Source organism: Rhizobium sp. LjRoot98 (assembly GCF_964252935.1).
In the GTDB taxonomy this organism is placed as follows: Bacteria; Pseudomonadota; Alphaproteobacteria; order Rhizobiales; family Rhizobiaceae; genus Pararhizobium.
Genome location: NZ_CAXUPW020000010.1, coordinates 1 through 57,671, shown reverse-complemented (window position 1 = coordinate 57,671; position 57,671 = coordinate 1). Strand labels below are relative to the sequence as shown.

Here is a 57,671-nt window from a genome sequence, read left to right as displayed (position 1 = left end):
GCATTCGCAAGGTGCTTTTTGCTGCAACCGGCATCAGCCTGGCAGCGGCGGCAACCGTATTCCTCCTGGCGCCGTTGCTGCCATATCTGTTCGGCCACGAATATCTGACGCTCGTGTCCTTCGTCCGCAATCTCTGCTGGGTCGTCATACCGCTCGGCATGTGGTCGATTGCCGTCGAAGCCCTCGGGGCCGCCGGATATCATGCGGCGCGCGCCAGTGTCATGGGTCTTGGCAGCATTCTGGGCGCAGCCCTTGCCGCCTGGGCAACCTGGTACGCCCCCCCGATGGGAACTGTCGTTTCATTCTATGTGATCGAGATTTCAATGGTAGCCGTCGCCTGGACGGTCTTCTTCCGCTACGCGAAGAAGGATGAGCTAAAAGATAATACCGGGGCAGCCCTTATATAAATACGCTTTAGGTACTTAGAGAATATTGACCGATATCCCGTAAATAAACTGGCGTAATAGAGCCGGATATGAAGAGTGTGACATGACACCCGCTGCGGAAAATGCTTTGAGACAACCCACAGAACTCTCCGCCGCGCCTTCCGGAGAGGGACGGCAGAGGCCCAATACTGGCGCGGTTCGCGCAATGGAACGCTCGGATCTTCCGGCGATCGCCGATCTGTTCACCCGGACCTTCCGCAAGAACAACCAGGCGACGGACAGCCAGCTGGCTGGCTATCTCGAAACGGTTTTCTTCAGCAGCCCTCTCTACACGCCGGATGTGGGTAGCCTCGTCCACCTGAACGAGACATCGACGATCGACAGCGCTATCCTGGCAATGCCGGTGGAATTCATCGTTCATGGCCGGCCGGTAACCGCCAGAGTACTTTGTGCGTTCATGGCCGAGGGAAAGTCCGGCGCGGCCGGGGCTGCCCGTCTTGCCCGCATGCTGCGCGCAGCACGCCAGGATTTCTGCTTTACCGACAACGCATCACCCGTCAGCGCCGACCACTGGGTTGCCGGCGGCGGGCTGGTCCTGCCTGTTCAAAGTCTCGAATGGCACCGCACATTCCGCCCGGCCGCAGCCGCGCTCGACATGGCTCGCCGCAGGGTGAAACTGCTCGCCAAGCTGCCCCTCCAGGGGCTTGCCCGAATTGCGGACCGCTTCGTGCGCCGCTCGAGAACCTCGTTCGCGGCGGCACCCCAGGATGGCGTCACGAGCACGCCGATTTCGCTGCCGCAGCTCATGGAACAGGCGCAGGTGATGATGGAGCGCTTCTCGGTCCATCCGGTCTTTTCCAAACCGGAATTCGATTGGCTGGTCGCTGCCGCGAAACTGAATACCTCGCTTGGCGAACTTCAATGCCGCAGCATCACGGATGCGCAGGGCAAGATCATCGGCTGCTATCTGTATTTTGGCGCGGATGGCCGCAACGCCGTGGTCATGAACGTCTTTTGCCACGAGCGTCAGGAAGCGCTCGTGGTCGCTCAAATTTTCGCGGATCTCGACAACCTGGGATATGCAAGCGCGCAAGGAATGGCGCAGCCCTTCCTGACACAGGCGGTGCTGCGGCAACGCCATCTGGTCCACAAGCACACCGGATATTTCTGCCTGGTGACACGCCACGCCGACCTGAAGGAAGCGGCCATCGGCGATGGGTTCTATGCCGGTGGTCTCGCTTCGGAAAGCTGGAGCCGGCTGCTGCACGATTTCTAGTCCGCACACTCCGTATGCGGGTGCTCGCACCCGGCATTTTAACGTCCGGTTTACCATAAGGGGCTATTCATGATGCTCACCTAGAGCACGGCGATAGTCTGTACGGGCTTTAAGCACGCCGCGGAGACAGAACGGATGTATACGCCGAAGGAGCCGGATCTGCGGCAAGCGATGAAGCGCCCGGAAACGGTTGCGCGCTCACGCCCGCGTCCCGGCTCCCTGCTTGACCTGGTCTCCGGCGACGACGAGGATTTCCGCCCAGCGTATCACGCCTCCGCAGCCGCTGAGACAGCACGCGCGACATTTTCGCCAAACCGGCAACAGGCCGTCATCGCCGAACAGATCAACGCACGCCCCACGCCCGTCAAAGGGCAGATCATGGGATATGTCGCGGCTCTTCGCGCCATCGGTCCCGATGACGTTTTCCATTGGCTCAAGGATGGCCTGCTCTGGATCATCGGCGCAACGGTCCTGTGCGTGGCCGCAGCTTTTGTCTATGCGATGGCTGCCCAGCCGCGCTACACCGTCTACACCGACCTCGTCATCGATCCGTCCAATCTGCAGGTGGTCAGTGACGACGTATTCGGCTCCAATCCGTTGCGCGACTCACAATTGCTTGAGGTCGAAAGCAAGTTGCGGATTCTCACATCGCGCAATGTGCTCACCCGCGTCATCGACGGCATGAACCTGACGCAGGACCCGGAATTCGTCAAACCCGGTATCCTTGGAGGCATCAAGGAACTGTTTTCCAGTACCAGCAAGGCCGAAACTCAACAGGCAAAGATGCTCGGCGCGACCCGCGCGCTCGCCGAGCGCGTCGAAGCTCGGCGCGAAGAGCGTTCATTCGTTGTTTCGCTCGGCGTCTATTCCGACAATGCGGAGAAATCGGTGGCGCTGTCCGACGCAATCGTCGATGCGTTCGAAAAAGAAATCTTCGAATCCGCCGCGCAAAGTGCCGGCAGGGTCGCAACGACGCTTAACGATCGCCTGGAAGAGCTTCGGCACAACGTCACCAATGCGGAAGCAAAGGTGGAGGAGTTCAAGCGCCAGAAGGGACTGCAATCCTCCAACGGCGAGCTGGTCAGCACACAGCTTGTTGCCGAGTTGAACACGCAGGTCCTGACGGCCCAGCAGCGCTATATCGAGCTGGAAACCCGATACAAGCAGATGCAGGAAGCAATTTCCACGGGCCGGACCGGCACCGCATCGGTTTTTGCTTCACCGGCAATGACGTCGCTGCGGCAGGATTACGACCAGGCTCTGTTGCAGCTCAACTCGCTGAAACTGACCTACGGTACCCGGCACCCGCGGATCACAGCGGCCAATTCCGACCTGTCGACCTTGAAGGCATCGATTAACAACGAAGCCCGGCGGATCGCCGATACGGCATTTGCAGACGTGAACCAGGCCAAGTCTGCGCTCGCCGCCCTGCAGGGCAAGGCGAACGAACAGCAGACAACCGTCTACATGGATAATGATTCGCAGGTCGAGCTGCGGGATCTGGAGCGCGACGCGCGCGCCAAGGCAGCCCTTTATGAAACGCATCTGACCCGTGCCCAGCAGATTACCGAACAGCAGCAGATCAACACCTCCAATATCCGGGTGATTTCCCGTGCAATGCCGCCGCAATCGCGCAGCTGGCCGCCGCGAACTCTGATTCTGCTTGCCGCCGGAGCGTTTGCCGGTATCGCAATCGGCATCGGACTTGCACTGCTGTTCGGCATTCTTCGGGCTTTGCGCCAACATCAACCACGCACGGGCTGACATGAGGACCGCTTCGCCGGACAATCATACACTGCCGGATGCTGCCGGTATCGGGACCGGTGGTATCGGCGCCGGTCCAGTGCTCTTCATGGCGATCTTCCTGTTCTTCTGGATTTCCATGACACCGTTTGTCGATCTTACCGGCGAAGGTATTCTCGACCCGTCCGCAGGCAATTCGAACCGTCTGAACCAGATCGTCTCGCTCAGCCTGTTTGCCGGTACGCTTTGCTACGGTCTGCTCCATCCGTTGCGCGCGACAATCCTGCAGCCCCGTGCGCTGCTGTTGCCACTGTTCGGCTGGTTCCTGTTCGTTTCGCTGATTTCCAACCATCCCATGCTCGGCATCAAGGCCGTCATCCTGACCGTCATGGCGACCATCAACGCCAGCATCTACCTGCTGATGCCGTCATCGGAGAAGCAATTCGCCAAGATGCTGGCGATCGGCACGCTGATCATGCTGGCGACCGCTTATTACGGCATCGTCTTCAAACCGGAACTGTCGATCCATCAGCTTTCGGAACTGCGCGAACCGATGAACGCCGGTATGTGGCGCGGCCATTTCCCGCACAAGAACAGTGCCGCTGCCGCCATGGTGATTGCAGCCTTCTTCGGCCTTTTCGTCATGAATGCTTGGTCACGGCTGGCCGGGATAACCATCGTCGCCCTCGCCATCATCTTTCTCGTCCACACCGGCGGAAAAACCTCCAGCGCCATGCTGCCCGGCATCCTGATCCTTGCCTGGGTATTCGAGCGTCTGCGGTTTCTGCGCATTCCTATCGCCGTCGGCGGCGTCGCATTGTTCAATCTGTTCGCCGTTGGATCGGCCGTCTTTCGTCCACTTGGCGAGTTTGTCACCTCGCTCGGGATCGATGCCACCTTCACCAACCGGGCCGACATATGGCGCTTCGCCTTCACGGCGCTGGCCGAAAACCCGATCACCGGCTACGGCATCAAGGCATTCTGGCAGACGCAGGAACTGGTCTATAGCGGCGGCTCCGTCGAAACCTGGGCGGTCGCTGCAGCCAACGGCCATAATTCCTATCTCGACATCGCGTTGATGACAGGCATCCCCGGCCTCTTCCTGACCCTGCTCTGGGTCATTTTCCTGCCGCTGCGCGACATCTCCCGCCTGCCTCCGGCCATCGAACATTCGGATCTGACACGGCTTTTCATCCGGGTCTGGCTCTATGTCATTTTCAACGCCGGCCTCGAAAGCCTGTTTTTCGAAGGCGGCAATCTGCTCTGGTTCACCTTCCTCTATTGCCTGTACGGACTGCGTTTCCAATCATCCGCGACGCTGACCGAGAAACGCTTCGCTCCCGCGGAAAGGCCGGCGGCCCATGCCTGACATTTTCAACACGATCACCAATATCGCCGACCGGCTGAACAACCGGCTGATCGGGCAGTTTGCCAGGACACGGCGGCCGATCGCGACAAAGCGACCGATCATTTCCTTCACTTTCGACGACGTTCCCGATACTGCCCTGAGCAGAGGCGCAACCATTCTGGAACAATATGGCGCGCGCGGAACCTTCTATATCGCCGGTGGCCTTGAAGGACGCATCGAGCCGGATCGCCAGTTGATTTCGGCTGACGGCTGCCGTGAACTGTTCGCGCGCGGACACGAGATCGGCTGCCACACGTTTTCTCACCGCAAGGTCAGCACCTTGACCAGCCGGACATTTGCGGATGACCTCACCCGCAACGAAGCCTTCCTGACCGATGCCGGGATCTCCCGTAAGCCCAGCAACTTCGCCTTCCCCTATAATGCGGCGTCACCCCGCCTTCGGCATGTTCTGAAAAAACGCTACACCACCTGCCGGGCAGCAGGCGAGGCGATCAACCGGGGAGCGGTCGATCCTTTCATGCTGAAAGCCGTCGAAATCCGCCAGCCGGAGGACCACGCTCTGGGCCTGACACGGTGGATCGACGATGTTGCGGCCAATCCGGGCTGGCTGATCTTTTTTACCCACGATATTGCCGCCACCCCGACACCCTATGGCTGCCGGCCGGAAACGCTGGAGCGGCTGGTCTCGCACGCCCGCGAACGCCAGTGCGACATTCTCCCCATCTGCGAGGCATTAGGCCGCTTCGGCTGGAAGGAGGCCCACCCTTGACTATCGTCAACCAGACAATCGGCAAGACGACATTGCTGAAGATCAACAACTACTTCTACCGGAGAGGCGGCGCTGAAGCCGTGTTCCTCGATCATATCGCCATGTTTGAAAAGGCCGGCTGGAACGTCATTCCCTTCGCCATGCAACATGAATTGAACCCGCCAAGCCCGTGGTCCGACTATTTCGTTTCAGAGATTGAATACGGCCATGAAACCGGCACGCTGAACAAGATCAAGCAGGTCGCGAATATCATCTATTCCTTCGAGGCGCAGCGCAATGTCAAGCGGCTGATCGAGCGGGTCAATCCGGCGATCGCCCACGCGCACAACGTCTACCATCACCTTTCGCCGGCGATCTTCTCGACATTGAAATCGGCTGGCATCCCGACGGTCATGACGGTTCACGACCTCAAGCTCGCCTGTCCCTCCTACAAGATGCTGCGGGATGCCAAGGTCTGCGAAGACTGCAAGGGCGGCCGCATCCATAATGTCCTTGTGCATCGCTGCATCAAGGGATCGACGGTGCTGAGCACCGTCGTGCTGGCCGAGACCGCGCTGCATCGAAGCCTTGGACTGTACCGCAGTAATCTCGACCGCCTCGTCGTCCCCAGCCGGTTTTACATTGAAAAGCTGGTCGAGTGGGGCTGGCCGCGGGAAAAAATGGTCTACATTCCCAATTTCGTCGATGTCGATGCCTTCGAAACGGAATGGGTGGAGAGCGACTATTTCGCCTTCGCCGGGCGCCTCGCACCGGAAAAAGGGATCGACACGCTGATCCGCGCCGCCGCGCTGTCGAAGCAGAAGCTGGTGATCGCGGGAACCGGGCCGGAGGAAGCCGCATTGAAAGCGCTGGCCGAGACGCTCGAGGCTGATGTCGTATTCGCCGGCTATCTGTCCGGAGACGCGCTGCATCGGTTGATCGGCGAAGCCAAGGCTTTGGTACTGCCGTCCGAGTGGTACGAGAACGCCCCCATCAGCGTGCTCGAAGCCTATGCACTCGAAACGCCGGTCATCGGTGCCAGGATTGGCGGTATTCCCGAGATGATCCTGGAAGGCGAAACCGGTTTGATGGCCATGCCTGGAGATGCGCAGGATCTGGCGGCGGCACTGACAGCAATGGATTCGCGCTCACCCGAAGAACGGCGCGAGATGGGCCGGAAAGCACGGCAATGGATCGCCGTCGAGTTCTCCTCGGCCGCCTATCTGAGGCGGACGACGGAACTCTATAATAGCCTTGGCGCATCCCTGCCGGTGCCCACGCGCCACATCACGCAATCAAATTGATACACTTCTCGGCAATACAACTCATAATTTCAGCCGATATCTACAATTTTAACGGTTATATTTCCGTGATTTCAGCCGTTCGCAGCTAAACCATATCCCAAGGAACCGGGGATGTGGGACTATGAGCAACGAACCGCGAGTTTTCGGGACAGCAGACCGGCAGTCTGAACAGTCAGGCATCGGGAGCATCCTGAACACGATCAGGGAAGGCGTACAAGACGCCGCTGCGGATACACCGGTCGAAATGCCAGCGGAAACCGCGAGCGCGCCGCCAGCGGAACGCATCACGATTGCGCCCGTTCCTCCGTTGAGTGAGACCTCTCTTTTTGAGCCCGCTGAGACGTTCGGAAAGGCGGTGGCGCGTCCCCGCGTCATGATGCTCGGCAGCCGAGGCATCCCCAATGTCCAGGGCGGCGTTGAAAAGCACATCGAGATGATCGGTACCGAGCTTGTCCAGATGGGCTGGGACGTTGACGTTATCGGTCGGCGGCAATACCTGGCCAGCCCATCGGAAAGCGTCTGGAAGGGTATTCGGGTCATTCCGCTGTGGGCGCCCAAGAGAATGGTCCTTGAGGCCATCGGGCATAGCATCGCCGGGGTGTTCTATGCCGCGCGCCAAAGACCCGATGTCCTGCATATCCATGCTGTGGGCCCTGCGCTGGTAGCGCCGCTTGCCCGCCTCTTCGGGCTGAAGGTCATCATTACTCACCATGGCTATGACTACGAACGCCAGAAATGGGGTCGGTTTGCCAAGCGCATGCTGAAGACGGGCGAGGCATTCGGAATGTATGCCTCTAACGGGCGCATTGCGATTTCGCAGGAAATCGTTCGTGCCATGCGGAAAGAATACGGTGTTGCCGTCGATTTTGTCCCGAACGGCGTCTCTGTGCAACCGAAGATCAGCACCACCGAAATCCTGAAAACTTTCGGGCTGACGCCGCGCCGATACATCGTCATGATGGCCCGCCTGGTTCCCGAAAAGCGCCAGCACGACCTGATCCTTGCCTTCGCCAAGGCAAACAGGCCCGAGAAACTGGTGATCGTCGGCGGCGCCGACCATGAAACCGAGTATTCGGCCCACGTGAAGGCCCTGGCTGCAAAGACGCCTTCAGTCGTCATGACGGGATTTCAGACAGGCGCCGCACTTGCAGAGCTCTACAGCAACGCGGCCTTGTTCGTGCTGCCGTCAAGTCACGAAGGAATGCCGATCGCCTTGCTGGAAGCGCTCAGCTACGGCCTGCCGGTCCTCGCCAGCGATATCCCTGCCAATCGCGAACTCAAGCTCGCCCCGGCCGATTACTTTCCGATGGGCGATGTCGATGCTTTGGCGGCAGCTCTCGGGCGCAAATTGTCCAGCCCATTCGATGAGGACGGGACGGATGAGCTGACTGTCCAGATCCAGACGGATTACAGCTGGAAGAAGATCAGCGAACGAACGGCTGCGGTGTATCGATCCGTCATTCGCAGGCGGCCACGCTGACCTGACCGATCCATCCGGCCATCAACCAAATTTCAAATCATCGGCAATATTATGAGCGACGTCACAGTCCTGTCCAACAACGCGCCGGCGGTGCTTCATGCAAACGGGGAGGTCATTTTGGGTGTATCCATCATTATCAAGACCTTGAATGAAGAAAAACGCATCGCCGCGACCATCGAAAGCGCGCTTGCAGGACTGCCTGGCGGCATCGGCGAAGTCATCGTTGCAGACAGCGGATCCAGGGATCGCACCGTTGAAATAGCATCGCGCTACCCGGTCACCGTTGTGCAGATCGCGCCGCCAGCGCAAGCCAGCTGCGGAATAGGCCCGCAACTCGGCTTCCAGTATTCGACCTTCGGCCACGTCTGCCTGCTCGACGGGGATATGATCCTCGATCCGGACTTCCTGACCGACGCGCTGCGCTTTCTCGCCGATAATCCCGATGTCGCCGGCGTCACAGGGCACGTGGAGGAAATGCAAACGGCCAACCTCGAATATGCTCGCCGCGTACAGCGCAATGCGCCGGAAAACCGCGTTGGCGATATCGACAGGATGAATGGCGGCGGGCTTTACCGGCGCAGCGCCATCGAGAAGGCCGGTTACATTTCCGATCGCAACCTGCACGGATATGAAGAGTTCGATCTCGGCGTCCGGCTGCGCAGTCAAGGCTGGCGGCTTCATCGTCTTGACCGGCGTTTCGTCAGCCATTTCGGACACACATCGAACTCCTACCGGCTGCTGGTCCGGCGCTGGAACAGCAAGTATCTCTACGGCACCGGCGAACTGTTGCGCGCATCGGTCGGCAAACCCTATTTCGGCCGGCTGATCGCTGAATTGCCGGAGTTGAAGCTCTGGGCCGCCGTTTATTGCTGGTGGGCTGTATCGCTCGCCATCCTGTTCATGGCGCCGGGATTGGTATCAGGCCTGGCAATTGTGATCGCGCTGGCCGCCGCCATCGTTCTCCTGCTCAGCGTCAAGAAGGGCGGCTTTGCCATGGGCCTTTACACGGTCGTCGCCTGGTGCTTTCACGCCGCCGCCATACCGGCCGGCTTCTTCCGGCGCCGCCTGCCGCCACAATCATGGATCGAAAGCCGGACAATCGGAGCTGCCCGATGAGGCTTTGGGCCTATTGGGTTGCCGCATTAATTCTGGCCGTTTCATCGCCGGTCATGGCGGCCGATGAATGGCTGCCCGTCCGCGAAACCTCGATGGTGCTCAGCAATCAAAGCCCTCTCGACTTCTCCTCCATCCTGTCCAATCCGCCCATCGAAGAGGGCAGCCAGCTTCTGACAGGAAATCAGGGCCGGTTTGTCCGCGCCAACGAGCCGGATAAACCCGTAAGACTGCTTTGCGCATCGCTGGCCTGGAGCCCGGCTTCCGGCGGCTTTCCAAGCCACGCCGATGCCGATCTCTACGCGGCACAGCTGGCCAAACACGGCTACAACATCGCAAGGCTCCATTTTGTCGATGCCAGCCTGATGTTCGGCCGTACCCGTGATTTCGATTTCGATCCTGAAACTCTCGACCGCGTCCATTACCTGCTGGCGGCACTCAAGCGTAACGGCATCTACTGGATCATGGACGGCCTTTCCTCCTGGCGCGGCGCCTATGGCGGCTATGACGATCGCTGGGATCCGTCAAGCGATCTGAAGCTTGCGCTCTACTTCGATGACAAAGCCTTTGACCACTGGCTGGAATTCCAGCGCCGCTTCCTGACATCCGTCAACCCCTATACCGGCAGTGCGCCGGTCCATGACAATGCGCTGGCGTTGATCATCCTTGTCAACGAGAACAATATCGAATTCGACAGCATCGTGCGGGAGCGCGACGGCAAACCGCACTACGACGAGCGATTGAAGCTGCCCTTCAATGCTTGGCTGAAGCAGCGCTACGGTTCGACCGAAGCCCTTTCGCAAGCGTGGCCCGACCTAAAGTCCGGCGAACGGCTGGAAGACGCCTCAATCGAACTTCCAGGGTCGCGTTACGAAGACTCCCCTCGCCTGAAGGACCTGCAGGCCTTTTTCGTTTCTGTCGAAAAGACTGTCACCGCCCGCATGAGCGAAGCGCTGCGTGGGCTTGGCTACAGGGGCGAGATCAGCAACTATAACAACTGGCCGACGATCCAGACGACGCTGAGCCGAGAGGATCTGCCGGTTGTCACGATGAACACCTATCAGGATTGGGTCGGCAGCTATTCGCCCGGCGCGACCATGACGCAGAAAAGCTCGATTGACGATAGTTTCAATTACATGCGCCTGATCGCCGCCGCCCGCTGGCTCGGCAAACCGTTCGTCGTCAGTGAATACGACCATCTCTTCTGGAACCGGTATCGCTACGAGGCCGGACTGGTCATGCCGGCCTACGCCTCGCAGCAGGGCTGGGACGTGCTCTGCCGCCATGCGCATGGACCGATCATCCTGAAATATAACGAGCCCTTTCCCCATAAGAAGGCGATGCTGCCCTATGCCATCGCGCTTGACCCGGTCGCACGCGCAGGTGAAACGCTGGCAGCACTTTTGTTCCGGCGCGGAGATGTGGCCACCTCGGAACTGACCTTTCCCTTTCTTGTGCGCGGTACCGAGGATCTCACCGACGATATGCAGGCGCGCGAACCGGAGCGGCTCACCGAGCTTGGCCTTGTCGGGGCGATCGGCATGGCAAAAGCAGCGAAAGGAAACTTGGGTGTCGGCCAGCCACGATCTACCGTCGATCCACAAGCGATCCTCGACGCCGCCAAGACTGCCGGGCTGTTATCCAAGGACAACCAGACCGACCTGAAGACCGGCCTCTATGAAAGCGATACCGGCGAACTGCTGCTGGATCGCCTGCGGGGCCAATTGCGGGTGATGACACCAAAAACCGAAGCGGTAGCATTTTCGACCCTTCGGGAACCTGTCAATCTGGGCAGCGTCCGCGTCGAGGCTTCAGACGGTGATGGCCTGCTGGCAGTCTCGGTGCTGGATGATGTCGAGAGCATTGCGCAGAGCCGCAAACTTCTCGTCATCTACGCCACGGATGCGCACAATACGGATATGCAGTTCCGCGACGACGAGGAAAAAGTCATCGCCGATTTCGGCCGCCTTCCCGTGCTGATCCGCAGGGGTTATGTCGACCTGTCGCTCAAGCTGGCCGAGGGGCAATGGCGGTTGACACCGATCACGCTGAACGGCGTCGCCTCAACTGCCGCCGGCCAGGAGGTATCCCCGACCGGATTCCGGCTTTCCAATGACGCGGCGTCAGGTCCGACAACGTTCTTTCTGCTCGAAAGAAGCTGAGGCGGCCCCCAAGCCGGCCAGCGGATGTCTCGTGGATCAGCCTCGCAGACCCGGCGCCTCGTGGCCGGTGCGCGCCACATATTCCGTGTAGCCGCCGCCATATTCGTGGATGCCGTCCGGGGTCAGTTCCAGAACCCGGTTAGACAATGCACCGAGGAAATGCCGGTCGTGGGAAACGAACAGCATGGTGCCCTCATATTCGGACAGTGCCTGAATCAGCATTTCCTTGGTGTCGAGGTCCAGATGGTTGGTCGGTTCGTCGAGCACCAGAAGATTGGGCGGGTCGAACAGCATGATCGCCATGACCAGCCGCGCCTTTTCGCCACCCGACAGAACGCGGCAACGCTTTTCGACATCGTCGCCGGAAAACCCGAAACAGCCAGCCAGCGCCCTGAGCGGGCCTTGCCCGGCGCGCGGAAATTCGTGCTCCAGTGTTTCGAACACGGTGCGTTCGCCATCAAGCAGATCCATGGCATGCTGGGCGAAATAACCCATCTTGACGCTGGCACCCAGCGCCACAGTTCCCTTGTCCGGCTCCGTCGATCCCGTCACCAGCTTGAGGAGTGTCGACTTTCCGGCACCGTTGATGCCCATGATGCACCAGCGCTCCTTGCGGCGAACCATGAAGTCCAGCCCGTCATAAATGCTGCGGCTGCCATAGCTCTTGTGGACGTTTTTCAGGTTGATGACATCTTCGCCGGAGCGCGGCGCCGGTTGGAATTCGAAGGCGACAACCTGGCGGCGCTTCGGCGGCTCCACCCGTTCGATCTTGTCGAGCTTCTTCACCCGGCTCTGCACCTGGGCCGCATGCGAGGCACGCGCCTTGAAGCGCTCGATGAACTTGATTTCCTTGGCAAGCATCGCCTGCTGCCGCTCGAACTGGGCGAGCTGGTGTTTTTCATTCAGCGCCCGCTGCTGCTCGTAGAATTCGTAATCGCCGGAGTAGGTCGTCAACCCGCCGCCGTCGATCTCGATCAGCTTGGTGACGATCCGGTTCATGAACTCCCGGTCATGCGAGGTCATCAACAGCGCGCCATCATAATTCTTCAGGAATTCCTCCAGCCAGATCAGGCTTTCCAGATCCAGATGGTTGCTCGGTTCGTCGAGCAGCATGACATCGGGGCGCATGAGCAAAATGCGGGCAAGCGCCACGCGCATCTTCCAGCCGCCGGATAGCTTGCCGACATCACCATCCATCATTTCCTGCGTGAAACTCAGGCCCGAGAGGACTTCGCGCGCCCGGCCGTCCAGCGCGTAGCCGTCCAGTTCCTCATAGCGCGCCTGCACCTCGCCGTAGCGCTCGATGATCGCGTCCATCTCGTCAAGCCGGTCAGGATCGACCATCGCAGCTTCGAGCTCGCGCAGTTCGGCGGCAACAATGCTGACCGGACCGGCACCGTCCATCACTTCGGCAACGGCGCTACGGCCTTCCATCTCGCCGACATCCTGGTTGAAATAACCGATGGTGACGCCCTTCTCGACGGCCACCTGCCCCTCGTCGGGCTGCTCTTCGCCGGTGATCATCCGGAAGACGGTCGTCTTGCCGGCGCCATTTGGACCAACGAGGCCGATCTTCTCGCCCTTGTTAAGCGCGGCGGAAGCCTCGATGAAGAGAATGCGGTGGCTCAGCTGCTTGCTGATATTTTCGATACGGATCATTTGTGCGGTGCCCAAGAAATGTTGCGGCGCCCTTATGCCACGTGTTTCAGGGAATGTCGCAGGTTTTCGACATTCCCTGAAACACGGCTTTTTGAATGGTGTTTTTCCTAGAAATACCTTCACGGCGCAAATGGCGAAGGCTACAGAAGAGCACCTGACGCAGATGAAGTGGAGTGAACCATGACCGACACCGTTACCGATCGTTTCCTTCGTTATGTCGTGATCGACACACAGTCGGATGCCAATTCGGCAGCGCAGCCCTCCACCGAAAAGCAGAAGAACCTCGGCCGCCTGCTGGTCGAGGAACTGCTCGCGATCGGGATTTCTGACGCGCATCTCGACGAGCACGGCTATATCTACGCGACCATCCCATCGAACACCGACAAGCCGGTGCCGGTCATCTGCTTCTGCTCGCACATGGATACTGCCCCGGATTTTACCGGTACCGATGTCAAGCCGCAGTTGATCCGCGGCTATGCCGGTGGCGATATCCAGCTTCCGGGCGACCCGCAGCAGATCATCCGCGTTGCCGATCATCCGGCCCTGCGCAACCAGATCGGCAATGACATCATCACCACCGATGGCACAACATTGCTTGGCGCCGACGACAAGGCCGGCATTGCCGAAATTATGACGGCGGCGCAGTTCCTTGTCGATAATCCGGATATCAAGCACGGCGCCATCAAAATCCTCTTCACGGTAGACGAGGAAATCGGCCGCGGAGTCGACAAGGTCGACCTGAAGAAGCTTGGCGCACAATTCGCCTATACGATGGACGGCGAAACGGCTGGCCATATCGAGGATGAAACCTTCTCCGCCGATGGCGCCGAAATCACCATCCAGGGTGTTGCCATTCATCCGGGCTTTGCCAAGGGGAGAATGGAAAATGCCATCAAGATCGCCGGCGCCATCATCGACCGCCTGCCGAAGCATCTGGCGCCTGAAACAACCGAGGGCCGGGATGGTTTCGTTCATCCCGTGAGCGTTACGGGTGCGATGGAAAAAGCCAGGATCAGCCTGATCGTTCGCGACTTTACCGACGAAGGCCTCGCTGAAAAGGAAGCCATGATCGAGGCGATCGTCAAGGATGTCATGCCGGACTATCCCGGTTCGTCCTACACATTCGAGGTCAAGCACCAGTACCGCAACATGAAGGCGATCCTCGATCGCCACCCGGAAATCGTCGACAACGCCGTCGAGGCGATCCGGCGGGCGGGCATGCAGCCGGTGCGCGGCAGCATCCGTGGCGGCACGGATGGGTCGCGCCTGTCGTTCATGGGCCTGCCCTGCCCCAACATCTTTGCGGGTGGCCACGCTTTCCATTCTCCGCTCGAATGGGTGAGCAGGCAGGACATGGAAAAGGCGGTCAAGACAATCGTCGAGCTTGCAAAGGTCTGGGAAGAGCGCAGCTGATTGCGTCTGAAGGCCACAATCAGCGCTTCCATCCGGCCGCTGTTTTGGTATGACCCGCCTCTTGTCAAAGGAATGAAGATGGCTGCGCGAGATCGCTACTCACGGAAATTGGAATGTTCCCAATGCGGGAACGCGGGTTTTGCGGAGGTTTCGGAAGACGATATGCCGAACCGCAGGACGCGCGGATTTGAAATTGACGCCCTGCCCGTAGGCTTCGAAACCGAATTTGCCTCGAGCAATCCGCGCCGCCACATGATCCGCTGCCGCTGCGGCTACAAATTCAAGTTTGAGCAGACCACCGCTTATGCGCCCGGCGGAGAGCCACGGCATTAAGCTTCGTCAAGAACTGGTCCCTGCCGCCCAACCGTATTGCCTCCGTCAGTGTGATGTTGCGCGCGCCAAAATGAACTGTTGAGCGTGGCCGGGCATGAAACGGAAAAGCCCCATTCTGCAGGTTTGCAGAACGGGGCTTGAAATAGTCGCGGCAGGAGCAGGCGACGTTTACTTGTTGGCCATCAGCCACATCTTGCCGGCCATCGTGATGCCGCGCGGATCGACGGCGACGTCATGGTCGAGATGGCTGCGCTCGAGAAAACCAAGTTCCTCGAGTTCGTTGAGGGTCGTCGTCGTCATGAAGCGGATCTTCTGCGGACGCTCCTTGAACCGGTCGGTCTTTGCGTAGGTGACCGCTGCGTTCTCATGCGTCCATTTTTTGGCCGGCTGCGGGAAGAGGTTTCCTTCCTTCGCGAGTTTCAGCCCCCGGATCTGGACCGGTGTCAATTCGTGCGAAATCATGTTCTGTCCTTGGTAGAAATGGCGAAACGTCAGCGATATGCGCCCTCGGATTGGATGGGAACGCCCGCTTGCGATAGTCGCCGATGCGTAATGATAAAGGGCCAGACCGGCCCGGATGCGCTGTCCCTAGCGGAACTTTGCGGCATTTCCCAGACAAAATTGAAAAGAATGCGGCTGCGAAACGATTGGCACCATCCGGATGCTTCTGGTATCAGCGTCTGAACTTGTTTTGAGAGACGTCATCCATGAACATGACACTGTGCCCGGGAGCGGCTGCGTGACGGAGCGGACAGACGCGGCCTTTCTGGCGTCCCATGGCTGGTCCGATTTTTTTGCCTCCCAGATCGAACGGTCCGAGGCCAGCCTCATTCCGATGCGCATCGCCGAGGTCCACCGTGCCCGACTGAGCGCGCTGTCTGCAGCGGGACCGGTCAGGCTCACTCTGGCGCACAAGACCAATACCGGTGACTTTGCCGTCGGCGACTGGATACTGGCTGATCCCCGCACCCATCTGCTTGTCCGCAGGCTGGAACGCCGGACATTGCTGCAGCGCCGGACCGAAGGCAGGCACGGTCACCAGCTTGGCGCCGCCAATGTCGATACCCTGTTCATCGTCACCTCCTGCAATGCCGATTTCAGTCCGGCACGGCTGGAGCGCTATCTGGCTCTGGCCAATCAGGCGGGAACCAACCCGGTCATCGTGCTGACCAAGGCCGATACGGTCGATGATGCAAGCACCTTCGAAGAGGAGGCGAGAGGCCTGCAGCGCGATCTGGACGTCATCGTTGTCAACGGCCGCTCCGCCGATGCCGCAGCTGTGCTCGCTCCGTGGTGCGGCGCCGGTCAGACTGTCGCACTGGTCGGGTCGTCCGGCGTCGGCAAATCGACCCTGGTCAACACCTTGGCGGGCCTCAGGCACGAAGCAGCGCAGGAGACCGGCGATATCCGCGAAAGCGATGCCAAGGGACGCCACACCACGACGGCCCGGTCGTTGCACGCCATTGCCGGCGGCGGCTGGGTGATCGACACGCCCGGAATGCGCACCCTGCATCTCAGCGACGTGTCCGATGGTATCGACACGCTGTTCTCCGAAATCACCGACCTTGCCCCATCCTGCAAGTTTCGCGACTGCACACATGATCACGAGCCGGGCTGTGCCGTCCAGGCAGCGATCAAGGCAGGCACGCTGCCTGCGGAGCGGCTGGCCCGGTGGCGCAAGCTGCTGGAGGAAAATGTCAGCAACACCCCGGTGCAGACAGGGCCGCGCGGCAACAAAGTCATCCAGAAGAAGAAATACTGAAAGACGAAAGCCTCCGTCTTCAAAACCGGTTGGTTAGCGCGTTTCCCGTAAGAGATGCTTTTCAGCCTGTATCAAGCCACAAAACCGTATCGACAACACGGGAACATTGCTGTAACAGAATTGATTAATCGATTAATCACCCGTTGGATCATATGGCCAACCCGCGCACAGGATCGAACCTAAGCCAGATTGCCGCGACACTCGGCGTGTCCGCCGCAACGGTGTCGAATGCGCTGTCGGGCAAGGGACGTGTCTCGGCCGAACTTGCTGAAAAGATCCGCGCCACCGCTACCCAACTGGGCTACATCCCGAGCCTGACCGGCCGGGCGCTGCGCACCGGCCGCACCGGCGTTCTCGGCCTGGTTCTGCCGAATATCGCCAATCCGCTGTTTCCGCAGATTGCCCAGGCGATCGAGCATGCGGCAAGCACGGCTGGCTACGGCGTCTTGATCGCCGACTCCCGCAGCGACGTCGCCTTGCAGACCGACGCCATCAACCGGCTGATCGAGCGCGACGTCGACGGCATCGTTATCGTCCCCCGGCTCGGCACCCGCATCGCCGACATCGGCTGTCCGGTGGCGGTCATCGACAGCCCTTCCACCCCCGGCAACACGGTTTCGGCCGATCACTGGCAGGGTGGTCAGACGGTCATCGAACACCTCGCTTCGCTGGGACATCGCAAGTTTCTGCTGATCGGCAACAATCCGGCCTCGAATGTGCAGAACGATCGTATCGGCGGCATGAAATCCCGCCTTCCTGCAGACGCTCATGCCGAGGTCTTCTGGATCGAAAAACACGAGCAGGTGCACGGCAAGGGAAGCCTTCTTGGTCTAACAGAACAGGTGGAGAAAGGTTTCACCGCCTTTGCCGCCGTTTCCGATCTGCCGGCGCTCCGGGCCCTGACGGAATTGCAGCGCGCCGGAATCGGCGTGCCCGAACATGTCAGCGTTACCGGGTTTGATGATCTCGTCTGGTCCTCGGTGGTCACGCCCGGCCTGACAACAGTACGTATGGATATGGCCGGGATCGCCGACATCGCCATTGCAGCACTCGTCCGTGTCATCGAGGCCGATCCGGTATCAGGCTCCGGCATCGCACGCACCGTGACGGGCACGGTCGCAGCCGAGCGGGCGAGCGTACCGATGCAGCTGGTGGTCCGGCAGACATCGGCGCCACCGCCGAATATCCACAGTGCATGACCGGTACCACCGCAAGCCCAGATAATATGAGCCAAGAAAACACCAGAAGGAGAACGCCGATGAACAAAATGCTCTTTTCATCAGCCGCCGCGCTGATGCTCACCATGGGCGCTGCCCATGCCCAGGAAAAGACCCTGACAATTTCCGTCTATGCCTTCGCGCAGGACGAGTTCAAGGAGATCGTCTACGATCCCTTCGAAGCCAAATGCGGCTGCAAGCTGGTGGTCGAAACCGGCAACAGCGTCGAGCGCCTCGCCAAGATCGAAGCCAACAAGGCCAATCCGGTCATCGACATGGCCGTGGTTTCCATGGCTGACGCGCTATCTGCCGATCGCAACGGCCTGATCGAGAAGATCGACAACACTAAGCTCAGCAATTTCGGCAAGCTCTACGACATCGCCAAGGATCCGAACGGCGACGGCATGAGTGTCGGCTATACGTTCTATGCAACCTCGATCGTCTACCGCACCGACAAGATGAAGATCGAGTCCTGGGCTGACCTCTTGAAGCCGGAATATGCCGGTCATGTCGCCTTCCCGAACATCACCACCAATCAAGGCCCGCCGTCCCTCTACATGCTCGGCAAGGCGCTTGGCACCGACACGCCGGATCTGAAGGGTTCAATTGAGGCCGTTGGCGCCAAGAAGGACGATATCGTCACCTTCTACGTCAAATCCTCGCAGCTGGTGCAGTTGATGCAGCAGGAAGAAATCTGGGCGGCACCGATCGGCCGCTTCTCCTGGGCTCCCTTCACCAAGCTCGACCTGCCACTCGGCTGGGCGACCCCGAAGGAAGGCCAGACCGGCGGCATGAACGTCATGGTTCTCACCAAGGGCTCGAAGAACCAGGATCTGGCACTCGAATTCATGGATTTCTGGCTCTCCACGGACATCCAGACGAAGCTTGCCGAAAAGCTGGTCGATAGCCCGGCCAACAAGGAAGCCAAGGTTTCCGACGAAGTTGCGGGCAACCTGACCTATGGCGAAGAAACGGCCAACAGCCTGAAACTGATCCCGTCCGCCGTGGCACTCGACAACCGCGATGCGTGGCTGTCCGAGTGGAACGCCAAGGTCGGCCAGTAACCGGTCAACACGAATGCCTCCCAAGGCAAGGGGCGCAGCGGGCGGACTCCGGTTCGCGGGCTGCGTCCCGACTGAACTTGTTGCCCATGGTGGGGTGCTGCTGCCACAGCCCCTCACCCTAACCCTCTCCCCGCTTGCGGGGAGAGGGTATGACGGAGTTTGCCGCTTGTCCTTCTCCCCGTTCTAAGGGGAGAAGGTGGCCAACAGGCCGGATGAGGGGCAGCCACCGAATATGCGTTTTTGGTAATCACCCGCACCGGGGATTCCATTTGAACTTGCTGGAGACGACAAACCATGTTCCAGAACCGGGCAGAAGCATTGGCGCTCGCCCTGCCGGCCGCGATTTTCGCGGGGCTGGTCTTCCTCGTGCCGGTTATCCTCTTGCTGTCGGAAGGTTTTCGATCGGCGGATAGCTGGAGCCTGTCGGCCTATGCGGATTTCTTCTCGCAGCCGTTGAACCGGACGGTCTTTCTACGGACGCTGAAGCTCGGCGCACTCGTCACCGTGGCAGCCGCCGTCATCGGTTATGCGACTGCCTTTGCCATCGTCAGCCTCCCGCCCGGCGCCAAGGGCCGGATGATCGGGCTTGTCGTTCTGCCGCTGATGATTTCGCCGGTCGCCCGCACCTATGCCTGGATCGTCATCCTTGGCCGCACCGGCATCGTCAACCAGGCGCTGATGGCTGTCGGCCTCAGCGACGAACCGATCCGTATCCTCTTCAGCGAAACCGCCGTCTTCATCGGCCTGTTGCAGCTGTTCCTGCCCTTGATGGTGATCTCGCTGATCAGCGCACTGGAAAACCTGCCGAAAGATGTCGTGCCCGCCGCCCGCGTTCTTGGCGCCAACTGGTTCCAGGTGTTCTGGAAAGTCATCCTGCCGCTGACCCGCGAAGGCCTGGTTGTCGGCGGAACGCTGGTCTTCACCGGTTCGATGACCGCCTATATCACGCCTGCCATTCTGGGCGGCTCGAAGGTGCTGATGCTGGAGACGCTGCTCTACCAGCAGGTCACCGTTGCCAACAATTTCGTCTCGGCAAGCGTTATCGCCTTCATCCTGATTGTCATGAGTTTTGCCGCCAATATTCTCCTGAAGCGGATCGCAACGGCGAGGAACAAGCGATGACCCCGAGACTGTTTGCCCCGATTACGCTGCTTCTGGTGCTGATCTTCCTGATCGGCCCGTTCCTGATCATCGTTGCCGCCTCGTTCTCGGCCGGTGATACGCTGGCCTTCCCGCCGCAGGGTTTCTCGTTCAAGTGGATCCTCAAGGTCTTCACCGTCGAGAGTTTTCGCGACAGCTTCGTGATGTCGATGTTCCTGGCGATCGGCGGTACGTTTGCAGCGCTTCTGCTCGGCATTCCCGCCGCCTATGCGATGTCGCGCTACAAGCTGCCGATGTCCGAGACCGTGCGCACCGTCGTGTCGGCACCGATCATCGTGCCGGGCATCATCGTCGGCCTGGCGCTCCTGCGCTATTTCGTCGTACCCATCGGTGTATCGATCACGCTGGCGCTGTTCCTTGCCCATACGGCGCTGATCCTGCCCTATGCAGTGCGTGTCGTCTCGGCCAGCCTCAACAATCTGCGCTCGGATATCGAGGAAGCCGCCGTTCTGCTCGGTTCGTCCCGGCTTGGCGCTTTCTTCCGGGTTGTACTGCCGAACATTCGCGGCGGCATCCTGTCGGCCTTCATTCTCGGCTTCGTCACCAGCTTCAATCAGGTTCCGGTTTCGCTGTTCCTGTCCGGGCCGGGTGTACGCACCCTGCCGATCGACATGCTCGGCTACATGGAGATCGTCTTCGATCCATCGATCGCCGCCCTGTCTTCGCTGCTCGCTTTCCTCTCCATCGGCATCGTCTTCCTCGCCGAACGTTTTCTGGGGTTCTCCCGCTATGTCTGACACATCCTTCCTCACCCTCGACAAACTTTCCCTCGCCTATGGCAAATCGATTGCCGTGAAGGATCTCGATCTCGAGATCCGCAAGGGCGAATTGCTGGCGCTGCTCGGCCCATCCGGCTGCGGCAAGACCACGACCATGCGCTCGATTGCCGGCCTGATGACGCCGGTTGGCGGCCGCATCAGTCTCGATGGCACCGACATCACCCGGGTTGCCGCCAACAAGCGCGCCGTCGGGCTGGTGTTCCAGTCCTATGCGCTGTTCCCACATCTGACGGTGTTCGAAAATGTCGCGTTCGGCTTGAAGCTGAAAGGCATGACTGGGAAAGAACTCGAGGCGAAAGTGGCAGCCGGCCTCAAATCCGTTGGCCTCTCGGCCTTCGCCAGCCGCAAGACCCCGGAGCTTTCCGGTGGCCAGCAACAGCGCGTGGCACTTGCCCGCTCCATGGTCATGGAACCGAAAGTGCTCCTGCTCGACGAACCGCTCTCCAATCTTGATGCGCGCCTGCGGCTGGAAATGCGCACCGAACTGCAGCGCGTCCAGAAGGAAAGCGGCGTGACGATGATCTTCGTCACCCACGATCAGGTCGAGGCCCTGGCGCTCGCCGACCGGATCGTCGTGATGAAGAATGGCGCGATCGAACAGATCGGCACGCCGGAAGAAATCTACAATCACCCGGTCTCCAGCTTCGTCGCCGATTTCGTCGGCTTCGAAAACATCTTCGCCGTCGAAGGTGGCAAGCTGACCACCGAAAATGGCGCTGTCTCCCTCGCCAGGGAACTGCCGGATGTGGCGGGTCTCGCCTGGCGGCCACGCGCAGTCTCTCTCGGTTCCGGCCCATTGACAGGTAGGGTCCGCGGCGTTTCCTTCGCCGGTGGAACGCGCGAATATGTGCTGGAAACACCTCTCGGCATCATCAAGACGGAAGTGGATGCGACCTTGCCCGCCCATGCGCTTGGCGCCACCGTTGCGTTCGACCTGCCGGTTGAAGGTGCTGCCCTCCTCAAGCGTTTCGGATAAGTCATCATGGGTGTCTGGATCGATACGGATATGGGCTTTGACGACATCGCCGCCATTCTGGTGGTGATGCGTGCGGGCATTGCCATCGACGGCATATCGCTGGTGTTCGGCAATACGCCAATGGATCAAGTCCGCCGCAATACGGCGGGTGCTGCCAAGGCTTTCGGCTGGACGGTCCCGATTCATGCCGGACGCAGCCAGCCCGTTCTGGGCGTGCTCGAAACCGCGCAGGCGATTCTCGGCGAAACTGGTATTCCCACTGCCGGACGAACGCTTCCGGATGCCGGTGATGTAGCGGACAACGATGCTTTCTCTGCACTTTGCCGCTGGCTGGAAAACAAGCCCTCGCCACGCCGCATCCTGGCACTTGGGCCGCTGACCAACATCGCCGCCCTTGCCCTGGCACGGCCCGATCTCGCCACCCGCATCGATGAACTCACCTGGATGGGCGGCGGGCTTTCACGCGGCAACCACACGGCATCGGCAGAGTTCAACGCGCTGGCCGACCCGGAAGCCGTCGCCATCGTGCTGTCGCATGGCCTGCCTTTGCGCATGGTCGATCTCGACTTTTGCCGCAAGGTTCTGGCCGCACCCGCCGATATTGAGCCGGTACGGCAGACGGGCGGCGCCAACGCCGCGCTGCTGGCCGATATGCTCGCCGGTTACATCGATATCGGCGTCAGCCGCGGCCGGCCGGCGATGGCAATCTACGATCCCTCCGCTGCTGCTGCCTTTGTCCGCCCCGACCTCGTGACCTTTCAATCCGCCCGGATCGACATGGAGCTTGCCGGCTCACTCACCCGCGGCCGCACCGTGGTGGAAACCCGCGCCAGCCATGGTGTCTTCAATGCCGAATTCGCCGTCGATTGCGATGCGGAGGCAATCAAGGCGATCGTGCTGGACGCGCTGCGCTGGGAGGCCGGTAAATGACAAAACCTGCAGCACCTCAACCCGCCGACCTCAACGAGGCCGGCCTGCGCGCCCGTGCGGTCGCAGCTGCGCGCGGCAATGCCCCGTTCGACACCCTGATCATCAATGGCACTCTGGTCGATATGGTGACCGGCGAGTTGCGGGCGGCGAATATCGGCCTCGTCGGACCGCTGATCGCCAGTGTCCACCCGACAGGAGCGAGGACCGACGCGGCGGAGATCATCGATATCTCCGGCGGTTTTATTTCGCCCGGCCTGATCGACACGCATATGCATATCGAAAGCTCGATGGTGACGCCCGCGACGTATGCCGCTGCTGTTCTGGCCCACGGCGTGACAACGATTGTCTGGGATCCGCACGAGTTCGGCAATGTCCACGGCATTGCCGGAGTGCGTTTCGCCGCCGATGCCGCCAACGCATCGCCGCTGCGCATGATCCTGCTTGCGCCCTCCTGCGTGCCCTCAGCGCCGGGATTGGAGCTGAATGGCGCCGATTTTGATGCCGGCGTGATTGCCGATCTGCTGTCCTGGCCGGAAATCGGCGGCATCGCCGAGGTCATGAACATGCGCGGCGTAATCAACCGCGATCCGCGGATGAGCGCCATCGTCCAGGCAGGCCTTGCCTCGGAAAAACTGATCTGCGGCCACGCGCGCGGACTGAACGGTGGTGATCTTGCCGCCTTCATGGCGGCAGGCGTCAGCTCGGACCACGAGCTGACATCTTCAGCCGACCTGATGGAAAAGCTGCGCGCCGGCATGGCGATCGAGTTGCGCGGTTCCCACGATCATCTGCTGCCGGAGTTCGTTGAAGCCCTGAACCGGCTTGGCCATTTGCCGCAGACACTCACCCTCTGCACCGACGACGTCTTTCCCGACGACCTGGCAGACGGCGGAGGCCTTGACGACGTTGTGCGGCGCCTCGTTCGCTACGGCCTGAAACCGGAATGGGCGCTGCGGGCTGCCACGCTTAATGCCGCACAACGGCTGGGGCGTTCCGATCTTGGGCTGATCGCGGCAGGACGCCGCGCCGATATCGCCGTGTTCGACAATCTCAGCGACTTCAACGCTCGCATCGTCATCGCCAATGGCATTGTTGTTGCCAGGGATGGTGAGATGCTTGCAGATATCGCAGCGTCCGACCCATCGGTGCTTGAGCATTCCATGAAGATATCGCCGCTGACAGCCGATGATTTTCGTGTTGCTTCCAGCGAGACCAAAGTCCGGATCGCCACAATCGACCAACCGCGCTTTACCCGTTGGGGCGAAGCGGAAGCAGAGGTACGGGATGGTTTTGTCGTACCGCCTGAGGGCACGACCCTGATTGCTGTGGCGCATCGCCACGGCCGCAGCGACGGCCGGCCGCGCGTCGGCTTCCTGCGCGGCTGGGGCGAATGGCGCGGCGCATTTGCCAATACCGTTTCCCATGACAGCCACAACCTCACCGTGTTCGGCAGCGATCCGGACGACATGGCGCTTGCCGCCAATGCGGTGATCGCCGCGGGTGGCGGCATGGCCGTCGCATCCAGCGGAGTGGTCAAGGCCATCCTGCCGCTGCCGCTTTCGGGCCTGGTCTCGGATGCGCCGCTCAATGATGTGGCCCGGGATTTCGCGGATGTTCGCGCTGCGATGGACGATATCGTCGACTGGCAGCCGCCCTATCTCGTCTTCAAGGCCTGTTTTGGGGCGACACTTGCCTGCAATGCCGGACCGCACCAGACAGACAGGGGCATTGCCGATGTCGAAACCGGTATGCTTATGGAAAGCCCGATCCTGACCAAGGCATAGTCGCCCGCCGCGACCGCTTCCACCAACTCTTGGCGGCATTTCGGCCGGGCATGAGCAGCCTCATGTCCGACCATGCTTCGCCGTCAGACGGGATCAGCTGACCGAGACGATATCCTGCCAGGCCATATACGCAGACAGGACCAGTTCCATCTGAGCCGTATGACCTGCAATGAACTCTTCGCCGTAGATGGTCTCGTCCGGATATTCGGTGATCAGGGTCATCGGCACAGTGTGGCGATGATCGACTGAAATGAGGCAGGGGAAACCGTTGATAATCCGGAAGCCCGTCTCACCGGCATGAATCTCATAGAGTGCGATCTGCCTGTCGTTATACGCCAGTAGCCCGGGCACCTCTCCGAGATGCCGCGTCACCCGGTCGAGCAACGCCTCCGACTGGCTTTCCCAGTCAGGATGATGGCGAACGATCAGAAAAAAGCCTTTCGGCAGGGTCCAGGCGGCAAAACCACGCGGCACATAACCCGATAGCGGCCGGGTCCACTCATGCGAGGGATAGCCGTGCAGATTCACATGCAACTGCGCGCCGCTCAAATCCTGTGCCTTGAAGCGGATTTCCTTTTCGTTCACATGCCCGGCCGCATTTTCATATGTGCGGTACTCGAGGTCGTCACCGAGCGCGGTGTACCGGGCGGCGTGATGCATGTGGCGCGGGTTGTCGCGGCGCAAGCGCTGGTGCACCGCATAACCATCCGGATTCTCAAGTGGCGAAATGGTGAAATGCGCGCCCTTGCGCTCTGCAAGCTTGGCCGCGGCACGCAAAGCGCCGACGATGCCGGTGGTCTCATTTGGGTGCTGACCGCCGCTGATCATCACCGCGGCATCGCTGCCGGCGACATAGCGCGCGAAAACCGTGCGGCCGGACCGGGTGCGGGCATCAAACCCCTCCCCGCCGATCGCCTCCAGCTGGACCGCCACTTGGCCAGCGGCCAGCGGCTCGCTGGCGGTATCGATCGCCTGCGCGGCACCGTCGAGGAAACCGGTCGACAAGGCGCGGGTGGTTATGCTGAGCGTGATGGCACCTTCGACCTGCACGACTTCCGGCACGATCATGCCGGGCCTCAACCCCCGATCGCCCAACGGCCGGCCGGACTTCATCTGGAAAAATTCGAGAAGCGAAAAATACAGGTCCTCATGAAGCGCTTCGCGCAGGCTGACCACCTCATCGCCAATCGCCAGCGGCTCGTCGCTGGACGGATGACCAATGCGGATGTTCAGCTCTTCGAAATAGGGTTCGTCCTGGCCCCAGTCATAATCAGCGATCGCGGATATTGCAGTTTCGAATACCACCTCATAGTCCGTTTCCAGCCGTTCGCCGATCGTTTCACCAGCGCGGCGCAACCAGCCGGTTGGCGAGAGATTGGTCTGCCCGGTGCGATCCTGATGCACCCGGTTCGGCGCAAGAACAGTAACGGATTGCTCGATGTCGGCACCCGTCAGCACCACCTCATAGAAGAACCCGCCGTCTGCGCGTGGAACAAATGCAATCTTTGCCTCGCCGACCAGCGCGCCCAGCGGATAGGTCTCCAGCCGGAAGCGGTTGTCAGATGCCGCTGGGTGGACCGGATAGCGGATTTCAATGGCCTCGACGCCTTTGAGATCAACCTCTTCGAGAAAGAAGGACAGCAACGGCTTGTAGGCGCTGCGGATGCGGGCCGTGATGCCTCTTTCCGATAACGCGCGTTCAGCCGCGGCGCGGCTTTCACGGTCGTCGAAGGTCCAGGCCTCAAAACTGTCGCCCGGGACGGCGCGCGCCGCCAACTGATCGAGTGTGCGCTCAAAGGATTTCTGCAAGATCACGGTCATCGGATTACCTCGAAGTTCTGCCGGTCGGGTCAAGGCTGTCGCGCAGCCAGTCGCCGAGAATGTTCAGGCCAAGCACGGTCAGGAGGATCGCAAGGCCCGGGAAGACGCTGACCCACCAGGCGGTCTGGAGATACGTGCGGCCATCGGCCAGCATGCCGCCCCAGCTCGGGATGGTTGGGTCGACGCCAAGCCCGAGGAAGGTCAGGCTGCTTTCCAGAAGAATGTTGTTGGCGACGTTGAGGGTCATGAGCACGATGACCGGCCCGATCAGGTTCGGCAGCAGGTGCTGAAAGATGATGCGCCAGTCTTTGACGCCGATCGCCCGCGCAGAGAGAATAAATTCCCGCTCGCGCAGCGTCAGCACCGAACCGCGGACCACGCGCGCATATTGTACCCATTGCGAAACGATCAGCAGGATGATCGTGTTGGTCAGGCTGCCGCCAACGATGGCGATGAAGGTGATCGCCAGCAGGATGAACGGCATGGCGAGCTGCAGGTCGGCAAAGCGCATCACCAGCATATCCCAGAAGCCGCGATAATAGCCGGCAATCAGGCCCATCAGCACGCCGAAGATCACCGCGCCGATTACCGAGGTGAAGCCGACCAGCAACGAAATCTTGCCGCCAGCGACCACGCGCGCCAGCACATCCCGGCCGAGCGGATCAGTGCCCAGCGGATAGGCGGCCGTGGTGAAGGGCTTGGTGAGGCGCGCGATCAGGTTGATCTTTTCAGCGCCGCCGGGAAACAGCACGTCGGATAGCAGCACCGCGAGGCAGATGATCAGCGTCAGCGACGCACCGAGGATGAATTCGAGACTGTAGAACTGCGACAGGCGGGAGGATTTGGTGGCCATCGGCGATTACTCCGTACGAATGCGCGGATCAACGAGCCCGTAGGCAATGTCGACCAGGAGATTGACGCCGACGATCATCAGCGACAGAACGGTGATGACGGCCTGCAGGACAGGATAGTCGCGGCCCGAAACCGCGTCGAAGGCAAGCGTGCCCATGCCCGGCCAGTTGAAGACACGCTCAACGACGACGATGCCGCCGAGAAGGCCGCCAAACTGCAGGCCGAAATAGGTGATGAGCGGAATGGCACAGTTGCGCAGTGCATGCTTGTAGAGCACCGTCGTTTCGCTGAGCCCCTTGGCGCGCGCCACCATGACATATTGCGATTTTAGGGTTTCCAGCATCGAGGTGCGCACCAGCCGGACATTGGTTGCCGTCAAGATGATGCCCATGGTCAATGCCGGCATGACGTAACTCGCCCACCCCGACATGCCGCTTGCCGGCAACCAGCCAAGTGTCACCGCAAAGAGCAGCACCAGCATTGTGGCAAGCCAGAAGTTCGGGAAGGAAAGGCCAACCAGTGAGAGGATGCGGATCGCCTGATCAGCGGCCTTGCCCTTGGCCGTCGCAGCCTTGATGCCGAGCGGTATGGACAGCGCGATCGAAACGAACATCGAGATGAACGCAAGCAGCAGCGTGGCCGGAAGCGCATTGCCGATCAGGAGCGAGACAGGGGTTCCTCCGGTAAAGCTGCGCCCGAAATCGAGCGTCACCATTCCCTTGAGGAAATTCAGATATTGCATGATGAACGGCTGATCGGTGCCCAGCGACGCACGGATGCGCATCAGGTCCTCTTCCGTCATGCTGCCACCGCCCTGAAACATCATCAGAGCAGGATCGCCGGTCAGGCGGATGGCAAAAGAGACCACCAGCGTGATGGCGAAGACGACGAAGATCGCCTGCAGCAATCGTTTGATAAGGAAACCGGCCACGTTCGTGATCCTTGAAGGTAGGGGAAAACGTGCCGCCCGCTAACCGGGCGGCACAGAGGTCTTCAGATTATTCGACGGTGACGTCGGTCAGCTTCAAGCGGTTGTCCGAAGGAGCAACAAAGCCCTTCACCCGCTTGCTGATGCCGTAGATGGCGTTGCTGTTATAGAGCGGCAGCTCCAGAGCGCGATCGGCGGCATAGCGGCCAACTTCCTTGAGGATCTTTTCCCGCTCCGCGCGATCCGTCAGCGGACGCTGCGATTCCAGCAGCTTGTCCATCGTCTCGTCCTTGTCGTAAGGATTCCACTTTTCGCCGGAGTGATACATCGCATAGGCGGTGTTGTCGTAGTCGAACGTCCAGCCGCCCCATTTCTGCTGGAACATGGCGCCCGTCTTGCCCTGCGGAATGATATCGTTGAGCAGAACGTTGGTTTCGTAAGGCTTGATCGTCGCGGTGATGCCGACCATCTGCAGATAGCTGGCGATAACCTGGGCAACCTCGTTCATCGTCGAGTCATTGCCGCGGATATCGATCTGCAGGGCGGCACCCGGCTTGACTCCGGCTTCTGCGAGAAGCGCCTTGGCGCCTTCCGGATCATAGGCAACAGCCTTCAGGTCCGCGTCGTAGCCGAAAGAAAGGGCGCTCTGGAAGCTGACGATCTCGGAAGCCTGACCGGCCAGGATGGACTGGACGATGGTTGTGCGGTCGATGGCCATGATGATCGCTTTACGCACCTTCGGGTCGGCGGTAATGCCATCGCGCGTGTTGAAGCGCAGCGCATCGACCGTCGGCCCCGGAACGCTGACGACAGCAAGGTTCGCATCGCCTTCGATCACCGGAATCATGCCGATCGGAATGGTCGGCGGGATCACCAGATCGACGCGGCCTGCCTGAAGCTCTGCAACGGCCGTCGCGGGTTCGGTGATGAAGCGGTATTCCAGTTCGGAAAGCTTCGGCGCGCCACCCCAGTAATCCGGGTTGGCTGCAAGCTTGATATCGACCTTGGGTGTATAGGAGACGAACTTGAACGCGCCTGTGCCGACAGGATTAAGGTTGAAATTGTCCTCGCCCTTTTCCTGAATGTATTTCGGCGGAACAATCATCGCACCATAACCGGCAAGCTTGGTCAGCAGCACCGGATCGGGCGTCTTCAGCTTCATGTCGACGGTGTAATCATCGATCACGTCAACGCTTTCGATGCTGGTATAGTTTGAGCGCTGCGGTCCCTTGGCACCCTCTTCGCCGAGCAGGCGTTCGAAGGTGAACTTCACTGCCTGGGCATTGAAAGCTTCGCCATCATGGAACTTGACGTTCTGGCGCAGCTTGAAGCGGATGCGCTTGCCTTCGTCCAGCTCTTCCCAGGATTCAGCAAGACCGGGCACGAGCTTGAGATCGGGACCACGATAGGTCAGGCCGTCGAAGATATTGGTCGAGACGGCAGCCCACTGTACCAGGAAGGTGTCGATCGGATCCCAGCTGCCGGGGTCCTGCGGGCTCGAAATCGTCATCTTACCGGCAGCCAGAGCCGGGCCGGCATAAATGGCTGTAGCCGACAGGGCCAATGCCATAAAGGTCGTTGTCAGTCCCCGTTTGATTGTTTGCATATCGCTGTTCCTCTTCAGTTGCTTGCAGTTTTTTCGCAGGTATCAGGCCACCTTTGCGACGAAGTGGCCCGGATCGATTTCCTCGTGAACGAGAATAGCTGGCTCATCGCCGACGCGGTGAACCGGATTGGGTATGTCGCCGGTGATCAGGGTGCTTTTGCGCTCCCTGTTGGGATCGGCGACAGGAACGGCCGAAAGAAGACGGCGGGTATAATCGTGCCGCGGTGTCTCGAATACTTGCTGGCGGCTGCCCATTTCCATGATCTGGCCGAGATACAGCACCGCAACGCGATGGCTGATTTCCTCGACCACCGCCATGTCGTGACTGATGAAGAGATAGGCGAGACCGCGCTCGGCCTGCAGATCCATGAACAGATTGATGATCTGCGCCTGGATCGACACGTCGAGCGCCGACAGCGCCTCGTCGGCGATGATCAGCTTGGGCTCGGAGGCGAGCGCACGCGCGATGCAGACGCGCTGACGCTGCCCGCCGGAAAACTCGTGCGGATAACGATCCGCATGGGCCGACGTCAGGCCGACGCGCTCAAGCAGTTCGTCAACACGCCGGCGCACGGCCTTTGTACCCAGGATCAGGCCATGTGTGTTGATCGGCTCGGCGATCGAGAAACCAACCGTCTTGCGCGGATCGAGCGAGGCAAAGGGGTCCTGGAAGATATACTGGACATCCTGGCGCAGACGAAAACGTTCGGCCTGCGACATCGATGAAAACGGCTTGCCGTTAAACGCGATATCGCCTGCCTTAGCAGCCTGCAGCTGCTGGATCGTCCGGCCAATGGTCGACTTTCCGGAACCGGATTCGCCCACAAGCGCCAGCGTCTCGCCCGGATAGATATCAAAGCCGACTTTGGATACCGCGCTGAGACGGTGGGTTACCTTGCCGAACAGGGACTTGCGGATATCGAAGCTGACAGACAGGTCCCTGACCGAAAGCAGTGGCTTTTCGTCATAGCGCGCGGTGTCCTGCACGCGCTCCTCACCGACAATCACCGGCGCTCCATCGCGCAGCACCGTCACCGGCATGCGTTTGGGGAACGCTTCCCCAGCCATGCTGCCAAGGCGCGGTACCGCCGCCAGAAGCGTGCGGGTATAGGGATGCTGCGGATTGGCGAATATCTCGCGAACCGGGCCTTCCTCGACCTTCTGACCCTTCCACATGACGACGACATCATCTGCCATCTCGGCGACGACACCCATGTCGTGCGTGATGAAGATCATGCCCATGCCGAGTTCTTGCTGCAGGTCCCGCATGATATGGAGGATCTGCGCCTGGATCGTCACGTCGAGCGCAGTTGTCGGCTCGTCCGCAATCAACAGCTTCGGCCGGCAGGCCAGCGCCATGGCAATCATCACGCGCTGGCGCATGCCACCGGAAAGCTGGTGCGGGTAGCGCTTCAGAAGCTGCTCGGAATCCGGCAGGCGAACCATATCGAGAAGCCGCTTTGCCTCGGCCATCGCCGTAGGCTTGTTCATGGCTTCGTGCAGCAGAAGAACTTCGCAGATCTGCTCGCCGATCGTGAAGACCGGGTTCAGTGACGTCATCGGCTCCTGGAAGATCATGGCAATCTCCTTGCCGCGAATGCGCCGCATCGCCTTCTGGGAAGTTTGAAGCAGATCTTTTTCTCCAAACAGGATTCGGCCTGTCGAGAATGTTGCACCCATCATGTCAGCAAGACGCATGACTGCCAGCGACGTAACAGATTTACCTGAACCGGATTCACCGACGACGGCCACGGTCTTGCCGGGCGCGACGGAGAAGGACAGGTTTTCGACCACGCGGTTCACGCCAAAATTGACCGTCAGGTCTTCGACCGAAATCAACACTTTGCGATCAGTCATCGGCATCGTCATGTCAGGGCCTCCGGCTGCTCTTGCGCCATGGGGTGAATGAAGCGGCAGGCTGCCGTGGTGAAACGCGCATGATGACGGCACCGGCAGGCTGGAAAGAACCAACACTCCAAAATACCCTCCCCCAAAACGTCGGTGGACGCTACTGAATGTGAACAATCATGTCCAGAGTGTTGAGCAATAAATACATATCGCCCTACATTCATGACGAGAATGTTGATTAATCAAAATTTTCGTTTGGTGCGCCCGGTTCTGGCCGGAAGAATGGCCAGCACGAAGGGCTGCGCGGGCGACAGCGAGGCGGCTGTCATGAGTGACGCCAGCAAATGTCCATGAAATCGTAAATCGCCGACAGCCCTACAGGAGAGATGGAGACTGCCCGCTCGCCTCCGGCAAGCTGGATGCCCCGATTGAACGGGGCCAGGCCGGCGAAGGCACACAGCAGGCCTCACGCCGGAAGACTGCGCGTCGCCGCGTTATCGATCCTGAAGGATCAGCCGGAAACAAAAGCTCAGGCGGGCGTCAGTTCCTGCTCGACCAGCGTCGCCCAGAAAGCAACGCCGGGTCCGATCGCCTCATCATTGAAATCATAGGCAGTGTTGTGATGCAGGGCGCCATCGACCGCCGGACCATTGCCGAGCCAGACATAACAGCCCGGAGCTTCGCCGGCGAAATAGGCGAAATCATCACCCGCCGTAGATGGCGGAAAGGCGGTTCTGAGTTTGTCGCCAAAGACTGTGCCGGCCGCCTTTAAGGCACGCGCTGTCGCGTCCGCATCGTTGACAACGGGCGGGATACGGCGCTCGAAGCCACAATCAGCGGCAATGCCGTACATCGCTGCGGTTCCGCTCGCCAGACGGCCGATTTCGGTTTCCAGCTGATCGCGCACCTCAGGCGAATAGGCCCGCGCAGTCCCGCCGATCGCGACAATATCGGGAATGACATTGAGCGCCTGCGGATTGCCCGCCTGCAGCGAGCAGGCGCTGACCACCGCCGGCTGTAGCGGATCGATAACCCGGCCGATGATCGTCTGCAGAGAGGCAAGAAAGGTTGCGGCAGCCGTGATCGGGTCCTTGCCCAGATGCGGCTTGGCACCATGCGTCCCGGTACCGCGGAATGTCACGCGCCAGCTGTCGGAGGAGGCAAGCTGCGGCCCGGCAACCACGGCCATTTCATCAGTATCGAGGCCCGGCATATTGTGCAGGCCGTAAACGGCATCGCAGGGAAATCGCTCGAAAAGACCATCCTCGACCATGCGCCGGGCACCGCCCCGGCCCTCTTCCGCCGGCTGGAAAATGAAATGCACCGTACCGGAGAAATTGCGGGTTTCCGCCAGATAGCGCGCAGCCCCCAGCAGCAAGGCCGTGTGACCATCATGGCCGCAGGCGTGCATCTTGCCATCGACCGTGGACTTATACGGACGCTCCGCCGTTTCCGGCATTGCCAGCGCATCCATGTCGGCGCGAAGCCCGATGCTGCGGGTGCCATTGCCGATCTGCAGCGTTCCAACCACGCCGGTGCCGCCCAGTCCGCGCGTCACGGTGATCCCGGCCTTTTCCAGAAGATCCGCAACGATGGCGCAGGTTCGCTCTTCCTCGAAGCCAAGCTCGGGATGCGCATGCAGATCGCGGCGCAGCGCGGTGAGAAAAGGCAGGTCGGCAGTCAGCATTTCGGGCAAGCGCATTGGCAGGCAATTCCTTGAGGCGTGAGGGTCCGTTGTTTACCGGGGCTCCACAGACTTCCCCTGGACGTTCTTCCGGTATAGAGCAAAACCACAAGAAACCGAACACCTCCCTCACAGTTTGGCTCAAAGGAAGACGCCGTGCAGCCGCATGACTTCTGGCAGGAAATCCATCCCGCAAACACGTTCGATCCGGACAAGACCCACAGGGATTTTTATCCGGCCACCCTGATGGATGGGCGTCAACTCCGCCTGCCGATCCGCCCGTTGTCCGATGGAACCCATGCCCTGGCGTCGCTGATCGTCAATCAGGCGAGCTTTCCGGTGCAGGATGTGCTGGCGGCCCAGCTTGCCGAAAAGTTGAAACCGTTCCGGCCTGACGTCATCGCCGGGCTACCGACGCTCGGCCTGACGCTTGCCAGCGCCGTCGCGCGGGCGCTGGGCCACAGCCGCTATGTTCCGCTCGGAACCTCTCCGAAATTCTGGTACCAGGCCGATCTGTCGGTGCCGATGTCTTCGATCACCACGCCAGACCAGACAAAACGGCTCTATATCGATCCCCGCATGCTCCCACTTCTGGAAAACGGCCGCGTTGTTCTTATCGACGACGTCATTTCCAGCGGCACATCCATCGTTGCCGGTCTTTCCCTTCTTGCCATTGCCGGCATCGAACCGGTGGCCATCGGTGCCGCCATGCTCCAATCACGCCGCTGGGTCGACCGATTGGCGGCCTTGGACAGCCGCTGGCCGGAGAAGACCACCGGCGTTTTCGAAACACCGTTGTTGTCGAAAGCGAGCGAGGGAAGCTGGAGCGCCTAAGATACCCCTGTGGCCAGCAGGGCGCGATCGGATTTCGCAACACCTACCAGGGTGTGAAACAAAATTTACTTCCCCGAAAGTTGTGAACATCACGGAACGTATGATGGTTGTCGGCACTATTGTGTTACGCTGGGCGGGAAGAATTCGGAACGATCATCAAAGGCGGTGATTCGGATCTGAGCGAGGTGCGTGATCACCGGTGCGCCCTTCGGCAAGGATCCAGGATCCGTCGGTCCCGCCCAAAGGGTGCGGCCATCTTCGTTGTCAGATTCTCAGCAGTAACAATTATTTGAAGGAACTATCGAAGCAAGGAAACGTTAATCTCGTTGAGCGAGCCGATAGGCAGCGATCCCGTCTCAACGAACCGGCCGCGGGAGAGCATGATGCAGAACACCCAGTCCGATGTCTTTGATCTCTTTTCGGAGATTTATACCAGCACCGCGCAGGAGGAGATCAGTCTCCAGGAGTATCTGTTCGCGTGCCGCGACGACAAAAGCATGTACGCCACTGCACAGGAGCGCATGGTCGCCGCTATTGGAGAGCCCAACTTCGTCGAAACCAGCGCCGACGAGCGCCTTGGCCGCATTTTCTCCAATCGAACCATCAAGGTCTATCCGGCATTTGCGGATTTCTACGGAATGGAAGACACGATCGAGCGGATCGTCGGTTATTTCCGCTATGCGGCACAGGGCCTGGAAGAGCGCAAGCAGATCCTTTATCTGCTCGGTCCCGTCGGCGGCGGCAAGTCCTCGCTGGCTGAACGCCTGAAGAAACTGATGGAAATGCGGCCGATCTACACATTGATGGTCGGCGGTCAGATCAGCCCGATATTCGAATCGCCTCTCGGCCTCTTCCATCCCGAAAAAATGGCCGATCTTCTTGAAGACAAATACGGCATTGCCAGACGCCGACTGACCGGCATGATCTCGCCTTGGGCCACCAAGCGCCTTGACGAAGTCGGCGGTGACATTTCGAAATTCAGCGTCGTCAAGCTGATGCCGTCGCGCCTGCGCCAGATCGGCATTGCCAAGACAGAACCCGGCGATGAAAACAACCAGGACGTTTCCTCGCTGGTTGGCAAGGTCGATATCCGCCAGCTCGAAAATTTCAGCCAGGCCGATCCCGACGCCTATTCCTACAGCGGCGGCCTGAACCGGACGACACAGGGCCTGCTCGAATTCGTGGAAATGTTCAAGGCGCCGATCAAGGTTCTGCATCCGCTGCTGACCGCAACCCAGGAAGGCAACTATAACGGCACCGAGAATTTCGGCGCCTTTCCCTATCAGGGCATCGTTGTTGCCCATTCGAACGAGTCCGAATGGCTGCAGTTCAAAAACAACCGCAACAACGAAGCCTTCCTCGACCGCATTTTGGTGGTCAAGGTACCCTATTGCCTGCGCGTTACCGAAGAGCGGCAAATCTACGACAAGCTGCTGCGCGAAAGCGAGCTGGCCAAAAACCCCTGCGCGCCCGAGGTTCTGGAAAGCCTCAGCCGCTTCACCGTTTCGACGCGGCTCGCCCCGCATGAAAACTCGCCACTCTACACCAAGATGCGGGTCTATGATGGCGAGAACCTGAAAGACGTCGATCCCAAGGCGAAATCTGTTCAGGAGTATCGCGACGCTGCCGGTGTCGATGAGGGCATGAACGGCGTCAGCACCCGCTTCGCTTTCAAGGTGCTGTCGGAGACTTTCAACTACGACAGCAAGGAGATCGCCGCCGATCCGGTGCATCTGATGTATGTCATCGAACAGGCGATCAAGCGCGAGCAGTTCCCCAAGGAAACCGAGGCTGCCTATCTCGATTTCATCAAGTCGGAACTCGCCACGCGTTATGCCGAGTTCATTGGCCATGAAATCCAGAAGGCATATCTCGAATCCTACAGCGAATACGGCCAGAACCTGTTCGACCGCTATATCGCCTATGCCGACGCCTGGCTTGAAGATCAGGATTTCAAGGATCCTGACACGGGGCAGATTCTCAACCGGACAATCCTCGACAATGAATTGTCGCAGATCGAAAAACCGGCCGGCATCGCCAATCCGAAGGATTTCCGCAACGAAGTTGTCAAGTTCACCCTGCGGGCGCGGGCCAAGAACAATGGCCGCAATCCGTCCTGGATGAGCTACGAAAAGCTGCGTGAAGTGATCGAAAAGCGGATGTTCGGTCAGGTGGAGGACTTGCTGCCGGTGATCAGCTTCGGCTCCAAGAAGGACAGCGCCAGCGAAAAGCAGCATGCCGAATTCGTCCATCGCATGATCGAGCGCGGATATACCGAGCGGCAGGTGCGCAGGCTGGTGGAATGGTACATGCGCGTCAACAAGGCGGGGTGAGACATACCGATGTCTGGGGGTAGCCAATGCCGAATTTCATCGACCGCCGTCTCAACCCGAAGGACAAGAGCCTCGGGAATCGCCAGCGTTTCCTGAAACGCGCCCGCGAGGAGCTGAAACGCTTCATCAAGGATCGCGTCAAGACCGACCGGATCGCCGACGTGGATTCAGGCCACGCCGTCCCCATGCCGGCACGCGGCGCCAGCGAGCCGACCTTCCAACCCGCCCGGGGTAGCGGCGACCGGCAATATGTCCTGCCCGGCAACCGCGATTACATGCCCGGGGATCGTATCGACAAACCACAAGGCGGCGGCGGCTCGGGCTCGGCCGCCGGAAGGGGGCAGGACGAGGACGATTTCCAGTTCCTGCTGTCGCGCGAGGAGGTGCTCGAACTGTTTTTCGAGGACCTTGAACTTCCCGACATGGTCAAGCTCAGCCTGAAGGAGGCCGTCGCCTTCAAACCCCGCCGCGCGGGCTTTGCGACAAGCGGCTCGCCGACCAATATCAATGTCAGCCGCACCATGCGCAACAGCTACGGACGCCGCATCGCCCTGCATCGCCCCAAGCGAAACACGCTGGAAGCATTAGCGCTGGAAATCGAAGAGCTCGCGGCGCAAACGGATCCCGATATCGTCCAGCGTCAGCATCTGGCCGCCTTGCGGGCGCAGCTCGACATGCTCGAACGGCGGCGGCGGCGCATCCCCTATGTCGATCCCGTCGATATCCGTTTCAACCGGTTCGAACGGCAGCCACTGCCCAACGCCAATGCGGTGATGTTCTGCCTGATGGATGTCTCCAGTTCGATGGGCGAGCGGGAAAAGGATCTCGCCAAGCGCTTCTTCGTGCTCCTGCATCTGTTCCTGAAACGCCGCTATGACCGGATCGACATCGTCTTCATCCGCCATACCGACGAAGCGGGAGAAGTCGATGAGGAGACATTCTTCTACAGCACCCAGAGCGGCGGCACTGTGGTCTCCACCGCACTTGAGGAGATGCAGCACATCATTCAGCAGCGTTATCCGGCAAAGGAATGGAACATTTATGCCGCCCAGGCATCCGATGGCGACAATGTTTCCCGCGATTCGGAACGTTGCGCCTCGATCCTCACGTCCGAGCTGATGCGGCTTTGCCAATATTACGCCTATGTCGAAATCATCGATGAGCGCGAGAGCGAAATCTTCGGCTCGACCGACAACGGCACCTCGCTCTGGCGCGCCTATCGCACCGTCGATGGCGAATGGCCGAATTTCCAGATGACGCGGATCGCCCGGCCGTCCGACATCTACCCTGTCTTCCGAAAACTTTTCGCCAGGCAGCCAACCTTGCAATTTCGTAGCTGAACGGAGCCCCGCATGGCAAAGAATGCAGGCGCAAAACTACTGTTTCACAGCTCCGACTGGAATTTCAAGACGTTGTCGCGCACCTATGACGCGATCGAGACGATCGCGATCGATGAGCTCGGGCTCGACGTCTACCCCAACCAGCTTGAGATCATCTCGTCAGAGCAGATGCTTGATGCCTATTCATCCGTCGGCATGCCGCTGATGTACCAACACTGGTCGTTCGGCAAGCGCTTCGTCTATGAGGAAAACGGCTATCGCAAGGGGCACCACGGCCTTGCCTACGAACTGGTGATCAATTCCAATCCCTGCATCACCTATCTGATGGAGGAAAACACCATGGCCATGCAGACCCTGGTGACCGCTCATGCGGCCTTCGGCCACAATCACTTTTTCAAGAACAATTACCTGTTCAAGCAATGGACCGATGCTGGCGCCATCCTCGGCTATATGGAGTTTTCGAAGAAATACATCGCCAAATGCGAGGAAAGGCACGGGACATCCGCCGTCGAGGCCATTCTCGATTCCGCCCATGCGCTGATGGATCAAGGCGTGTTCCGCTATCGCCGCCCACCGCGCCTATCCTCGAAGAAGGAGCAGGAGCGGGCGCGCGAACGGCTGGAATACGAGGAACAGACCTACAGCGATCTGTGGCGCACGTTGCCGCGCGCCACGGAACGCCCGGATCAGGAAGAAGCCGAACTCGACGCTCTTGAGCGGAAGAAGGTTCTCAATCTGCCGGAGGAAAATCTTCTCTATTTCCTGGAGAAGAACAGCCTGATCCTGGAGCCATGGCAACGGGAATTGCTGCGTATCGTCCGAGTCATCGCCCAGTATTTCTATCCGCAGCGCCAGACCAAGGTGATGAATGAGGGATGCGCCACCTTCGTACATTACACCATCATGAACAGGCTGTTCGACCAGGGCAAGCTCAGCGAAGGCTCGCTGCTGGAAATGCTTCACAGCCATTCCAGCGTGGTCTTCCAGCCGCATTTCGACGATCCGCGCTATTCCGGAATGAACCCTTATGCACTTGGATTTGCAATGATGCAGGACATCGAGCGCATCTGCAATCAGCCGACATCCGAGGATCGTGACTGGTTCCCGAGCATTGCCGGCAGCGGCCAGTGGCGGGAGACCCTGCTTGATGCCTGGGCAAACCACCGCGACGAATCCTTCATCCTGCAATATCTGAGCCCGGCGCTGATCCGCAAATTCAGGCTGTTCCAGCTGACCGACGAAGCGGACAACAAATATTGCGAGGTCGCATCCATCCACAACGAACGTGGCTACGCCGAAATCCGCAAAGCACTGGCCAGCAACTACGACGTCGCCGCCAACCAGCAGGACATTCAGGTGGTTGATGTCGACCTGCTCGGCGACCGCCAGCTGCGGCTGCAGCACGGGATAAAGAATAGCGTCCTGCTGGAAGAAACCAGCCGCGACGCCACGCTTCGGCATGTACGGCATTTGTGGGGCTACGGTGTCAGCCTTGCGGGCGTGGACGGACAAACGGGGGCTGTGCGTTATGAATGCTCGACCGCCTAGCTTGCCTTACCGCCGCCCCTGCCCTGTCCCTGCGATCTCTTCTCCTTAACCCCAAAAGTCCAAAAGGCATTTGCGAACTGACCGCAGAGACATAACCGCAGGCAAGGTCGCCCGCTGTTTTCAAATCGAGGAAGATAGCCAGCATTATCGATCGATGACGACCGTACCTGTCACTTCCAGCGTGGATTGAAGCAGCATCTGAGCGCCCGCAATGCAATGTTCCGGCTCGACATACTCCGCCTCATTGTGGCTCAAACCATCTCTGCAAGGCACAAAAATCATGGTGGCCGGGGCAATGCGCGCGATATAAAGCGCATCATGAAAGGCGCCCGAAACCATGTGCTTGGCCGCTAGTCCGAGATGGCGGGCAGCGTGTTCTACGCTGTTGATCAAAGGCTCGGAGAACTGAGCTGGGCTCATATCGAATGTCTTGCGAATATCGACCGTGCAGCCGTTCGCCAAAGCTGAAGCCTGAAAGGCCCTCACAATGCGCGCCTCGATCGCGTCGAGGTTACCGGAACTAGGATGGCGCAGATCGACGCTGAGGCTGACAGAACCTGCAATGGCATTGACGGAGCCGGGATAGGCGGCGATCCTGCCCACAGTGAAGCGGGCGTTTTCATCCTCGGGCATGATGGTCGCATAGAGGCTGTGCAGGGCCGCGTTGGCGGCCACCATGGGATCGCGGCGGAACGACAATTGTGTTGTGCCAGCGTGCGCTGCCTGCCCCGAAATCGTAATCTCGAACCAACGCGTTCCCTGAACACCTGTGACAATCCCGATCGGGATATCTTCCTTTTCCAGGGAAGGCCCCTGTTCGATGTGAAGTTCGAGGTAGCCGGCAATAGGAAATCCAAGCGGCCGCGTTTCCGCTGCAGGCAGGTTCACAAGGGTCGCGGCCAGTGCGTCACGCCACAGCACCCCATCGGTCCCCTTGATGTCGTCCCAATCTCCTGGAATGTGGCCCAATGAAAATGCCATCGAGCCCATGGCGCCCGGAGCAAAACGGCTGCCTTCTTCATTGGTCCAAGCAACGACTTCAATCGGCACGTGCGTTTCTATGCCAGCATCGTCCAGCGCCTCCAAAACTTCAAAGGCAGCAAGCGTTCCGAGTGCGCCGTCATAACGGCCGCCCGTCGGCTGGCTGTCAAGATGGCTGCCGATCAGAAAGGGCGGCAGGTGCTCATTCTTGCCGGCCCGGCGAACAAACAGATTAGCCAACGGGTCCTGAAAGACACGAAACCCCCGTGCCAGGGCAAGGTCCGCCAAAAGCGCACGAGCGGCCTGGTCTTGCGGACCAAGCGCCTGTCGGTTGACGCCGCCTGCGGGCGTGGCGCCGATTGCTGCGAAGTCATCAAGCCTCTTCAGCAGACGCGCACCGTTGATCTCCACCGAAGGTTTCATTTCTTCAGCCCGGCAATGAAGGCAGTAACCCGCGCTTTCTCAACCTTGTTCCACCAGACGCCGTCATATTTCAGCGAGCTTGCGACAATCACGCCATCGACAATATCGAGGATATCGCGGGCATTGTCCGGCGTGACACCACTGCCGACCAGCGTCGGCAGGCCAGCCGCTTCCTTGATCAGCCGGATATAATTGAGATCGGCCGCATGGCCGGTCCGCTGGCCAGTGGCAATCACCGCATCGGCATCGAAGAATACGAGATCCTTGACCTGTTCTTCCACCGGCCGGTCGGCGACGATCGCGTGTGCTCCATGCTTCACATGGGCATCGGCAAAGATCCTTATGCCGTTGGCGCGAAGCTTTGCACGGTAGCGCATGGCGCGGGCCGCTTCGCCTTCGATAAATCCTTCATTGGCGACATAGGCATTAGCCCACTGGTTGACACGCACGAAGCCGGCACCGCTGGCACCGGCGATGGCAAGCGCCGGAATGGCTGCGTTGGCCAGGACGTTGATGCCGATCGGGCGGCCGAGTTCGCGGCGGATACGATCTGATATTACCGACATATAGGCGGCGGTTTCGGGGCCGATATCATCCGGTTTGGAAAAGGGAATGTCGCCGTGGTTTTCGACGATGACACCATCGCAGCCACCTTCGAGGTAGGCGCGGGCATCCTCCAGGCCTTGGCTGTAGATGTCCTCGATGGCTTCACCATTGTAACGCGGGGCACCCGGTAGAGGTGCGAGGTGCACGACGCCGATGACAGCTTTGCTACGGCCGAAGAGGGACGTAATCGCATTGCCGGTGGCAGGACCGACTGGCTTTGAGGACTGTGTCATGGGTGTTCCGTTTCTAATGTTTTGATGAGAGCTGATAGTTCTTTGGCCGTTGGACAGGAGGAAAGCGTTCCAGCCCGTGTTACCGCCAGCGCGGATGATTCAACTGCGATGCGGATGGCACGCAGTGGATCAATTCCCTTTGCCAAGCATCCTGCAAAGATGCCGCACAGCACATCGCCGGCGCCGCTGGTATCGACCGCCGAAACCTTCGGAGCTTCGATATAGACCGCAGCCGCGTTGATGCCGGTCAGAAGAAGGCAGCCTCTGGAGCCCAGGGTGACGATCACCCGGCGCGCGCCGGATTCGATGATTTTAGCGGCAGCACGAGCCGGTTCGCGAGAGCCGGAGATGGCTTGAGCTTCCCCTTCGTTGACAATGACGAAATCCACGTTTGTGAACTCGGGCTGCTCACCCGCCGCCAGCGGGCTGGCATTCAAGATTGTCGTGAGACCTTTGGCCCGTACAGCCTGCAGGCAGGCGCCGGTCACTGCACCCGCAAGATTGCCCTGCACGACCAGCACGTCGCCCGGCGCGATCGTATCGAGCAGTTTGGTCTGCGCGAGAGGATCAAATGCCAGAGCACAGGAGACACCGCTCAGGATGATATTTTCACCGACAGCATCGACGGCAACGGTCGAGCGGTCGGTCGGCAGATCGAATTCCGTCAGGCAGGCGATAGCAATCTCGCCTGCCAGCGTCTCGCGGATCCAGGCGCCATTGGCATCCGTGCCGATTGCGGCCCAGAGCGTGACAGGTGCGCCGGTGCGTGCTGCGGCTACAGCCTGATTGGCGCCCTTGCCGCCGAGGCCGTCGGCATGGCTCACCGCATTTAACGTCTCGCCCGCTTGCGGAAGGCGGTCGAGACGGAAAGTCGTGTCGATGCAGGTATTGCCGACGACATGGACGCGCATGGCTCAGGCTTTCGCCGTTGCCCAGGCAAGCATCTGTTCGAACAACGTCTTGTAACCCGGCCAGGCGATGAAGCTCGACGGCAGCCAATGCGGGCCGACGTCGGAGGTCCAGGCCACGGTGCGGCCCTTGCCGTAGGTGCCGGTTACCAGCAGCGGCTGCGAACCGTACTCCGTCGAGACTGTTGCCAGAACCTCGGCGCCGTCCTTGACCGTCACTTCATTATAACCGAGCAGGACCGGCCAGTCCGTGCCAAGCCCCTTGAGGATCGGATGGCTTTCCTTGCCGGTGACAACAGGCGCAAAGCCTTCCGGAACCTCGATACGGTCATCGACGGAAAGGCAGGAAACGGGAAGTACTTCTTCGACCGGCGTCCGGTGGTAGCGAGCGCCACCGTTGATGCCTTGGAAGCTGTAGTAGCCGCCGAACATCAGAAGGGCGCCACCGTTGCGCACATATTCGCGCAGCAGGCGAAGACGGTTCGGTGTGGTCTTCGAGTGGATCCAGGTGTCGGGATGCAACAGCAGCGTGTTGGCCCCGATATCCGACAGGATGATTGCATCATAGGCGGACAGCGCTTCCAGCGATTGCGGGAAATCACGCTGGGCCTCGTGGGCGGGCATGAACTGAACATCAAACGGGCTGTCCTTCAGCGCGGCGAGCAGCTCGTCGGCGCCCGTGTGATAGGTGACCGTCGGGAACTGGTCGAACCCCTTGATGTGGGTGGCGGTGGAAACCCAGGACTCGCCGGCGAGAAGGACTTTGGACTTGGACATGAAAACTCCTTGGACTTTATTGTCAGCGCTCAGAGAACACTGGAGAAAACGGATTTCGGATTGTCGATCAGCATTCGGTCGATGGCAGCCTGATCAACCCCGTGACGCTTCAGGCGCGGCAGGAAATGCTTCAGGATGAAGCCGTAGCCGAAGCCGCCGTAACGGGTGAGCATGATTTTCAAGAACACGTCCTGCGAGAGCAGAACGCGGTCGCCGTAACCCATATCGATCAGCGAACGGATCGCGCGGGCGTTCTGCTCGTCGGACGGCGACTGGGCGTCCTGATCGGCATAATAGAAGTCCATGCCGATCATATCGTATTCCAGAAAGGCCCCGCGCTCGGCCAGCGCCTTCTGATAGGGCAGATCGTCATGGCTGGGGTTCATGTGGCAGAGAACTGTATGGCGCAGGTCAGCCCCCTCCTCCTCGACGATATCAAGAACCTCATGCGCCAGCCGCTCCCAGCCGGGCAGATGGATGGAGAGCGGCACGCCGGTCAGTCTGGAAGCGCGGGCCGCTGCGCGCAAGGATTTGCGCTCTTCGGAGGTAAAATCCTTGCTGACGCCGATTTCGCCGATGACACCCGCCATAACCTCCGGCTGGCTTACACCGCCACCGACATCATTGACGATGAACTCGGTGACCTCGTCGACATCCATGGCTTTGAACCAGTCCGGATGGCTGAATTCGAGGTAGAAGCCGGTACCCATGACGATCTTGAGACCGGACATTTTCGCGATGCGGGCAAGCTTGGCAGGCTCGCGGCCAATACCGATATTGGTGGTATCGACGACCGTGTGGCCGCCCAATGCCTGAAACCGCTTCAACTCCGACAATGCCAGATCGCTGTCATCAAGCGAAACGTTGTCTCGGTTCATGTAGGGGTTCATCCGCAATTCGCCGATGATCTCCATGCTAACCTTCTGCTCGCCGACGGCTTGAGCCTCCGGATGGCAGGGGCAGCGCCAGGACTTGGCGCCATCGAGCAGGATGTGCTCGTGCATCAGGGTAATGCCCATCCCGGTAACCGGCACCGGCCCGAGAACCGTCATCACCGTTCCCGTTCTGACACCAATCTCCGCCCGCTCTCTGGGCGTTGTCTCAAACAGATGATCCATCTTACTTGCCCCGGACAGCGCCGCGGAAGAGACGGAAGTTGAGCCAGACCGCAATCAGGATGATCGTGCCCGTAACGATCGGCGTCAGGAACGGCGACATATGGGCAAGGATCAAACCATTGGCGATGACCGCAACGGTCAGAGCGCCAAGAACCGTACCGACAACAGTCCCCCGCCCGCCGAAGAGGCTGGTGCCGCCAAGCACCACGGCCGCGATGACTTCAAGCTCGAAACCCTGCCCTGCGTTGGACGATCCCGAACCGAGGCGGGCGGTGACGATGATCCCGGCCAGTGCCGCGGCTGTGCTGGAGAGGATATAGACGAACATCGTGGTAAATCGTGTGTCGATGCCTGCACGGCGCACCGCTTCGGCATTGGCACCAATGCCGGTGACATAGCGGCCAAATGGAGTTTCGTTGAAGACGATATAGGCGATCAGCAGGACCACAAGGGCGATCAGCGCCGGCACGGGAACGCCGAGGAACCAGGACCTGCCGATGACGGTGAAAAAGCTCGCCGGATCGACCGGGATAGAATAGCCGCCGGTAATCAGCAGCGCCAGACCACGGATGACCGAAAGCCCCGCCAGCGTGACGATGAAGGCCGGAATACGCTCATAAGCAATGAAGAAGCCGTGGATGGCGCCAATGATGACCCCAAGCAACAGCATCAGGAGAATGACCAGTGGCCATGCGAGCCCCGCCTGCAATGCCGTTGCCGACAGCGTGGCAACCAGCGCCAGCACCGAGCCGACCGACAAGTCGATGCCGCCGGTGGTGATGACGAAGGTCATGGCGGCAGCGACGATCAAGAGCGGCGCCGACTGGCGGATGATGTTCAGCAAGTTCGGCGCGGTCAGGAAGGCATCGGTGATGACCGAAAAGACAACGCAGACGACGAGAAAGAACAGGGCGATCGACACGACGCTGCCGTTGGCCAGCAGCTTGTCCCAAAGTGTTGCCTTGCGCAGGCGGGACGGTGAGACGTGAGAACCGGCATGCCCGGTTTGGGTTGAAGGCATGCTCATGCGGAAACTCCGGTTTCGTTGCCGTGCCGGGCGGAACGGGCTGAAAATTTGCGCCCGACGATCAGGTTGACGACTTCCTCGATGCTGGTCTCACTGATCAGCCGTTCGGCGACATTGCGGCCTTCGTACATGACCTGGATGCGATCGCAGACCAGGAACAGGTCCTGCAGGCGGTGGGTAATCAGAATGACGCTGACACCGCGGGCGCTAACCGTTCGGATCAACTCCAGCACGGCTTCGACTTCCGCCACGGCAAGCGCTGCCGTCGGCTCGTCCATGATGAGAACCTTGGGTTCGAACGAAGCCGCGCGGCCGATGGCGATTGATTGACGTTGGCCGCCCGACAGGTTTTCGACCTTCAACCGGGTATCGGCAATGACGATGCCGAGACGATCGAGCATCTCGCGGGTAAGCCCGTGCATCTTCTTGTTATCGAGAAACGGTACGCCGAGAATGCGGCGGCGCGGTTCGCGGCCAAGGAACAGATTGCCGGCCACATCCACCGTGTCGCAGAGAGACAGGTCCTGATAGACCATCTCGACATGAGCGGCGCGTGCATCGGCTGGCGATGAAAAGGAAACGGCCTTGCCGTCGATCTCGATGGTGCCGCTGTCTGGAATGACGGCGCCTGAGAGCACCTTGCTCAGCGTCGACTTGCCGGCGCCATTGTCTCCGACCAGTCCAAGGACCTCGCCGGGCTTCAGCGTCAGCGAGACATTGTCCAGCGTCTGAATAGGATTATAACGTTTCGAAATACCGGTCATCCGGACGCGGTAAGGTGTGCCGTCGGTCATGATGGGTTCTCCCGATTGCCTGAACGGGCATGGCCAGCTTCCTCAAACCGGCCATGCGGGATGATGCGGGAAAAACCCTTACTTGAACATGTCCTTGAACTGGGCAACGTTCTCCTTGGTCACGATCGTCACCGGAACATTGATGATCGGCTCGATGGTTTCGCCTTTCTTCAGCTTGACCAGCGCTTCGACGGCAGCCTTGCCTTCGCCGGCAGGGTCCTGCTGAACGACGGCGGTAACCCAGCCTTCTTCGATGCCCTTGACGGCTTGCGCGGTCAGGTCCCAGCCGAAGATCTTGACGTCCTTCTGGCGGCCCTGGCTTTCGACAGCCGAAACGGCACCGATCAACTGCGGCTCGCCGGTTGCGTAGATCGTTGTCATGTCGGGGTTGGCGGTCATCAGGTTCTCGGCAGCACCCAGCGCAATGTCCTGCTGGTTCTGGCCGTCAACGGTGTCGAGGAAGGTAACAGCCTGACCGCTATCGGTCACAGCCTTCTTGAAGCCGTCAAGCCGCTGGTTCTGAATGAAGGAATTGAGCGCACCGATAATACCGGTCTTGGCCGTGCCGGACATCTCCGTCTTTACGTATTCGGAAAAGTACTTGCCAATGTCTTCGCCAGCTTTGGCATTGTCGACGCCGATAAAGGAAATGTTATCGCCTTCCGGGATTTGTGCATCGATGGCGATGACCGGAATGCTGGCAGTCTTGGCCGCTGTAATGGCAGGTTTCACGCCATTGACGTCGATGGCGACGAGAATGATGCCATCGACCTTCTGGGTGATGTAGTTTTCGATCGCGTCGTTCTGTGCGGCAGGCACGTTGTTGGCGTTGAAGATCACCAGCTTGGCACCGGCAGCATCCGCAGCTTTCTGCGCACCGTCATTGATCTGGTTGAAGAACAGGGCCTGCTGATTGATGGTGACGAGCGCAAATGTATCTGCGCTGGCGGAAGCGACACCGACAGCCAACGTCATGACGACGGCGGCAGTGCTGCGGATCAAAAGTTTGGATAGGCGCATTCGGGTTCCCCTTGTTTTCGGAAAGGCCCGTAGCCGGGCTCATCAAGCGCTTGAGCGCCAGGATATAATTCAAGAGACTTGAATTTTTGTCAAGTCTCTTGAATTTAACTTTTCGAGGGGAACTTACTCAGAATGTGGCTGGTGTATTGACCCAGAAGATGCTGGCGCGCTCACGGCCGGTATTGCGATAGTGGTGCGGCAGTTCGGAATTGAAGACGAAGGCATCGCCGGTCGCAAGCATGAAGCTCTTGCCGTCGACAATCAGTTCTATTTCACCGGCAAGCAGATACCCGACCTCTTCTCCGGCATGCTGGATGGGACCGGCGCTTTCACCCTTCTCCTCGATGTGATGGATATTGCACTGAAGCAGATGCCCGGCCGAATAGGGAATGATCCGCTCCAGCGAAATCCCCTCGCCGCGACGCAAAGGGTCAAGCGCGATCAGCGGCCGCGTACCGGCGCGGAAGATGATTCCTTCCTCTCCATCGGACTCCTCGAACATCCAGCCAATATTGGTATCCAGTGCGCCAACCAGACGGTGCAGCATCGGCAGAGACGGCGATGCCTTGCCGTTTTCAATCTTTGACAACAGGCTTTCCGAGCAATTGGCTGCGTCGGAAAGTGCCTTCAGCGTCATACCCCTGGTTTGCCGTGCAAGCCGTAGGCGGATGCCCAGACGGACTGGATTGGCGGTTTGAGCATCGTCATCGATGTGATTTGCCGCCGTCAAATCAAGCCCTTTTTTCATGCGATTTTTGTCTTCTATTGCTAGGAGCGGGAACACTCGGATATTTTCACGAGGGAACCATCTACCGGCTTGCCCGTCGTGACCAAGCTCACGAATACCACTTCCCTTTCATCGCAATCAAGTCACTTGAATATTCAATATGGATGAATCTTCGGCTCGGCTTCAAGGTGGTTCTTCTCTGGAGCAGAGCGCCGTACCGGCAAACATGTCGCGGCGCTCAAGGTGCAAATGCGAATTGAGCTACAGATAGTGGTCAGCGCCGGGGACTGAGCCGCTTGCACAATCGCTTCATGGGATCCGTCCATCCCTTCAAACATCGGCCTTGCCGGCCTGGAAGTCACGGCGATGCGACGGGCAGGAAGCCTTTGAATGGGTGAGGATGCCGCCTGTCGCCTACGCGTTGTCTTCTCGTATCCGCACAAGCCGGAAAAACCGTGCTGGCAGAATGATGGCACTCATGGAAAGACCAGCGGCAAATCCAATCCACACGCCCAGGGGGCCTACGGACGTGTGAAAGGCCAGGAAATAACCCAGGGGCAGGGCCAGCAGCCAATAGGAAACGATGGACACAGCAGACGGCCACTTGGTGTCGTTCAGCCCACGCAGAGCCCCCAGCCCGGTGGACTGCAATCCATCCACCACCTGCATTAGCGCGACCACGATAAACATGCTGGACGCCAGTGCGACAACAGGCGGGTCCTTGCTCAGCAATTCGGCAATGGAGCGGCCCGCAAAGATCAGCGCAACCGTGGTGGCCAGCATCCACAGCGCCACAAAGCCAAAGGTTGCCATGCCGATAGGCCGGAGCCGTTCCGGCTGCCCCGAGCCATCGGCCTGTGCGATGCGGATAGCAACGGCAGTCGCCATTCCGAGCGGCAGCATGTAAAGGGTCGCGCCAATCGAGTTGACGATCTGGTTGGCGGCGAGCGCGCCTGCGCCAAACCAGCCGAGCATGAAGGTTGCCATTGCGACGGCCCCGGCCTCGGCGAGATAACTGATCCCCAGCGGCAACCCCTGTAAGAATTGCTGCCAGACACCTTTGCCCGTGACCACCGCCCGCAAGCGGAAACGGCGCATCGCCAATGCCCGGCGCCAATAGAGATAGGCAGCGGCAAGGGCGATCGTCTCAGCCAGAACACTGGCGATACCCGAGCCGAGAATGCCAAGAGCCGGTATGGGGCCGAGACCGTAAATCAGCAGATAGTTCAGCGGCACATTGATCGCGACGCCGAAGAATGCAAACCCGACCGCCAGCCAAGGCCGGTCCGTGGCGTCAAGCAGGGACTTCAGCACCAGAAAGACCGAAAAGGGCAGCATGAACAGCGCCATCGGCACCCAATAAAGCCACGCCTGCGTCTCCGGCAGGCCCATTACCCGCACAATCGGCATCAGCGCCAACATGATCGTGGCCGCCAGAGCGCCGCATATCAGCGCCGTCATCATGCCATGACGGACAGCCGAGCTGACCATCCGGGCATCTTTCGCCCCAAAGCCGCTGGCCATCGATATGCCGACAACCGAAATCACCCCGTAAAGCATCGCCGTCAGCAGCATATGAACCGCCATGACGAGCGAGACGATGGCCAGAACCTCGGTTCCAAGCGGCGACAGCATGATCGTGTCAGTGATGCCAATCAGCGAGCTTGCCGATAGTCCGAGGACCAGCGGGACAGACAGCTTTATCAGCGAAGGCAACTCGGAGATGATACGGCCAAAATGCAGTTTCTTGTCAGACGGGGCCATGAGCCTCTTCTATCCTCGGTTAGTAGTGCTTCCGCGATCCTCTTCGGCGAACGATATCCGAGCGAATCTGCAACGCATCGCGCGCGGCCACTTCACTATCAGATTTCAGCTGTTTTCACTGCCTCATAAAGAACCCAACCGGCCGCATGTTCCCGTGAGCAACGACCAGCGTAAGCGCCAGCGTTTCTCACCGTTCGCGTCTGCGAATGTCCATGGCAACTACGTCCTCACAGGACATATCCGATCAGGCAAAAGCTGAGACAAGACCGATTTTCGCGCGCTTTTGCGCCTTGGCGAGCAGCAATATACTCCGGCACCAATGTAAGAAACGGAAACACTTTGTGACTAAGTGCTTCCGAAATCAGCTGTTTTTGACTTGCCGCGCGCATGCGCATGAAGGATATTGCTCCCACGTCAAGGAAGCGATCATGATTAGAATGATACAAGACCCGGCTGAACTTTCCGGCGAAGACATTACTGGAAAATATATTCTGCGCAGGCTGAACTACCACTGGTTCGCCTACGGCAAGGCCGCTATCGTGACCGCCTGCAAAGGGACAATCCTGCATCTAGAGCGCGAAGAGACGGTTTATTCCGAGCGCTGGGCGCGCCGCGCCTATAGCGGTAACGGAAAGAGATATCCCGGCGGGGTCTGCCCGATTTCAGCGGTTGCTTGCGTTTGCGACACAGCGGATGAGGTGAATGCCGTAATCCAGCTGGATGTGGAAGCACAGGATGAATTCTACCAGCTGATCGCCAAGGCCGATGCCAGGGTTCACGCATTGGCCTCGTCATCGCAGAACAAATTGTATCTGGCCGCGGCCGAGTAAGGCCGTTGACACAGAGTATCCCGCGACCGGTTTTTGAACCGGTGCGGCATTCGGCCGGACACTCTTCTTTTCGAAGCCCTTTCCCACATCGGGCGAACATCCTGACGGCTCAATCGAGTTTCAGACCGGTCTCTCGTACCCCGCGGGCTACGTCGTCCTTCCTGCCCCTTAGACGGCTTCCTGATCCGGGTCAGTGTTTTTGCCACTCCCTTGCAATGACCGGCATGCCATCGGGCCGGATCTGCTTCTTCAGCGCAGCGATGCGGAAGATCGCGTTGGCAGCACCATAGCCGCGATAGCCGCGCCGTTCGACGATCTCGAAGAAAAAGCCCTCGCCGTAGGTGCCACTGTAGAGCTGGAAGAACTCGCCGTGCTCGTCGCGATCGTAGAGAATGTTTTCCGCCTTTAGCCGCTCGCTCAACTCGGGTTCGAGGCCGAAGCGGGCTTCGACATCGTCGTAATAGTTGGGCGAAATGTGCAGCGGCCGGAAACCATTCCGTTTCAGCGCTGCAGCCGTTGCAAAGATATCATCCGTGTTGAAAGCCAGATGCTGGATGCCCGAACCGAACGTTTCGGCGATGAAGTGGCCGGCAAGCGTGCGCCGGTTTTCCGCCCCGTTGAGCGTGATGCGCAAGCTACCTGCCGCATTCTCGATGACCTGGCTGCGCACGACGCCTGCCGGATCGATGATATCCACCATCGGTGTCTTTTGCGTCTCGAAAATCGAGGTGTAGAACAACAGCCAGGTCAGCATTTCTTCATAGGCGACAGTCTGGGCGATATGATCGATGGCACGCAGATGCGCCGGCTGGCTGTCATCCTCATTCGCGACAGCTACGAAATCGATGTCCCAAATGCGGCCAAGATCAGTCTTTTCATCGAGCAGATAGATCAACCCGCCGCCGACCCCACGAATGGCCGGGACTTCCAATTCTCCAGCGCCAACCGGCTGGCTGAAGGATTCAGCCCCAAGCGCCACCGCCCGGGCCATAGCCTCTTGCGCATCATCCACAATGAGTGCCACTGCATAGGCCGATGGCCCGTGTACCGCATAGGACGCATTGGCAAAGCCTGCACACTCGGTATTGACCAGCAACCGGATATCGCCCTGGCTATAGACCGTCACCTGCTTGGTCCTGTGCCGCGCAGTGTTGCGGAAGCCAAGCGTGCGAAGAAGCGCGATAAGGTCCGTCGCAGCGGTTTCATCGACAGAGAATTCCACGAAGCCGATGGCCTTCACCGGCGCACGCCCCGGCATGTCGGCAACAGTAAGCCCCGAAGCATTTGGATTGCGCCGGACGCGGTCACCAAGCGTAATCAGCGAGCGGTAACCATCGGCCGCAATCGCCTTTGCAGACCCACCACGGAACTGGTCATTGAAGATTTCCAGCGAGAAGTAACCATCATAGCCCGTCTCAGCGATCGCGCTGGTAAAGGCCGTGACCGCCAGATCGCCTTCGCCCGGCATGTTGCGAAAGTGGCGGCTCCAGTAGAGCAGGTCCATGTCAATCAGCGGCGCGTCTGCCAGCTGGACGATGAAGATTTTCTCCTTGGGGATGGAGCGGATCGAATTGATATCGATCTTGCGCGACAAGGTATGGAAGCTGTCGAGGATCAGGCCGATGTTCGGGTGGTCGGCGCGCCGGACGATTTCCCAGGCATCCCGATGGTCGAAGATATGTTTTCCCCAGGCAAGTGCTTCGTAACCAACCTTCAAACCGCGCTTGGCAGCCCGCTCGCCGAGTTCATGAAAGTCCGCCGCGGCCCGGTCGATGCCGCCGAGCGACACCGGCGACACGTTAGAGCAGACCAGTACAAGGTCGGTACCGAGCTGCTGCATGATATCAAACTTGCGCTCGGCACGATCGAAGGTGCGCGTACGATGCGGTTCCGGCATGCCCTCGAAATCGCGGAAGGGCTGAAAAAGCGTGATCTCCAACCCATGATCACGTACCATCCGCCCGACATCCGCCGGGCTGCCATCAAAGGCCAAGAAATCATTCTCGAAGATTTCAACACCGTCAAAGCCTGCCTTTGCAATCGCAGCCAGCTTCTCCGGCAACTCGCCGCTGATCGATACAGTCGCGATGGAGGTCTTCATTGCAGATCCTTGCTCGGCCGGCTGCCGGATGTCAGATTGTCGAAATGCCGCATCATCCGGTAGGCATCCGGCTCGCGGCCCGTGAAGAGGCTGAACGCGCCGACGGCCTGGAAGACGGCCATGCCGCCGCCGTTCAGCACCCGGGATCCCCGAAGCTTTGCCGTCTTCAGCAGCTCGGTTTCCAAAGGAAAATAGACGATCTCGGCCACCCAATGGCGAGCTGAAAGCAATTCCGGCGCAAGCGGCATACCCGGATATTTCGCCATGCCGGTCGGGGTCGCATGGATCAGACCGGATGCCGATTGCATCGCCACCGCGAGGTCACCGGATGCCTCAATCGTAGCTTTGGGAAACAGCACCGACAGGGACTGCGCCAGATGAGTTGCCCTTTCCGGATCCAGATCAAACACGGTCAGGTTCTTCAAGCCTAGCGACAGAATAGCATAGGCGGTGGCAACGCCAGCGCCGCCTGCTCCGATCTGAACTGCCGACTTGAGATCGGCATCGGGCAAGCCGCGCCGAAAACTTTCGGCGAAACCCCACCAGTCGGTGTTGTGGCCGTATCGCCGGCCTCCCTTCAGGACGACGGTGTTCACGGCGCCCAACGCGCGTGCTTCGTCTGAGAGTTCATCGAGATGAGGAATGACCAGCTGCTTGCAGGGATGGGTGATATTGAGACCGCTCAAACCTTGCTGTTCGGCCTGACTTAAAAGTGCGGGCAGACTGTCCGGTGTCAGGCCGCGCTGGGTGAGATCGATCAGTGCGTAATCGTAGGCAAACCCCTGCGCCGCGCCTTCCTGCATATGCATCGCCGGTGTCAGCGAAGCCTGGATGCCCGAACCGATCAAGCCGGCCTTTAAGGGTTTCAGACGTGTTTCGACCATTGCAGCAGGTTCCGTAATTGTCAGAAAAGATGGGCCGGCCCACCTCAAGGCGGGCCGGCGAAGGCATTACTGGCCGCGGGCAGCCGCAAGCTCCTTGAAGAGCAGCGACACAGTGTCGGGGCCGATTTCGCCGCTGAACTTGTCAACCAGCGGCTTGACGGCATCGCGCAGCTTCTGCGTCTCTTCCGGGCTGAGTTCGGAAACTTCCATGCCGGTGGCCTTGATTTCGGCCATGGCTTTGGCGTCCACTTCGCGCGAGACCGTGCGCTGATAGTCGCGGGCTTCGATCGCCGCCGACTGGATGACAGCCTTTTCCTCGTCGTTCAGCTTGTCCCAGAAGACCTTGCTGATCAGCACGATCTGCGGATTATACTGGTGACGCGTCACCGTCATGTACTTCTGCACTTCGAAAAACTTGGCGTTGAGAATGTTGGCCGCCGGGTTTTCCTGGCCGTCCACAGTGCCGGTTTCCAGCGCCGTGTAGAGTTCAGTGTAAGGCAGCGGCACGGCATTGGCGCCGAGGCCATTGAACAGCTCGATCGGGATTGGCGATTGCAATGTGCGGATCTTCAGGCCCTTGATGTCTTCCAGCTTGGTGACCGGATGACGGTTGTTGGTGAGATTGCGGAACCCCAATTCCCAATAGGCAAGGCCAACGAGGCCGGTGTCGGGCAGCTTGTCTGACAGGCTCTTGCCGAATGGCCCGTCCATGATCTTGTCGGCCTCTTCGCCGCTGTTGAACAGGAATGGCAGGTCGACAGCGCCAAATGCCTTGACGTTGCTGGCGAGAATACCGGCGTTGAGCACCAGCATCTCGACGACGCCGCCCTGAAGCGACGAGACCGTCTGCACGTCGCCACCGAGCACACCGCCCGGGAACAGTTTGACGTCGATCTTGCCGCCGCTCTTTTCCTTGACGATCTCGGCAAATTTTTCCATGCCGGTAACCTGCGGATGGCCTTTGTTGTTGGCGCTCGCAAATTTCAGCGTGGTTTCGCGGATTTCAGCCGATGCAGTCCCCGCCAGCAGCATGGCGGGCAGAGCGAGCCCCAATGCCAGTTTCATCATCTTGTTCAACATGCTTTCCTCCCAGATTTTGGCCGGTGGTTCCCGGCCGGTTGAATGGTTTTCAAAGCGCTCCTCCGCCTCAATGCCCGAACCATGCGACCGGCGCGGTCACCAGCTGCGGGAACAGAACGAGGAGGAAAAGTACGATCAGCTCGGCGATCAGGAAGGGCATGACACCCTTCATCAAATCCTCCATCGACAGCTTGGACACGCCGCAGATGACATTGAGCACCGTGCCGACAGGCGGCGTGATCAAGCCGATGGAATTGTTGATGATGAACAGGACACCGAAATAGACCGGGTCGATGCCCGCCTGCTTGATCACTGGCATCAGCACGGGCGTCATGATTAGGATCGTCGGGGTCATGTCCATGGCAGTGCCGACCAGCACGATCAGCACCATGATGGCGATCAGAAGCAGCGTCTGGTTGTCCATCAGCGGCTCCAGCAGCGCGACCAGATCGCCGGGCACATCCGCAACCGTGATCAGCCAGGCGGAGACGGCAGCACAGGCAACCAGGAACATAACGATGGAGGTGATCTTTGCTGCCGCCACGAAGACGTGAAACACACGCGACGGTGGCAGTTCGCGGTAGACGACCATGGCGACGAACAGCGAATAGACGGCGGCAACAACGCCAGCTTCCGTCGGTGTAAAGACGCCGAATTTCAGGCCGAAGACGATAATCACCGGCAGCATCAGCGCCCAGATGGCATCGACGAAGGCTTTCATGCGGACTGCGCCACTCTGCCGGGGCGGCAGCGCGAACTGCTCCTTGCGCGCCACCAGCAGCCAGGTGACGCAGAGCGCCAGCGCAATCAGCAACCCCGGAACGATCCCGGCCAGGAAGAGCTTGGTGATCGATACGCCGCCGATAACCCCGTAGAGAATGAAACCGATCGAGGGCGGGATGATCGGACCGATGACTGAAGCGGACGCCAGGAGACCGCCAGTGCGGGCCGGATCATGGCCGGATTTCAACATCATCGGGTAGAGCAGTGCGCCGAGGGCTGCAGCATCCGCCACCGCGGAACCTGAAAGGCTGGACAGGATGCAGGCAGCAAAAATTGCCACGAAACCCAGCCCGCCGCGCACATGGCCGACCAACGCCATGGCAAGGTTGACGATGCGGCGCGACAGGCCGCCAGTATTCATCACCTCGCCCGCCAGGAGAAAAAAGGGCACGGCCATCAACGGAAAGCTGTCTGCACCATTCATGACGTTCTGCGCGACGATCTGGGCATCGAAAATGCCCATGTACATCATCAGCGCCACGCCGCTGATGATCAAGGCGAATGCGATCGGCACACCGAGCGCCATGGGGCCGAGAAGAGCGCCGAGGAAAATTGTCAGGGTCATGGCGCTCTCCTCAGATCTTCGCGCCGGTGACGGCTTGTGGTGCTGGGTGATCCTCAAGAGGCATCTGCTCTTCGCTGTCACGGACGAGTTCGGCGGTGGTCACATCGATGCGGCCGGTCGCGACACAAAACATGTCCCAGAGGATGATCAGGAAGGTGGGGATTCCGAAGGCGAGGCCCGCGCCGTAAAAAAACCCCATGGACAGGCCGGTTGCCGGCATCGTCGCCGGCAGGTTGATCAGCATTTGGGTCCAGCTGCCGCTGATCATCAGCGCGGTTGCCAAAAGCATCAGCCCTTGCCCTGCCAGAACGGCCAGCTTTGCGCCGGTGAGCGGCAGGCGTTTGATCAGCGAATCGACGCCGAGATGGCCGTGTTCGCGCATGGCGACGACGGCGCCGAGGAATGTCAGCCAGATGAAGAAGACCCGGGAAAGCTCTTCGGACGAGGTGATACCCTGGTTGAAGGCATAGCGCAGCACGACATTACCGAACACCAGAATGACCATGGCGGCGAGCAGAAGGGCGATGATCACCTTCAGCACAAAAAAGTAGAATTCGATAATGCGTGTCATGCCTGTCCTCCCGAGATGGATTCCGCCGATGGCGATGTTTGGCGTGCGCTGCATCAGCAACGGCTGCACATTATCGTAACGGGATATCCGTGCCGGTGCCTCCTCCTCAGGGACATTCGGCGTAATTACAAAATGTACGAACTGGTACGTATGTCAATAGGCATCTATTGAAAGCGGCCTGCAAGCTGACTATGAGTTGATGGGCATACCGGGTAGCCGGATGCAGATTCCCGTGTTGGAGACACGCGGACTGGGCGAACGAGGCGCCGGGAGGGAGCGGCGAAGCATGGCAAGCAAGGCTGAAAACGGCAGGAAAAACGATCCGCAACGCACCCAGGAAAATATCCTCGAGGTGGCGACGGAGGAATTTTCCACACATGGTCTCGCCGGCGGCCGCGTCGACGCCATCGCCGAGCGGACCCGCACGTCCAAGCGCATGATTTATTATTATTTTGGCAGCAAGGAGGGACTCTACCTTGCCGTTCTGGAGCGTTCCTACCGCAAGATCCGCACGCTGGAAGCGGACCTCCAGCTCTCCAATCTGGAGCCGGAGGAAGCCCTGCGGGTGCTGATCTCGACCACCTTCGACCATGATGAAGCGCATCCGGATTTCGTCCGGCTGGTCAGCATCGAAAACATCCACCACGCCGCCCATATGCGGCGCTCGGAGGCAATCCGCGACCTGAATGTCTCTGTCATCGAGACGATCGCCGGCATTCTGGAGCGCGGCGTCAACCAGCGCGTTTTCACCCGCCAGGCCGATCCGATCGACATCCACATGATGATCAGCGCGTTCTGCTTTTTCCGCGTTTCCAACCGCTATACGTTCGGCTCGATCTTCCGGCGCGACCTCTCCGAACCCGGCACGATCGACCGTCACCGGGCGATGATCGCCGATGCCGTCATCGGTTACCTGAAAGGTTGAACCCAGCCTTGCTGATATCTGCGTGTCTCATGGCTGCCGCTTGCCGGGCTTTGGCTTGTGGCGTTATCATTGCCGCTTGTGTTTTGTGGCCATTAACGCAC

The 57,671-nt window shown here is 59.7% G+C and carries 48 protein-coding genes (1 of these 48 running past the window's edge); 25 read left to right on the top strand and 23 right to left on the bottom strand.

Features of this window, described 5'->3' with window-relative positions:
- The 9 genes from ACSQ3J_RS24650 to ACSQ3J_RS24610 form a co-directional block, all read left to right on the top strand.
- Positions 1 to 407: the 3' portion of a lipopolysaccharide biosynthesis protein gene (locus ACSQ3J_RS24650; protein ID WP_082512018.1), read on the top strand. 847 nt of this gene lie to the left of the window's left edge; only the last 407 of its 1,254 coding nucleotides appear in the window; its start codon lies off the left edge, out of view; it ends in the stop codon at positions 405 to 407.
- A 184-nt stretch (positions 408 to 591) separates the two neighbouring features.
- The gene (locus ACSQ3J_RS24645; RefSeq protein ID WP_112834716.1) at positions 592 to 1,662 is read left to right on the top strand and encodes a GNAT family N-acetyltransferase; all 1,071 of its coding nucleotides are present in this window, start codon (positions 592 to 594) and stop codon (positions 1,660 to 1,662) included.
- Between the two features lie 135 nt (positions 1,663 to 1,797).
- Entirely contained in the window at positions 1,798 to 3,426 is a 1,629-nt protein-coding gene (locus ACSQ3J_RS24640) for a GumC family protein (RefSeq protein ID WP_082512014.1), read from the top strand.
- Position 3,427: 1 nt separating this feature from the next.
- Complete coding sequence (locus ACSQ3J_RS24635) at positions 3,428 to 4,774, top strand: O-antigen ligase family protein (RefSeq protein WP_082512015.1); 1,347 nt, start codon at positions 3,428 to 3,430, stop codon at positions 4,772 to 4,774.
- Positions 4,767 to 5,543 carry a polysaccharide deacetylase family protein gene (locus tag ACSQ3J_RS24630; protein ID WP_060503119.1) on the top strand — a complete coding sequence of 259 codons (777 nt, stop codon included), beginning with the start codon at positions 4,767 to 4,769 and terminating at the stop codon, positions 5,541 to 5,543. The genes ACSQ3J_RS24635 and ACSQ3J_RS24630 overlap by 8 nt, the downstream gene beginning before the upstream one ends.
- 17 nt (positions 5,544 to 5,560) lie before the next feature.
- The gene (locus tag ACSQ3J_RS24625; protein WP_060503171.1) at positions 5,561 to 6,826 is read left to right on the top strand and encodes a glycosyltransferase family 4 protein; all 1,266 of its coding nucleotides are present in this window, start codon (positions 5,561 to 5,563) and stop codon (positions 6,824 to 6,826) included.
- Positions 6,827 to 7,199: 373 nt separating this feature from the next.
- The gene (locus ACSQ3J_RS24620) at positions 7,200 to 8,306 is read left to right on the top strand and encodes a glycosyltransferase family 4 protein (RefSeq protein WP_244481992.1); all 1,107 of its coding nucleotides are present in this window, start codon (positions 7,200 to 7,202) and stop codon (positions 8,304 to 8,306) included.
- A gap of 117 nt (positions 8,307 to 8,423) precedes the next feature.
- Positions 8,424 to 9,422 (top strand): glycosyltransferase, encoded by a 999-nt coding sequence (locus tag ACSQ3J_RS24615; RefSeq protein ID WP_060503173.1) that lies wholly within the window; start codon positions 8,424 to 8,426, stop codon positions 9,420 to 9,422.
- Positions 9,419 to 11,581, top strand: coding sequence for a hypothetical protein (locus tag ACSQ3J_RS24610; protein WP_060509998.1), 2,163 nt, complete (start codon positions 9,419 to 9,421; stop codon positions 11,579 to 11,581). Before ACSQ3J_RS24615 ends, ACSQ3J_RS24610 begins: the two co-directional genes overlap by 4 nt.
- Positions 11,582 to 11,617: 36 nt before the next feature.
- Here the strand turns inward: ACSQ3J_RS24610 and ACSQ3J_RS24605 are convergent, their stop codons facing one another.
- Positions 11,618 to 13,240: an ABC-F family ATP-binding cassette domain-containing protein gene (locus ACSQ3J_RS24605; protein ID WP_060503121.1), complete on the bottom strand. Its 1,623-nt coding sequence runs from the start codon at positions 13,238 to 13,240 to the stop codon at positions 11,618 to 11,620.
- Positions 13,241 to 13,420: 180 nt separating this feature from the next.
- Between ACSQ3J_RS24605 and pepT the strand changes: the two genes are divergently transcribed.
- Together pepT and ACSQ3J_RS24595 are read left to right on the top strand one after the other, a co-directional pair.
- Positions 13,421 to 14,653 (top strand): peptidase T, encoded by a 1,233-nt coding sequence (gene pepT / locus ACSQ3J_RS24600; RefSeq protein WP_060503122.1) that lies wholly within the window; start codon positions 13,421 to 13,423, stop codon positions 14,651 to 14,653.
- Between the two features lie 78 nt (positions 14,654 to 14,731).
- A complete protein-coding gene (locus tag ACSQ3J_RS24595) occupies positions 14,732 to 14,986 on the top strand; it encodes a hypothetical protein (RefSeq protein WP_060503174.1) in 255 nt (84 codons plus the stop codon).
- A gap of 168 nt (positions 14,987 to 15,154) precedes the next feature.
- On the opposite strand, the gene ACSQ3J_RS24590 is transcribed toward ACSQ3J_RS24595, so the two are convergent.
- Complete coding sequence (locus tag ACSQ3J_RS24590) at positions 15,155 to 15,448, bottom strand: hypothetical protein (RefSeq protein WP_060503123.1); 294 nt, start codon at positions 15,446 to 15,448, stop codon at positions 15,155 to 15,157.
- 277 nt (positions 15,449 to 15,725) lie between these two features.
- Between ACSQ3J_RS24590 and rsgA the strand changes: the two genes are divergently transcribed.
- From rsgA to ACSQ3J_RS24550, 8 genes are all read left to right on the top strand, one after another.
- Entirely contained in the window at positions 15,726 to 16,748 is a 1,023-nt protein-coding gene (gene rsgA, locus ACSQ3J_RS24585) for a ribosome small subunit-dependent GTPase A (protein WP_060503175.1), read from the top strand.
- 152 nt (positions 16,749 to 16,900) lie between these two features.
- Complete coding sequence (locus ACSQ3J_RS24580; RefSeq protein ID WP_060503124.1) at positions 16,901 to 17,947, top strand: LacI family DNA-binding transcriptional regulator; 1,047 nt, start codon at positions 16,901 to 16,903, stop codon at positions 17,945 to 17,947.
- Between the two features lie 59 nt (positions 17,948 to 18,006).
- Positions 18,007 to 19,029, top strand: a complete 1,023-nt coding sequence (locus ACSQ3J_RS24575; protein ID WP_060503125.1) for an ABC transporter substrate-binding protein — start codon at positions 18,007 to 18,009, stop codon at positions 19,027 to 19,029.
- A 294-nt stretch (positions 19,030 to 19,323) separates the two neighbouring features.
- Complete coding sequence (locus ACSQ3J_RS24570) at positions 19,324 to 20,151, top strand: ABC transporter permease (RefSeq protein WP_060503126.1); 828 nt, start codon at positions 19,324 to 19,326, stop codon at positions 20,149 to 20,151.
- Positions 20,148 to 20,927, top strand: coding sequence for an ABC transporter permease (locus ACSQ3J_RS24565; protein ID WP_060503127.1), 780 nt, complete (start codon positions 20,148 to 20,150; stop codon positions 20,925 to 20,927). Before ACSQ3J_RS24570 ends, ACSQ3J_RS24565 begins: the two co-directional genes overlap by 4 nt.
- On the top strand, positions 20,920 to 21,945 hold the full coding sequence (locus ACSQ3J_RS24560) for an ABC transporter ATP-binding protein (RefSeq protein ID WP_060503128.1): 1,026 nt from the start codon (positions 20,920 to 20,922) through the stop codon (positions 21,943 to 21,945). The genes ACSQ3J_RS24565 and ACSQ3J_RS24560 overlap by 8 nt, the downstream gene beginning before the upstream one ends.
- Before the next feature lie 6 nt (positions 21,946 to 21,951).
- Complete coding sequence (locus ACSQ3J_RS24555; RefSeq protein WP_060503129.1) at positions 21,952 to 22,875, top strand: nucleoside hydrolase; 924 nt, start codon at positions 21,952 to 21,954, stop codon at positions 22,873 to 22,875.
- The gene (locus ACSQ3J_RS24550; protein WP_060503130.1) at positions 22,872 to 24,659 is read left to right on the top strand and encodes an adenine deaminase; all 1,788 of its coding nucleotides are present in this window, start codon (positions 22,872 to 22,874) and stop codon (positions 24,657 to 24,659) included. Before ACSQ3J_RS24555 ends, ACSQ3J_RS24550 begins: the two co-directional genes overlap by 4 nt.
- Positions 24,660 to 24,752: 93 nt before the next feature.
- On the opposite strand, the gene ACSQ3J_RS24545 is transcribed toward ACSQ3J_RS24550, so the two are convergent.
- From ACSQ3J_RS24545 to ACSQ3J_RS24520, 6 genes are all read right to left on the bottom strand, one after another.
- Positions 24,753 to 26,480: a M14 family metallopeptidase gene (locus ACSQ3J_RS24545; protein ID WP_060503131.1), complete on the bottom strand. Its 1,728-nt coding sequence runs from the start codon at positions 26,478 to 26,480 to the stop codon at positions 24,753 to 24,755.
- A 4-nt stretch (positions 26,481 to 26,484) separates the two neighbouring features.
- Positions 26,485 to 27,333: an ABC transporter permease gene (locus ACSQ3J_RS24540; protein ID WP_060503132.1), complete on the bottom strand. Its 849-nt coding sequence runs from the start codon at positions 27,331 to 27,333 to the stop codon at positions 26,485 to 26,487.
- Between the two features lie 6 nt (positions 27,334 to 27,339).
- Complete coding sequence (locus tag ACSQ3J_RS24535; RefSeq protein WP_060503133.1) at positions 27,340 to 28,263, bottom strand: ABC transporter permease; 924 nt, start codon at positions 28,261 to 28,263, stop codon at positions 27,340 to 27,342.
- Positions 28,264 to 28,330: 67 nt separating this feature from the next.
- Entirely contained in the window at positions 28,331 to 29,866 is a 1,536-nt protein-coding gene (locus ACSQ3J_RS24530; RefSeq protein ID WP_060503134.1) for an ABC transporter substrate-binding protein, read from the bottom strand.
- Between the two features lie 42 nt (positions 29,867 to 29,908).
- The gene (locus ACSQ3J_RS24525) at positions 29,909 to 31,729 is read right to left on the bottom strand and encodes an ABC transporter ATP-binding protein (protein WP_060503176.1); all 1,821 of its coding nucleotides are present in this window, start codon (positions 31,727 to 31,729) and stop codon (positions 29,909 to 29,911) included.
- Between the two features lie 514 nt (positions 31,730 to 32,243).
- Positions 32,244 to 33,416 (bottom strand): M20 aminoacylase family protein, encoded by a 1,173-nt coding sequence (locus ACSQ3J_RS24520; protein WP_060503135.1) that lies wholly within the window; start codon positions 33,414 to 33,416, stop codon positions 32,244 to 32,246.
- A gap of 138 nt (positions 33,417 to 33,554) precedes the next feature.
- On the opposite strand from ACSQ3J_RS24520, the gene ACSQ3J_RS24515 reads away from it, so the two are divergent.
- The 4 genes from ACSQ3J_RS24515 (at position 33,555) to ACSQ3J_RS24500 (ending at position 39,453) form a co-directional block, all read left to right on the top strand.
- Positions 33,555 to 34,232, top strand: coding sequence for a phosphoribosyltransferase (locus ACSQ3J_RS24515; RefSeq protein ID WP_436040546.1), 678 nt, complete (start codon positions 33,555 to 33,557; stop codon positions 34,230 to 34,232).
- Positions 34,233 to 34,615: 383 nt separating this feature from the next.
- Positions 34,616 to 36,565 (top strand): PrkA family serine protein kinase, encoded by a 1,950-nt coding sequence (locus ACSQ3J_RS24510; protein WP_436040545.1) that lies wholly within the window; start codon positions 34,616 to 34,618, stop codon positions 36,563 to 36,565.
- Between the two features lie 26 nt (positions 36,566 to 36,591).
- Positions 36,592 to 37,905, top strand: coding sequence for a YeaH/YhbH family protein (locus tag ACSQ3J_RS24505; protein ID WP_060503138.1), 1,314 nt, complete (start codon positions 36,592 to 36,594; stop codon positions 37,903 to 37,905).
- Between the two features lie 12 nt (positions 37,906 to 37,917).
- On the top strand, positions 37,918 to 39,453 hold the full coding sequence (locus tag ACSQ3J_RS24500; RefSeq protein WP_436040544.1) for a SpoVR family protein: 1,536 nt from the start codon (positions 37,918 to 37,920) through the stop codon (positions 39,451 to 39,453).
- Between the two features lie 144 nt (positions 39,454 to 39,597).
- Here the strand turns inward: ACSQ3J_RS24500 and ACSQ3J_RS24495 are convergent, their stop codons facing one another.
- The 10 genes from ACSQ3J_RS24495 to ACSQ3J_RS24450 all read right to left on the bottom strand — a co-directional run bounded on the left by ACSQ3J_RS24495 (position 39,598) and on the right by ACSQ3J_RS24450 (position 49,831).
- The gene (locus tag ACSQ3J_RS24495) at positions 39,598 to 40,857 is read right to left on the bottom strand and encodes a Zn-dependent hydrolase (RefSeq protein ID WP_436040543.1); all 1,260 of its coding nucleotides are present in this window, start codon (positions 40,855 to 40,857) and stop codon (positions 39,598 to 39,600) included.
- Positions 40,854 to 41,696 carry a BtpA/SgcQ family protein gene (locus ACSQ3J_RS24490; protein ID WP_060503141.1) on the bottom strand — a complete coding sequence of 281 codons (843 nt, stop codon included), beginning with the start codon at positions 41,694 to 41,696 and terminating at the stop codon, positions 40,854 to 40,856. Before ACSQ3J_RS24490 ends, ACSQ3J_RS24495 begins: the two co-directional genes overlap by 4 nt.
- Positions 41,693 to 42,607, bottom strand: a complete 915-nt coding sequence (locus ACSQ3J_RS24485; protein ID WP_060503142.1) for a ribokinase — start codon at positions 42,605 to 42,607, stop codon at positions 41,693 to 41,695. Before ACSQ3J_RS24485 ends, ACSQ3J_RS24490 begins: the two co-directional genes overlap by 4 nt.
- 3 nt (positions 42,608 to 42,610) lie before the next feature.
- A complete protein-coding gene (locus ACSQ3J_RS24480) occupies positions 42,611 to 43,381 on the bottom strand; it encodes a glutamine amidotransferase (RefSeq protein ID WP_060503143.1) in 771 nt (256 codons plus the stop codon).
- A gap of 29 nt (positions 43,382 to 43,410) precedes the next feature.
- A complete protein-coding gene (locus tag ACSQ3J_RS24475; protein WP_060503144.1) occupies positions 43,411 to 44,499 on the bottom strand; it encodes a phosphotriesterase family protein in 1,089 nt (362 codons plus the stop codon).
- Between the two features lies 1 nt (position 44,500).
- Entirely contained in the window at positions 44,501 to 45,520 is a 1,020-nt protein-coding gene (locus ACSQ3J_RS24470) for an ABC transporter permease (RefSeq protein ID WP_436040572.1), read from the bottom strand.
- A gap of 2 nt (positions 45,521 to 45,522) precedes the next feature.
- Positions 45,523 to 46,320, bottom strand: a complete 798-nt coding sequence (locus ACSQ3J_RS24465) for an ATP-binding cassette domain-containing protein (protein WP_060503146.1) — start codon at positions 46,318 to 46,320, stop codon at positions 45,523 to 45,525.
- Between the two features lie 78 nt (positions 46,321 to 46,398).
- A complete protein-coding gene (locus ACSQ3J_RS24460) occupies positions 46,399 to 47,340 on the bottom strand; it encodes an ABC transporter substrate-binding protein (RefSeq protein WP_060503147.1) in 942 nt (313 codons plus the stop codon).
- A 127-nt stretch (positions 47,341 to 47,467) separates the two neighbouring features.
- The gene (locus tag ACSQ3J_RS24455) at positions 47,468 to 47,977 is read right to left on the bottom strand and encodes a helix-turn-helix domain-containing protein (protein WP_436040571.1); all 510 of its coding nucleotides are present in this window, start codon (positions 47,975 to 47,977) and stop codon (positions 47,468 to 47,470) included.
- Positions 47,978 to 48,481: 504 nt separating this feature from the next.
- A complete protein-coding gene (locus tag ACSQ3J_RS24450) occupies positions 48,482 to 49,831 on the bottom strand; it encodes an MATE family efflux transporter (RefSeq protein ID WP_060503149.1) in 1,350 nt (449 codons plus the stop codon).
- Between the two features lie 428 nt (positions 49,832 to 50,259).
- On the opposite strand from ACSQ3J_RS24450, the gene ACSQ3J_RS24445 reads away from it, so the two are divergent.
- The gene (locus ACSQ3J_RS24445; RefSeq protein WP_060503150.1) at positions 50,260 to 50,661 is read left to right on the top strand and encodes a hypothetical protein; all 402 of its coding nucleotides are present in this window, start codon (positions 50,260 to 50,262) and stop codon (positions 50,659 to 50,661) included.
- A 190-nt stretch (positions 50,662 to 50,851) separates the two neighbouring features.
- Here ACSQ3J_RS24445 and ACSQ3J_RS24440 read toward each other — a convergent pair whose 3' ends face one another.
- From ACSQ3J_RS24440 to ACSQ3J_RS24420, 5 genes are all read right to left on the bottom strand, one after another.
- Positions 50,852 to 52,762: a bifunctional sugar phosphate isomerase/epimerase/4-hydroxyphenylpyruvate dioxygenase family protein gene (locus tag ACSQ3J_RS24440; protein WP_436040542.1), complete on the bottom strand. Its 1,911-nt coding sequence runs from the start codon at positions 52,760 to 52,762 to the stop codon at positions 50,852 to 50,854.
- On the bottom strand, positions 52,759 to 53,646 hold the full coding sequence (locus ACSQ3J_RS24435) for a shikimate dehydrogenase (RefSeq protein WP_060503152.1): 888 nt from the start codon (positions 53,644 to 53,646) through the stop codon (positions 52,759 to 52,761). Before ACSQ3J_RS24435 ends, ACSQ3J_RS24440 begins: the two co-directional genes overlap by 4 nt.
- A 66-nt stretch (positions 53,647 to 53,712) precedes the next feature.
- On the bottom strand, positions 53,713 to 54,726 hold the full coding sequence (locus tag ACSQ3J_RS24430) for a TRAP transporter substrate-binding protein (protein WP_060503153.1): 1,014 nt from the start codon (positions 54,724 to 54,726) through the stop codon (positions 53,713 to 53,715).
- A 67-nt stretch (positions 54,727 to 54,793) separates the two neighbouring features.
- Entirely contained in the window at positions 54,794 to 56,074 is a 1,281-nt protein-coding gene (locus ACSQ3J_RS24425; RefSeq protein WP_060503154.1) for a TRAP transporter large permease, read from the bottom strand.
- Between the two features lie 10 nt (positions 56,075 to 56,084).
- Positions 56,085 to 56,645 (bottom strand): TRAP transporter small permease, encoded by a 561-nt coding sequence (locus ACSQ3J_RS24420; RefSeq protein ID WP_060503177.1) that lies wholly within the window; start codon positions 56,643 to 56,645, stop codon positions 56,085 to 56,087.
- A 286-nt stretch (positions 56,646 to 56,931) separates the two neighbouring features.
- Between ACSQ3J_RS24420 and ACSQ3J_RS24415 the strand changes: the two genes are divergently transcribed.
- A complete protein-coding gene (locus tag ACSQ3J_RS24415) occupies positions 56,932 to 57,570 on the top strand; it encodes a TetR/AcrR family transcriptional regulator (RefSeq protein ID WP_436040541.1) in 639 nt (212 codons plus the stop codon).
- Positions 57,571 to 57,671 lie beyond the last annotated feature (101 nt).

Coding starts and splice junctions, on each gene's coding strand:
- ACSQ3J_RS24470 (WP_436040572.1), bottom strand. CDS start 45,520: ATGCCTTCAACCCAAACCGGGCATGCCGGTTCTCACGTCTCACCGTCC.
- ACSQ3J_RS24435 (WP_060503152.1), bottom strand. CDS start 53,646: ATGGTCGAAACACGTCTGAAACCCTTAAAGGCCGGCTTGATCGGTTCG.
- ACSQ3J_RS24550 (WP_060503130.1), top strand. CDS start 22,872: ATGACAAAACCTGCAGCACCTCAACCCGCCGACCTCAACGAGGCCGGC.
- ACSQ3J_RS24530 (WP_060503134.1), bottom strand. CDS start 29,866: ATGCAAACAATCAAACGGGGACTGACAACGACCTTTATGGCATTGGCC.
- ACSQ3J_RS24635 (WP_082512015.1), top strand. CDS start 3,428: ATGAGGACCGCTTCGCCGGACAATCATACACTGCCGGATGCTGCCGGT.
- ACSQ3J_RS24640 (WP_082512014.1), top strand. CDS start 1,798: ATGTATACGCCGAAGGAGCCGGATCTGCGGCAAGCGATGAAGCGCCCG.
- ACSQ3J_RS24425 (WP_060503154.1), bottom strand. CDS start 56,074: ATGACCCTGACAATTTTCCTCGGCGCTCTTCTCGGCCCCATGGCGCTC.
- ACSQ3J_RS24630 (WP_060503119.1), top strand. CDS start 4,767: ATGCCTGACATTTTCAACACGATCACCAATATCGCCGACCGGCTGAAC.
- ACSQ3J_RS24460 (WP_060503147.1), bottom strand. CDS start 47,340: ATGCGCCTATCCAAACTTTTGATCCGCAGCACTGCCGCCGTCGTCATG.
- ACSQ3J_RS24450 (WP_060503149.1), bottom strand. CDS start 49,831: ATGGCCCCGTCTGACAAGAAACTGCATTTTGGCCGTATCATCTCCGAG.
- ACSQ3J_RS24440 (WP_436040542.1), bottom strand. CDS start 52,762: ATGAAGACCTCCATCGCGACTGTATCGATCAGCGGCGAGTTGCCGGAG.
- ACSQ3J_RS24490 (WP_060503141.1), bottom strand. CDS start 41,696: ATGACACAGTCCTCAAAGCCAGTCGGTCCTGCCACCGGCAATGCGATT.
- ACSQ3J_RS24645 (WP_112834716.1), top strand. CDS start 592: ATGGAACGCTCGGATCTTCCGGCGATCGCCGATCTGTTCACCCGGACC.
- ACSQ3J_RS24480 (WP_060503143.1), bottom strand. CDS start 43,381: ATGTCCAAGTCCAAAGTCCTTCTCGCCGGCGAGTCCTGGGTTTCCACC.
- ACSQ3J_RS24610 (WP_060509998.1), top strand. CDS start 9,419: ATGAGGCTTTGGGCCTATTGGGTTGCCGCATTAATTCTGGCCGTTTCA.
- ACSQ3J_RS24620 (WP_244481992.1), top strand. CDS start 7,200: ATGATGCTCGGCAGCCGAGGCATCCCCAATGTCCAGGGCGGCGTTGAA.
- ACSQ3J_RS24595 (WP_060503174.1), top strand. CDS start 14,732: ATGGCTGCGCGAGATCGCTACTCACGGAAATTGGAATGTTCCCAATGC.
- ACSQ3J_RS24575 (WP_060503125.1), top strand. CDS start 18,007: ATGAACAAAATGCTCTTTTCATCAGCCGCCGCGCTGATGCTCACCATG.
- pepT (WP_060503122.1), top strand. CDS start 13,421: ATGACCGACACCGTTACCGATCGTTTCCTTCGTTATGTCGTGATCGAC.
- ACSQ3J_RS24415 (WP_436040541.1), top strand. CDS start 56,932: ATGGCAAGCAAGGCTGAAAACGGCAGGAAAAACGATCCGCAACGCACC.
- ACSQ3J_RS24520 (WP_060503135.1), bottom strand. CDS start 33,416: ATGCGCTTGCCCGAAATGCTGACTGCCGACCTGCCTTTTCTCACCGCG.
- ACSQ3J_RS24500 (WP_436040544.1), top strand. CDS start 37,918: ATGGCAAAGAATGCAGGCGCAAAACTACTGTTTCACAGCTCCGACTGG.
- ACSQ3J_RS24510 (WP_436040545.1), top strand. CDS start 34,616: ATGCAGAACACCCAGTCCGATGTCTTTGATCTCTTTTCGGAGATTTAT.
- ACSQ3J_RS24605 (WP_060503121.1), bottom strand. CDS start 13,240: ATGATCCGTATCGAAAATATCAGCAAGCAGCTGAGCCACCGCATTCTC.
- ACSQ3J_RS24420 (WP_060503177.1), bottom strand. CDS start 56,645: ATGACACGCATTATCGAATTCTACTTTTTTGTGCTGAAGGTGATCATC.
- ACSQ3J_RS24485 (WP_060503142.1), bottom strand. CDS start 42,607: ATGCGCGTCCATGTCGTCGGCAATACCTGCATCGACACGACTTTCCGT.
- ACSQ3J_RS24525 (WP_060503176.1), bottom strand. CDS start 31,729: ATGCCGATGACTGATCGCAAAGTGTTGATTTCGGTCGAAGACCTGACG.
- ACSQ3J_RS24505 (WP_060503138.1), top strand. CDS start 36,592: ATGCCGAATTTCATCGACCGCCGTCTCAACCCGAAGGACAAGAGCCTC.
- ACSQ3J_RS24465 (WP_060503146.1), bottom strand. CDS start 46,320: ATGACCGACGGCACACCTTACCGCGTCCGGATGACCGGTATTTCGAAA.
- ACSQ3J_RS24540 (WP_060503132.1), bottom strand. CDS start 27,333: ATGGCCACCAAATCCTCCCGCCTGTCGCAGTTCTACAGTCTCGAATTC.
- ACSQ3J_RS24565 (WP_060503127.1), top strand. CDS start 20,148: ATGACCCCGAGACTGTTTGCCCCGATTACGCTGCTTCTGGTGCTGATC.
- ACSQ3J_RS24445 (WP_060503150.1), top strand. CDS start 50,260: ATGATTAGAATGATACAAGACCCGGCTGAACTTTCCGGCGAAGACATT.
- ACSQ3J_RS24570 (WP_060503126.1), top strand. CDS start 19,324: ATGTTCCAGAACCGGGCAGAAGCATTGGCGCTCGCCCTGCCGGCCGCG.
- ACSQ3J_RS24430 (WP_060503153.1), bottom strand. CDS start 54,726: ATGTTGAACAAGATGATGAAACTGGCATTGGGGCTCGCTCTGCCCGCC.
- ACSQ3J_RS24475 (WP_060503144.1), bottom strand. CDS start 44,499: ATGGATCATCTGTTTGAGACAACGCCCAGAGAGCGGGCGGAGATTGGT.
- ACSQ3J_RS24590 (WP_060503123.1), bottom strand. CDS start 15,448: ATGATTTCGCACGAATTGACACCGGTCCAGATCCGGGGGCTGAAACTC.
- ACSQ3J_RS24455 (WP_436040571.1), bottom strand. CDS start 47,977: ATGACGCTGAAGGCACTTTCCGACGCAGCCAATTGCTCGGAAAGCCTG.
- ACSQ3J_RS24560 (WP_060503128.1), top strand. CDS start 20,920: ATGTCTGACACATCCTTCCTCACCCTCGACAAACTTTCCCTCGCCTAT.
- ACSQ3J_RS24580 (WP_060503124.1), top strand. CDS start 16,901: ATGGCCAACCCGCGCACAGGATCGAACCTAAGCCAGATTGCCGCGACA.
- ACSQ3J_RS24545 (WP_060503131.1), bottom strand. CDS start 26,480: ATGACCGTGATCTTGCAGAAATCCTTTGAGCGCACACTCGATCAGTTG.
- ACSQ3J_RS24495 (WP_436040543.1), bottom strand. CDS start 40,857: ATGAAACCTTCGGTGGAGATCAACGGTGCGCGTCTGCTGAAGAGGCTT.
- ACSQ3J_RS24555 (WP_060503129.1), top strand. CDS start 21,952: ATGGGTGTCTGGATCGATACGGATATGGGCTTTGACGACATCGCCGCC.